Raw genomic sequence first — 57,493 nt, 5'->3', positions numbered from 1 at the left:
CGCGCCTGTGGTGCCGCCACGCGCTCGAAGAACGCCTAATTGACAGCTGCAGATTCGGACTGCCATGCCGATGCATCGAGGCAATGACGTTCGGGGGCTCGTCATGACATTCAGAATTTTGGTTTCGAGCGGGGCGGCGCTGCTGCTCGGCGCGTCGTCGGCGATCGCGGCGGATCTGCCGATCAAGGCGGTGATGCCGCCGATCGAGCTGTCGGCCTGGCAGACCGAACTCGGCGCGCGCTGGTGGTACTCGTCCGGCAAGGTGCAAAAGGACCTGTTCGGCACGAGCAACACGCCGAGCGCGTCGACGGCGGTGTCGCGGTTGATCTACGACGATCTCACCGGGCATTCCGGCGAACTGTTCGGTCGGGTGGATCACACGACCGGCTTCTTCGTGAAATTCAACGCCGGGCTCGGCTCGATGGGCAGCCACGGCAAGATGAACGACGAAGACTTCGATCCGTCGGCGATGGGCGGCACCGGCTACTCCAACACGCTCAGCACGTTGCGCGACGGCAACCTGTCTTACGCCACCGCCGACCTCGGCTACAGTTTCATCACCGCGCCCGGCGCCAAGCTCGGCGCGTTCGTCGGCTATAATCATTTCTTCACCCAGGAGAACGCCTACGACTGCGTGCAGCAGGCGGCCAATCAGTTCGTCAACGGCTGCGGCGTCAATACGCGCGCGATCACGGAATCCAACCATTGGCAGTCGCTGCGGGTCGGTCTGTCGGGCGAATTCGCGCTGTCCGAGCGGCTGAAGCTGAGCGTCGACGCGGCCTATCTGCCCTATGTCTCGTTCCGCGGCGTCGACGACCACGTGCTGCGCAACCTGCGGATCGACGAGATCGGCGATAACGGCAATGGCGCGCAGATCGAGTCGGTGCTGACCTATGCGGTCACCGACGGCTGGAGCGTCGGGCTCGGCGGCCGCTACTGGACGTTCAAGAGCAACGACGTCGGGGCGCGCTTCCAATTCCTGCCGGGGGCGCCCGACGCCACCACCCAGCGCACCACCTTCACCGCCGAGCGCTACGGCATGTTCCTGCAATCGTCCTACAAGTGGGGCGACACCACGCCGCCGTCGGCCGCCGTCGGGTTCGCCACCAAGGCGCCGCCGCTGGCGGTGAATTGGACCGGCGTCTATGTCGGCGGCCAGCTCGGCGCCGGCTTCGGTCCGAAGCATTGGTCCGATTCAATCGGCTCGACCACCTCGCTGGTCAATCCTGGACCGCCGGACTTTCCGCCGGGGACGCCGCGCGGCCTCAACGTCGGCGGCTTCGGCAAGTCGACGCCGATGGCCGGCGGGCTTGGCGGTGGGCAGATCGGCTATAATTTCCAGACCGGCCGGACGGTGTTCGGCGTCGAGGCCGATGTGGCGTTTGCCGATCTCAAGGGCTCGCACACGATCTATTCCGGGCTCGGCGGCGGCCAGGCGGAGGCGCACACCGAGGCGCTCGGCAGCGTCGCCGGCCGGGTCGGCTACGCGGTTGAGCGCAGCCTGCTCTACGTCAAGGCGGGCGGCGCCTTTGCGGTCACCGACCACGTGCTCGACACCAGCAGCATCTTCACGTCCAACGGCGCTGGCTGCTGTCGCGACAGCGTGCGTAGCACGCGGCTCGGCTGGACCGTCGGCGCCGGCCTCGAATACGCCGTCAATCACGCCTGGTCGGCGAAGCTGGAATACGACTACAGCGACTTCGGCACCCAGAGCATCACCTTCCCGGTGAACGCCGCGCTCGGCCTGCCGCGCGCCGATATCGACCAGGCGTTTCACGTCGTGAAGATGGGCGTGAACTACAAGCTCGATTGGGGCGTCGCCGCCGCCAACTGACGAGGAAGGCGCGCGGGGCCGGCAGCCTCGCGCGTCACCCGTCCGACCGCGGCATCGCTGCGCTTAGCTGCGGCGAAGCTCCTGCGTCCAACTCGCAGGCGCCTGCGCGGCCCACGCGGTGTCGCGCGGATGGGTTTGATTCAACGCAATTGAGATCGTTCGGCCGCTCGATATGTGTTGGCCTTCGCGTTTGAGAGGAAAGCCGAGCGACCAAGGCTTTGCAGCCTGCGACGTGCAGGCGGGGTGAGCCGTGCGGCCACCGCACGGTCACCGACGACAACGCCACCGCCTTTCCCCACATCCGAAATTGGCAACAGGCAGGCGCCTGCGCGCACAGTCGTGCGGGTCGAGGAGACAGATATGGCGACAGTGAAGTTTTACGGCAACGAGACCGTGCCGCTGGAAATGCACAAGGTACGGATCGTCCAGAAGCTCTGCCTGCCGCCGGTCGAGCGCCGCCTGGAGAAGATCACCGAGGCCGGCAACAACACCTTCCTGTTGAAGAATGCCGACGTGTTTCTCGACATGCTGACCGACTCCGGCGTCAACGCCATGAGCGATCAGCAGCAGGCCGCGATGATGGTCGCCGACGATTCCTACGCCGGCAGCGCCACCTACACCCGGCTGGAAAACAAGCTGCGCGACCTGTTCGGCATGCACTATTTCCTGCCGGCGCATCAGGGCCGCGCCTGCGAGCACATTCTCGCCAAGGCGTTCGTTTCGCCCGGCAAGGTGGTGCCGATGAACTATCACTTCACCACCACCAAGGCGCATATCACGCTGCAGGGCGGCGCGGTCGAGGAACTGGTGACCGACGCCGGGCTCGAGGTGGTCAGCGTCAACCCGTTCAAGGGCAACATGGACATCGGCAAGCTGCGCGCGCTGATCAAGGCCCGCGGCGCCGACAACATCGCTTTCGTGCGGATGGAATCCGGCACCAACCTGATCGGCGGCCAGCCGTTCTCGCTGCAAAACCTCGCCGACGTCAGCAACGTCTGCAAGGAGAACGGCGTTCTGTTGGTGCTGGACGCCAGCCTGCTCGCCGACAACCTGTACTTCAACAAGGTGCGCGAGGAGCACTGCAAGGCGCTCTCGATCCGCGAGATCACCCGGCGCACCGCGGACCTCTGCGATGTGATCTATTTCTCGGCGCGCAAGCTCGGCTGCGCCCGCGGCGGCGGCATCTGCATCCGCGACCAGGGCATCTACCAGAGGATGCGGCCTTTGGTGCCGCTGTTCGAAGGGTTTCTCACCTATGGCGGCATGTCGGTGCGCGAGATGGAAGCGCTCACCGTCGGTCTCGAAGAGACCATGGACGAGGAGATGATCAACCAGGGGCCGCAATTCATCGCCTACATGGTCGATCAGTTGCAGGAGCGCGGCGTGCCGCTGATCACGCCGGCCGGCGGGCTCGGCTGCCACATCGACGCCAAGCGCTTCGTCGACCACATTCCACAGGCGCAATACCCCGCCGGCGCCTTGGCCTCGGCGCTGTACATCGCCTCGGGCATTCGCGGCATGGAGCGCGGCACGCTGTCGGAGCAGCGCGAGCCCGACGGCAGCGAGATCTTCGCCAATATGGAGCTGGTCCGGCTGGCGATGCCGCGGCGGGTGTTCACGCTGTCGCAGGTCAAATACGCCGTCGACCGCCTGGCCTGGCTGTACGACAACCGCCGGCTGATCGGCGGGCTGTCGTTCATCGAGGAGCCCGAAGTGCTGCGGTTCTTCTACGGCCTGTTGAAGCCGGTGTCGGACTGGCAGGACAAGCTGGTCGCGAAATTCCGCGAGGACCTGGGCGACAGCCTGTAATCAGGCGTCCAAGTCCGTCGTTGCGAGGAGCCCTTGCGACGAAGCAATCCAGGGCACCACGCGATGCCCCTGGATTGCTTCGCTGTCGGTCGGCGCTGCGCGCCGACCTCGGCTCGCAATGACGCGTTTTCTTCTATTGCCGGTCGTTCTTCTGGTCCGCGATCAGGAGCGGTCGGCCGATATGGAATTGCCGGAGGCGGGCGCCGTCGCCTGTGTCGTGGGCGAAGCCTCCGCCGCCTTTTCGGCCGCCGGTTCGGCGGCCGCCGGGGCCGGGCGCGGCAGCGGCTTGTCCTGCTTTTTCGACCAGCCGATGTAGTAGGCCACGAAGCACAGGATCGCCAGCCCGGTGACGCTGACGAAGATCTGCGCCAGCAGCGAGCCGGAGCTCATCATCAGTTCGAAGTGCGCGACGAACGACAGGAACACGCCGACGCAGAACACCGCCAAGGATTGCTGGCCGCATTTGATCAGCGGCCGGAAGATCGGCCATTCCAGCCCCGGCCATTCCTTCGGCACGAACCGCACCACCATGAACGCCAGCACCACGAAGTGCAGCACCCGGTAGGGCGCCAGGAAGGTCTTGTCGTTGGGATTGAAGGCGGCATACAGCCAGGTCGGAAACAGCGCGCCGAACTCCGGAAACCGCCCCGCCATCGTCATCACCAGCGCGAAGATCAGATAGGCGATGCAGAAGTACAGCGTGATCGGCGAGTTGATGATCCGGCGTGAGCCGGTGGCGCCGCCGAGCGCGAACCAGGCGCCGAACACGAACAGCAGTTGCCAAGTGTACGGATTGAAATACCAGCTGCCGACCGGATAGGCCGCCAGGTTCCAGCCGAAATACCGCGCGGCGAAATACAGCGCGAGTGAAGCCAGCATGGTCAGATTGGGCCGCCGCAGCATCAGCCACAGCACCGGCGGGAAGAACCCCATCAGCACGATATAGAGCGGCAGCACGTCGAGATTGAGCGGCTTGAATTTCAGCAATAGGCCCTGGGTCAGCGTCTGGATCGGGTTGTCGACCAGGCCCGCGACGTTGAACTCGTTGATGATGTCGGGGTCGTTATAGCGCTGCGCGACGTAGCCGATCGCCGCGATGTAGATCACGAACAGGATCACGTGGGCGACGTAAAGCTGCCAGACCCGCTTCATCAGCCTTGTGGCGCCGACCAGAAAGCCGCGCTCCAGCATCATCTTGGCGTAGACGAACGACGCCGTATAGCCGGAGATGAACACGAACAGGTCGGCGGCGTCGCTGAAGCCGTAATTCCGCGTGGTGATCCAGTTCACCACATTGTCGGGAATGTGATCGAGAAAGATCGCCCAATTGGCCACGCCGCGAAACAGGTCGAGCCGCAGGTCGCGTCCTTTGGGGGGGAGGGTGGCGCGGATTTCCATGAAAGCCGTTCGTGCTGTAGCGTTCGTACGAGGTTGCGAGCCCGGACCCTGGCCGCGATTGTCACGACGAACCAGACCGAATATACCGAAACTGAAAAACCACACCGTCCGAAGACGGAATCAGAAAAATCCAACTCGTAACGGATCACGGTACACTAGACCCGGGGTTTTCACCAAATAGGCGCAATGCCGCAGCCCAACAGGCCGTATCAACCCATGACCGCACGCATTTACAAGCCTGCCAAGAACGCGATGCAATCCGGACTCGCCAAGACCAAGGAATGGCAGCTCGACTACGAGCCGGAACAGCCGCGGGTGATCGAGCCCCTGATGGGCTGGACCAGTTCCGGCGATACCCGCCAGCAGCTGACCCTGCACTTTCACACCCGCGAAGACGCCATCGCCTATTGCGAACGCGAGGGCATTCCCTACCAGGTGATCGAGCCGAAGCCGCCGGCGCGGCGCCGCGCCGCCTATTCGGACAATTTCGCCTTCCGCCGCGACATGCCCTGGACGCACTGAACGGCCGCTCGCCCGGCCTTCGGTACAATCCGCGCGCCGCGACGCTGCGGCGCGCCACGCAATTGAGGTTGCATTGCGCCGCCGCGCGGTGACACCATGATCAGCCGCCCCGACAGAGGGCGGCGTAACAACAAGTGCTTTGGAAACGCATGCCGCTCCGCTCTTCCGTCGATTCCGCTTCTTCGGATTTTGGCCGCAACGTCGCGGCGATGCGCGCGCTAGTCGCCGAACTGCACGACAAGCTCGGCGAGGTCGCCGGCGGTGGCGGCGAAGCCTCGCGCGCCAAGCACACGTCGCGCGGCAAAATGCTGGCGCGGCAGCGCGTCGATCTGTTGTGTGACCCCGGCACCGCGTTCCTCGAATTGTCGCCGCTCGCCGCGCACGGCCTCTATGGCGGCGATGTGCATTCCGCCTCGATCGTCACCGGGGTCGGCCGGGTCGCCGGGCGCGAATGCATGATCGTCGCCAACGACGCCACCATCAAGGGCGGCACCTACTATCCGATGACGGTGAAGAAACATCTGCGCGCGCAGGACATCGCCCGCCAAAATAATCTGCCGTGCATCTACATGGTGGATTCCGGCGGCGCCTTCCTGCCGCAGCAGGACGAGATCTTTCCCGACGAGCGGCATTTCGGCCGGATCTTCTACAACCAGGCGCAGATGTCGGCTTTGGGGATTCCGCAGATCGCGATCGTGATGGGCTCCTGCACCGCCGGCGGCGCCTATGTGCCGGCGATGTCGGACGAGTGCATCATCGTGCGCAATCAGGGCACGATCTTTCTCGGCGGTCCGCCTTTGGTAAAGGCCGCCACCGGCGAAGTTGTCACCGCGGAAGAACTCGGCGGCGCCGACGTGCATTCCCGGCAATCCGGCGTTACCGACCACTACGCGCAGAACGACGCCCACGCCATCGGCATCGCCCGCAAGATTATCGGCACGCTGAAGCCCGCGCAGCGCGCCGCGTTGAATCTGCACGAGCCGCGCGAGCCCCTGTATCCGGCCGAGCAGCTTTACGGAATTGTCCCCGCCGATGCGCGAAAACCGTTCGATATCCGCGACATCATTGCGCGCGTGGTCGACGGCTCGGAGTTCGACGAGTTCAAGAAGCTGTACGGCCAGACCCTGGTGTGCGGCTTCGCGCATATCTGGGGCTTTCCGGTCGGCATCATTGCTAATAACGGCATTCTGTTCAGCGAGAGTTCGCTGAAGGGCGCGCATTTCATCGAGCTGTGCTGCCAGCGCGGCATTCCCTTGGTGTTCCTGCAGAACATCACCGGCTTCATGGTCGGCAAGAAATACGAAGCCGGCGGCATCGCCCGCGACGGCGCCAAGCTGGTGACGGCAGTCGCCACCGCCAATGTGCCGAAATTCACGATCGTGATCGGCGGCTCCTACGGCGCCGGCAATTACGGCATGTGCGGCCGGGCCTATTCGCCGCGGTTTCTGTGGATGTGGCCGAACGCCCGGATCTCGGTGATGGGCGGCGATCAGGCTGCGATGGTGCTGAGCCAACTGCGGCGCGACAATATCGAGGCCAAAGGTGGTACTTGGTCGGCCGAGGAGGAAGAGGCGTTTCGGGCGCCGACCAAGGCGCAGTTCGAGACCCAAGGAAGCCCATACTACGCCACGGCGCGGCTGTGGGACGACGGCGTGATCGATCCTGCCGATACGCGGCTGGTGTTGGGGCTTGGGTTGTCGGCGTCGGCGAATGCGCCGATTCCGCCCACCACCTTCGGCCTGTTCAGGATGTGACGATGGCAACGCCCGCGCTGTATCGCCGTTTTCGCACGCTGTTGATCGCCAACCGCGGCGAGATCGCCTGCCGCGTCATTCGCACCGCGCGCGCCATGGGGCTGCGCACCGTCGCGGTGTATTCCGAAGCCGATCGCGATGCATTGCATGTCGCGGAAGCCGACGAGGCGGTGCTGATTGGTGCCCCGCCCGCGCGGGATTCTTATCTGAACATCGAACGGGTGATTGCCGCAGCGAGGCAGAGCGGCGCCGAAGCGATCCACCCCGGCTATGGTTTCCTGTCGGAGAGCGCCGAGTTCGCACAGGCCTGCGCCGATGCCGGACTGGTGTTCGTTGGTCCCACCGCGGCGATGATCACCGCGATGGGGTCGAAGTCGGGCTCCAAAGAATTGATGGAGAAGGCCGGCGTGCCATTGGTGCCGGGCTTCCACGGCGAAGCGCAAGACGAAGCGACGCTGGCGCAGGCTGCGGACAAGATCGGCTTTCCGGTGTTGGTGAAAGCCTCGGCGGGCGGCGGCGGTCGCGGCATGCGGGTGGTGCACACCGCAAATGAACTCAGCGCTGCGATCGTCAGCGCCAAACGTGAGGCGAAAGCTGCGTTCGGCGACGACCGCATGCTGATCGAGAAATTCGTCACCAACCCGCGGCACATCGAGGTGCAGATCGTCGGCGATTCCCACGGCAATCTGGTGTCGCTGTTCGAGCGCGAATGCACGCTGCAGCGTCGACACCAGAAGGTGATCGAGGAGGCGCCGTCGCCGACGCTGAACCCGGCGCAGCGCGAAACGGTCTGCGCCGCGGCGCGCAAGGCGGCGGGGGCGGTGAACTATGTCGGCGCCGGCACCATCGAATTCGTCTCCGACGGCCACGACGTGTTCTTCATCGAGATGAACACGCGGCTGCAGGTCGAGCATCCGGTCACTGAGTTGATCACCGGCATCGACCTTGTCGAATGGCAGCTTCGCGTCGCGTTCGGCGAGCAGCTGCCGCGCACGCAGGATCAAATCAAACTCAATGGTCACGCCATCGAGGCGCGGGTCTATGCGGAAAATCCGCAGCAGAATTTCATGCCCTCGGTCGGGACTATCAGGACCTGGCGCACGCCGCCAGAGAGCAACGGTTTGCGGATCGATGCCGGCTATCGGCAGGGCGATCAGGTGTCGCCCTATTACGACGCGATGCTGGCCAAAGTGATCGCCTGGGCACCGAGCCGCGACGCCGCGATCGACCGGCTGACGCGCGGGCTCGACGACACCGATATCCGCGGCATCGTCACCAACACGCAATTCTTGTCGGCGCTGCTGACCCATCCCGACGTCCGCGCCAATGCGATCGACACCGGCTTCATCGGGCGCGAATTGGCGCGCTTGACGCCGCCCGCTACCGAACCTGGCGATCTCGAGCTGTGCGCCGCGGTCGCGGCGATCCTGGTCGAGGAAGCCAAGGTCGCGCAGCATGAGGCGCCGTCGCCGTGGCGTACTGCGGGCTGGATGCCGGTCGGCCTGCGCGCGCGGACGTTCGCGTTTCGTCATGGTGCGGCCGAGCATCGCGTCACGCTGCGCTACGGCAGCGGGCCGGCGCAACTCGACATCGACGGCCGGACGTTTGCCTTCAGCACCGCCACGCGAGACGACGGTGGCATCGACCTGACGCTCGACGGCGCCCGCAGCGCGGTCGTCGCGGTGATCGTAGGCCACGAACTTTATCTGCGCAGCCGCAGCGGCCGCTTCGATCTGCACTGGATCGATCCGTTCGGCGGCGACGACGACGAGCATGTCGGCGAGGACCGCATCGTGGCGCCGCTGCCCGGCACCGTGGTTGCGCTGCTGGCGGAGGAGGGCGCGACGTTGGAGAAGGGCGCGGCGATCCTCACGCTGGAAGTGATGAAGATGGAGCAGACGCTGCGCGCGCCGTTCGCGGGCGTCTTGACCCATCTGAAATGCAAAGTCGGCGATATCGTCCAGGAAGGCGTCGAACTCGCCGAGATCGAGCCGACGCCGATTTGAGGCTGCCATGAGCGACCAAGTTCGCATCGTCGAAGTCGGTCCGCGTGACGGGCTGCAGAACGAGAACACCCCGATCAGCGTCGAGGCCCGCGTCGGCTTCATTGAGTCGCTGCTCGGCGCCGGGCTCACCACCATCGAGGTCGGTGCCTTCGTGTCGCCCAAGGCTATCCCGCAGATGCAGGGCTCGGCGGAGGTGCTGCGTGGCGTGCAGCATCTGGCCGGCGAATTCCACGTACTGGTGCCCAATGAAAAGGGCTACGAGGCGGCGCGCGCCGCCGGCGCGAAGGTGATCGCGGTGTTCGCCTCGGCCTCGGAGGGATTTTCACGCGCCAACATCAATTGTTCGGTGGCGGACTCGATCGAACGCTTCAAGCCGGTGATCGAGCGCGCGCAGGCCGACGGCATCAAGGTCCGCGGCTATGTCTCCTGCGTGCTCGGCTGCCCCTATGACGGCGCGGTCGATCCGCAAGCCGTGGTCGACGTCGCCACCACGCTGTGGGACCTCGGCTGCACCGAAGTCTCGCTCGGCGACACCATTGGCGTCGGCACGCCCAAGAAGGTGCGCGAATTGCTGCGCGCCTGCGCCGAGGCGGTGCCGATGCAAAGTCTGGCGATGCATTTCCACGACACTTACGGCCAGGCGCTGGCCAATCTCTATGCCGGGCTGGAGGAGGGCGCGCGGGTGATCGATTCGGCCGCCGGCGGGCTCGGCGGCTGCCCCTACGCGCCCGGCGCCACCGGCAATGTCGCCACCGAGGACGTGGTGTATCTGCTGGAGGGCCTGGGTGTGGCGACCGGCGTCGATCTGGACAAGCTGGTCACCGCCAGCAACGCGGTCGGCGCGCTGCTCGGGCGTGCGCCGCCGAGCCGGGTGGCGGCGGCGATCAGCGCGAAGCAGCGGCGGACATCGTAGGTAAGCGTCTCCCACAGCCCGTCCATTGAATTCTACTTGCTCCCGGTGCGCTCGATGCTCCGAGTTAAGGTCTCTATTGCTTTGCGCAGGTCATCCGCCGTGCCCTTCAGCTCTGCCGCCATTGCAGGGCTAACCCGGTAGCCGGCTGACGGCGCAAGTTCGCTTGCGGCTGATGCGGCGGTCCTGGCAGCCGCTTGGTCATTGCGGATGTCGCCGGATTTGATCTCCGGCGTAGGGTCGATGATCCTGGCGTAGACGAGCAGCGCGACACAAGCCGCCGTCATCATGGCGAGAATGACGAGAACGACGGAGAAAGTCATTCGATCAGACCTCCCAACAGCATCCTGCCACCCAAATGTAGTCCCAGGCCGATGAGGAAGCAAACCGCTGCCAGCAAGATCACCTGATCCAGGTTCAAGATGGTCGGCAGCCCGGTTGCGTAGCTGACGATTGGGCCGAGCCCGCCGACCGAGAACACTGCTGCCCCAATCGTGTTCACGAAAGTGGCGGTGAGCTTGCGGCGCTCGTTATGGGAGGTCTTGTTCATGCAAGTTCCCCGGTCCGGAGGAACTCACTATGCCGGAGCAACTGGCGAACTGTCGAGTAGCCGCCCTGAGACGAACTAACGCGCTGAGTGGCGGCTACTTCGCCGCCGTCCGCACGCCCAATCGTCCCGCCAGATCCTGGGTGAACTGCCAGGCGACGCGGCCGGAGCGCGAGCCGCGGGTGGTCGCCCATTCCAGCGCCTCGCGCTGCAGTTCGGCGTCGTCGAGGCTGATGCCGAAATGCGTGCAATAGCCGCGCACCATCGCCAGAAATTCGTCCTGGCTGCATTTGTGGAAACCGAGCCACAACCCGAAGCGGTCCGACAGCGAGACTTTCTCTTCGACGGCTTCGCCCGGATTGATCGCGGTGGAGCGCTCGTTCTCCACCATCTCGCGTGCCAGGAGATGGCGGCGGTTCGAGGTGGCGTACAGGATCACATTGTCGGGACGGCCTTCGATGCCGCCTTCCAGCACCGCCTTGAGCGATTTGTAGGAGGCGTCGTCGCCGTCGAACGATAGATCGTCGCAGAACACGATGAAGTGGAATGTCGAGGCGCGCAGAATCGTCATCAAGGCCGGCAGGCTTTCGATGTCCTCGCGGTGGATTTCGATCAGCTTCAAATTGCCGGCGACGTCAGGCTTGGCGTTGACGCTGGCATGCGCCGCCTTGACCAGGCTCGACTTGCCCATGCCGCGCGCGCCCCACAACAGCGCGTTGTTGGCGGGCAGGCCGGCGGCGAATCGCTCGGTGTTCTCGATCAGGATGTCGCGCATCCGGTCGATGCCCTGCAACAGCTCGAGATCGACCCGCGACACCCGCGGCACCGGCGCCAGCCGGCCCTCGGGATGCCAGATGAAGGCTTCGGCCGCGGCCAGCGGCTCGGCCTGGTCCTGGGGCTTCGGCGCGGACGCCGCGAGACTCGCGGCGATCGCCTCCAGCGCCCGGGCGATCCGCTGCTCCGCGGTATCGACGGCCGGCTTCGGACGTTTTGTCGCGGCTTTGCGGGATTTCGCGGCGACGCGGGTTTTGGCGGCGCGCGCCGGGGTTTTTCCGGGTTTTTTTGCCATCTGAGCCCTTCCTGACGCTGCAGCCATATCGGGCCGGATCAGGCCCGGCAAGCGCCCGAAATGAACGGCTGGGCAGCGTTGCAATTGGGACCGCGGCCGCTATAGTCCGCGCGAATTTGCCTGGACCGGCCGGCTTGCAAGCCCAGCGCCGGCTCGTTCCATTTCACGGGGATTGTGATGCTGATTACTCCTGCGTTTGCTCAGGCTGCCGGCTCGGCTGGCGACACCGGCAGCATGTTGATGTCGCTGCTGCCGTTCGCGCTGATCTTTGTCATCATGTACTTCCTGATCCTGCGGCCGCAGCAGAAGAAGGTGAAGGAGCACGCCGAGCTGGTGAAGAACATCCGCCGCGGCGACACCATCATCACCTCGGGCGGTCTGGTCGGCAAGGTGACCAAGGTGATCGACGACGACAGTCTGGAATTCGAGGTCGCCGACGGCGTCCGCGTCCGCCAGATGCGCCAGATGATCACCGGCGTACGCGCCAAGGGCGAGCCGCTGAAGGAGAAGGACGTCAAGGAAGCCAAGGGCGGCAAGCCGCAGCCCAAGGAAGTCCAGGACAACAAGGACGTGACGGAATCCAAGGACGATTCGGCCACCAAGTAACCTGCCGCTTTAAGGCGGTGACGGCGTTCCGCAGCCGCGGCGCGCCCCTTTCCATGGTCTGACAGGTCAATCGATGTTGTATTTCACGCGGTGGAAGGCGCTGGCGATCATTCTGACCGCGCTGGCGGTCTGCCTGTGCGCGGTTCCGAACTTCTTCCCGGAAGCCACCGTCAAGACCTGGCCGAAATGGGCGCAGCGCCATCTGGTTCTGGGGCTCGACCTGCAGGGCGGCTCGCACATCCTGCTCGAGGTCGATTCCAACTCGGTCCGCAAGGACAAGCTCGACCAGGTTCGCGACGACGCCCGCCGCACCCTGCGTGACGCCAAGATCCCCTACACCGGCCTCGCTGTGCGCAACGATGCCGTCGAAGTGCGGATCTCCAAGGACACCGACGTCGCGACCGCGCTGACAAAGTTGCGTGAGCTGTCGCAACCGCTCGGCGGCCTGATGGGGCAGAGCGGCCAGCGCAACCTCGAGGTTTCCGACGCCGGCTCCGGATTGATTCGGCTTTCGGTGACCCAGGCGGCGATCACGGAGCGGATCCGGCAGTCGGTCGAACAGTCGATCCAGATCGTCGAACGCCGCGTCAACGAACTCGGCACCGTCGAACCCTTGATCCAGCGCCAGGGCATCGACCGCATTCTGGTGCAGGTGCCCGGCCTGCAGGACCCGACCCGGCTGAAGGAACTTTTGGGCAAGACCGCCAAGCTGGATTTCCGCATGGTCGATCCCACCGTGCCGGCCGATCAGGTGCGGCAGGGCGGCGGCGTACCGCCGGATTCCGACCTGTTGCTGGGCGCGCAGGAGCCGAAACAGCCCTATGTGATCAAGAAGCAGGTGCTGGTGTCGGGCGGCGATCTCACCGACGCGCAGCCGGGCTTCGACCAGCGCTCCGGCGAGCCGATCGTCTCGTTCCGCTTCAACACGTCAGGTGCGCGTAAATTCTCCCAAGCCACCACCGACAATGTCGGTCAGCCGTTCGCCATCGTGCTCGACAATGAGGTGATCTCGGCCCCGGTGATCCGCGAGCCGATCACCGGCGGCTCCGGGCAGATCTCCGGCAGCTTCACCGTGCAGCAGGCCAACGACCTCGCCATCCTGCTGCGCGCCGGTGCGCTGCCGGCGCCGCTGACCATCATCGAGGAGCGCACCGTCGGCCCCGGCCTCGGCCAGGACTCGATCGAGAAGGGCGAACTCGCCGCCTATGTGGGCTCGATCCTCGTCATCGTGTTCATGCTGCTGACCTACCGGCTGTTCGGCGTGTTCGCCAACATCGCGGTGGCGATCAACGTGGCGATGATCTTCGGGATCCTGTCGCTGCTCAACGCCACGCTGACGTTGCCCGGCATCGCCGGCATCGTGCTCACCGTCGGCATCGCGGTCGACTCCAACGTGCTGATCTACGAGCGCATCCGCGAGGAACTCCGCGGCGGCCGCACCGCGATCTCGGCGATCGACGCCGGCTTCAAGCGCGCGCTGTCGACCATCCTGGATTCCAACATCACCACCTTCATCGCCGCGGCGGTGCTGTTCTACATCGGCACCGGACCGGTGCGCGGCTTCGCCGTCACGCTCGGCATCGGCATCCTCACCACGGTGTTCACCGCCTTCACGCTGACCCGGCTGATCGTCGCAGCGTGGGTGCGGTGGAAACGGCCGCACAGCGTGCCGATTTGAGATTACGGAGCTCGCTGTGACACACTGGATCTTGATTGGGCTTGGCGCCGTGATCGCGGTGCTGACATTTGTCAGCATCATGGGCTGGCTGCCGTCGCTGCGCATCGTCCCGGACGACACCCATTTCGACTTCACCCAATTTCGCCGGATCAGCTTTCCGATCTCGGCGCTGTTGTCGATCGTCGCCATCACGCTGTTCTTCACCCACGGCTTGAACTTCGGCATCGACTTCAAGGGCGGTACGCTGCTCGAAGTGCAGGCCAAGACCGGCGCCGCCGATATCCCGGCGATGCGCGCGACGCTGAGCGCGCTCGGCCTCGGTGACGTGCAGCTGCAGCAGTTCGGCGGTCCCGCCGACGTGCTGATCCGGGTCGCCGAACAGCCCGGCGGCGACGCCGCACAGCAGGACGCGGTGCAGAAGGTTCGCACCGCACTCGGCGACAATGTCGAATATCGCCGCGTCGAAGTGGTCGGCCCGCGGGTGTCCAGTGAGTTGCTGGCCTACGGCATGCTCGGGCTGATGCTGGCGATCTTCTCGATCCTGATCTATCTCTGGTTCCGCTTCGAATGGCAGTTCGCGCTCGGCGCGATGATCGCCAACGTCCACGACATCGTGCTGACGATCGGCTTCATGTCGATCACCCAGGTCGACTTCGATCTCACCTCGATCGCGGCGCTGTTGACGATTCTCGGCTATTCGTTGAATGACACCGTGGTGATCTACGACCGAATTCGCGAAATGCTGCGGCGCTACAAGAAGATGCCGATGCCGCAGCTGCTCAACGAATCGATCAATTCGACGCTGTCGCGCTCGATCATCACCCACGTCACGGTGACGCTGGCGCTGTTGGCGCTGCTGTTGTTCGGCGGTCACGCCATCCACTCCTTCACCGCGGTGATGATGTTCGGCGTGGTGCTGGTCGGCACCTACACCTCGATCTTCATCGCGGCCCCGATCCTGATCTATCTTGGCGTCGGCATGAACCGGCACGACGCCAAGGAGCCGGCGTCGAAGCCCTGATGGGGGAGCACCCGACGGACAGCCTGCATCTTCCAAGATCGGCGCCGATCGACTCCTACGGCAAGGGCGGGTTCTATTTCGCCGAGATGTCGCACCAGGGCTCGCTGCTCTGCCTGCCGGACGCGATCTGGGCCTGGCCGGTCACCGACCCAGCGCAGATCGACGAAGTTTCGCTGCGGCGGGTGATCGACAACGCAGGCGCCATCGACACGCTGATCATCGGCACCGCCACCCAGGTCTGGCAGCCGTCGGCCGGCTTGCGCAACGCGATGCGCCGGATCGGCATCGTGCTCGACCCGATGCAGACCGGACCCGCGATCCGGACCTACAACATCATGATCGGCGAGCGTCGGCGGGTCGCCGCGGCGCTGATCGCGGTGGCATGAGCACGGCCGCGACGGCCGACGAGGGCAACGCGGCGTTCTGCGCCGAGTTGGTGCGCAGCCATGATTTCGACCGCTACGCCGCGACGCTGTTCCTCGACCCCGCGCATCGCCGCGCGGCGCTGGCCCTCTACGCTTTCAACGTCGAGATCGTGCGGGTGCGCGGCCAGGTCAGCCAGCCTTTACCCGGCGAAATCCGCTTGCAATGGTGGACCGACATGCTGGCGGGCGTCGGCCATGGCGGCGTCGAGGGCAATCCGGTCGCCGCCGAGCTGCAGCGCGCGATCAGCCGTTACGCGCTGCCGGTGGCGCCGCTGTCGCGGCTGATCGAGGCGCATATCTTCGATCTCTACAACGACCCGATGCCGGACCGTGCCGCGCTCGAGCTCTATCTCGCAGAAACCTCGTCGGCCCTGCTGGCGCAGGCGGCGCGGCTGCTCGGTCCAATCTCCGACGCCGTCGATCATTTGGCACATCATGCCGGCCTCGCGATCGGCGCGGCGCGGCTGCTCGGGACATTTCCGCGCGACGCCGCGCGGCGCCAGCTGTTCGTGCCGGCGGAGTTTTTGGCGCAATCCGGCGCCGATCCGGAAGACGCCTTCGCGGGCAAGGTGACGCCTGAGCTGCGCGCCGCGCTGGATCAATTGGTTGGCGAGGCGAGGACGCATCTCGATCAGGCGCTGACGCTTTTGTCCGAGGCGCCGCGCGAAATCCGGCCGGCGCTCCTGCCGCTGGCGCTGGCGAAACGCGATCTGGCGCAGATGGCGCGCCCGGAGTGGGATCCGCTGCAGCCGCAGCCGCGCACCCGGCTGGCGACGCTGTGGACGCTGTGGCGGGCGAGCCGGTCGCGGGTGTTCCGGGGCTGATTACCCGGTGCCTGTGTCCCGGGCGCGATGCGGCACGAAGTGCCGCTTCGCAGAACCGGGACCGTTACGGACGCCGCGTTTCGTAATGGCCCCGGCTTAGCAGTGCATCACGCCGCACCGGACGATGCTTCGCATCGCCGGGGCAGCGCGCTGCACTGCATCCGGGGCACGATGAACTCTTCTGCATTTTCCGGAAATCAAGCCGCCGCAGCAGCGGCCGGCAAATTCTCCGCGATCCAGCCATCGAGGTCAGCCAGCGCGCGGGCGCTCATCGCCTGTTTCTTGGCGACGGTCTTGTCGGGGCCGCGCAGCTTCTTGCCGTCGGCGCCGTGGGTCGGCGGCGTGGCAAGCGGTGGGAACAGGCCGAAATTGACGTTCATCGGCTGGAACGAGCGTGGCCCGGCGTCGATGGTTTCGATGTGTCCGCCGGTGATGTGGCCGAGCAGCGCGCCGAGCGCGGTGGTCGCCGGCGGCGGCGCCAGTGCGGTTTGCCGCGCGTCGGCGGCGGCATAGAGCCCGGCGATCAGCCCGATCGAGGCCGACTCCACATAACCCTCGCAGCCGGTCATTTGTCCGGCGAACCGCAGCCGCGGTTCCGCGCGCAGCCGCAGCTGCTGATCGAGCAATTTCGGCGAGTTCAGAAACGTGTTGCGATGCAGCCCGCCAAGCCTTGCAAACTCGGCGCTTTCCAATCCCGGAATGCTGCGAAAAATGCGGCTCTGCTCGCCGTGCTTCAGCTTGGTCTGGAAGCCGACCAGATTGTACAGCGTGCCGAGCTTGTTATCCTGGCGCAGCTGCACGATGGCGTAGGGCTTCACGGTCGGATCTTTGGGATTGGTCAGCCCAACCGGCTTCATCGGCCCGAATCGCAGCGTTTCGGCGCCGCGCTCCGCCATCACTTCAATCGGCAGGCAGCCGTCGAAGTAGGGCGTATTGGTCTCCCAATCCTTGAAGTCGACCTTGCAGCCTTCGATCAATGCGGCGACGAAGCCGTCATATTGCTCGCGGGTCATCGGGCAGTTGATGTAGTCGGCGCCGTTGCCGCCGGGGCCGACCTTGTCGTAACGCGACTGGAACCAGGCCACCGACATGTCGATCGAGTCGCGGTGCACGATCGGCGCGATGGCATCGAAGAACGCCAGCGAATCTTCGCCGGTCAGCGCCTGGATCGCCGACGCCAGCGGCGCCGAGGTGAGCGGGCCGGTGGCGATCACCACTTGGCCCCAGTCCGCCGGCGGCAGGCCGTCGAGTTCGCCGCGTTGCAATTCGATCAAAGGATGATCGGTCAGTGCCTTGGTGACCGCGGCGGAGAAGCCGTCGCGGTCGACTGCCAGCGCGCCGCCGGCCGGGACCTGGTTGGCGTCGGCCGCGCGCATCACCAGCGAGCCGAGCTTGCGCATTTCGGCGTGCAGCAGCCCGACCGCGTTATTGGCGGCGTCATCGGAGCGGAAGGAGTTGGAGCACACCAGCTCGGCGAGGCCTTCGGTGCGATGCGCTTCGGTCATCCGGGCCGGGCGCATTTCGTGCAGCACAACGCGGACGCCGGCCTGCGCGATCTGCCAGGCGGCTTCGGAGCCGGCGAGGCCGCCGCCGACGACGTGAACGGTGTTGGAAGGATCAGACATCATGCGCCACAGCTAGCGCGTTTTGCGACAAAGGGAAATCGCCGCCAGCCCGGAACCTAGGCCCAGACACGACAACGCCCGCGTAGAGCGGGCGTCATCGGAACTCGAAACTGAACACTGGATCAACCGTGATAGTGACCCGAGGCAACGCGCGGAATGTCCGAGCGATCGAGGCCGATATCGGCCAATTCGCGATCACTGAGCTGGGACAATTCGCTCACATTGCGCTGATAGTCCCGGAATTCGCGGATCATGCGGATGAGCGAAAGAAACATGGGATATCTCCTAGAATTACGATTCAGCTCTTCAAGGGAGCTTCGTCGTTGAAATGAATATAGTGGAATACCGCTGGGCCAAACAGTGTAAATGCTGCGATGCAGCTAAGCCCCGCGCGCATAGCCTGCGCAAGGAATGAGTAACCCTTTCGGTCTCCGCGAAGGACTCCCAACAAGCGGGCAGACGACGCGGGCCGGTCTGACTTGTCTCCAGCAATATCGCAGAAACTAACGGATTATGAAATACTTGGCGTGTCGGATTGAAGTAGTTTGGTGGACGCTAACCCATCGGTCAATTTCGACTTAAGGCTAAAGCCGGGCGGCCCCTTATTCAGAGTCGCATGCAAAAACACCGGCTGAAGAGCAATTCAGGTAGATTACGGAGGGCGTTGTCGAGGCGCCTGTTGAGGAGCCTTCGCAGCAGCGAAGGCCCCGCGGGCACCCACTACGGACGTTCGCGCTTCCACTGCAACAATGCGGCGGGGAAATCCGCGGCCGACCGCCGGATCGGGTTGGCCGGCGGAATTTCCGGCGGAAACGGATTCGGTTCCACCACCTTGCGATAGAGATGCCAGGTGGCGTGGCCGAGCAGCGGAATCACCACGGCGAGGCCGAGGAAGGCCGGCAGCGAGCCCACCACCAGCAGCGCGGCGACGATCATGCCCCAGGCCGCCATCGGAAGCGGATTGCGCGCCACCGCGCGCAGCGAGGTGGCGATGGCATCGACAAAGCCGGCCTGGCGATCCAGCATGATCGGGAAGGCGACCACGCTGAGGCACAGCGTCGCCACCGCGAACAGGAAGCCAGCGCCGCAGCCGATCAGAATCAGCTGCCAACCGGCCTGAGTGGTCAGCACCAGGCGCAGGAAGTCGGGGATGGCGGCGGCCGGCGCGTAGCCGAAGGTCGCGAGATAGATCGCCTGGGCGGTGGCGATCCAGGTGACGAAGATCGCCAGCAGCAGCGCGCCGAGCCCGAGCATGGCGCCGAACGACGGCGAGCGCAGCACCTCGGTGGCGTGCCAGGCCGAGGCGTGCTGGCCGAGCTCGCGGCGGCGGCTGAGTTCGTAGAGTCCGAGGCCTGCGAACGGGCCGATCAGCGCGAAGCCGGCGGCCATCGGAAACAGCAGCGGCAGCACCGAATAGCCGAGCACGGCGCGGGCCAGCACCAGGCCGAGCACCGGATAGATCACGCACAGCATGATGGCGTGGCTTGGCACCGCTTTGAAATCCTCCCAGCCGAGCCGCAGCGTGGCGCGCAGATCGGACAGGCCGATCTTGCGGATCGCCGGCGGCGCCGCGCGCTGCGCTTGTGGTGTCGCGTGCTGTGATGGGGCGGCGGCAGTGTCGCCGCGGTTGGCATAAGGCGGATCGTCGGCGAACTCGTCGGCATATGGCGTGGCCATGGTCGTGCCTCCCGTTGCGCAGCGATCGCCGCCGAACGGCGACGTCGTGCTGGATGATCACGAAGAGACCAGACGCGAGGGCAAAGACCTGGTCTTGCCGCGACCTGTTGGGCGAAGACTAACGCCGGCGAAGCACTGCCGGTGCTCACGCTTCGGTGATTCCGATTGTCGCGGTGTCGCAGCGCAATGCGACCACGCCGGCCGGGAACAACGCGCGTGCCAATCGGTTAGTGAGCGTCCCGTAGGCACTGCGCCGATCCTGGTCCGAGCGTTCGTCGCCGGATCAGGTGAGGTGGTGTCGCCGCTGCGGCCTTTGATCGGTTCCTCGATCACTTCGACCTGGAGCATCCCATGAGCATTTTTGGCAAGATCATCAGCGCGATCTTTGGTACCCACGCCGAGGCCGCGCCGGGCGGCACCACCGCCGGCGGACCGGCCACCGCGCCGACCCCGGGCAGCTCGAGCGCCGGCGCGCCGGGCCAGAGCGTCGAGGTCGCGCCGATCCTCGACAAGGCGGTCGCCGACAAACATGAGAAGCTGGAATGGCGCACCTCGATCGTCGATCTGATGAAGGCGCTGGATATCGATTCCAGCCTGACCGCGCGCAAGGAGCTGGCGAAAGAACTCGCCTATAGCGGCGACCTCAGCGATTCCGCGACCATGAACATCTGGCTGCACAAGCAGGTGATGGCCAAGCTCGCCGCCAATGGCGGCAAGCTGCCCGCCGACATCAAGCACTAAGCGAACCATCGATCACAGCGAAAAGGCCCGCGTTTTTCGCGGGCCTTTTTGTTTGCTCTGTTGTTCCGTGCGGGATCTGTCAAACGACGATGGTCGCAGATCGATGGGTCTGCGCTCATCAACGGTCGATCGCCCTCAGCCCTTGAGGTCGGCGAATTCCGGATGCGCATCGAGATAATCGGCGACGAAGCCGCAGCCGGCGACCACCTTCAATCCCTCGGCGCGAATCAGCTCCAGCGCGCCCTTGACCAAGCGCGAGGCGATGCCGCGGCCGCGCAGCGCCGCCGGGGTCTCGGTGTGGGTGATGATCACCTTGTCGGCGGCGCGACGATAGCTCGCGAAGGCGAGCGAGCCTTGTGTATCCAATTCAAAGCGATTGCGTGGCTTGTTGTCACGAACAGTGATGGTGGTGTCGATCTGATTCACGGCGTTCCCCTATATATCTCGCGCAGCACGCACATCGGCATGATTGCAGCATATTTCAAGTGCGGGTTAACCCCGGGTCACGGTCTCAGCTCTGCAGCGACGGCGCCATCACGGAGGATGTCGCCACCGTTTTCAGTATCCGCCATCGCGCGCAGCCTAACGCACGATGGGGTATGTGGTTTCATTCTCATTTCGCCGTCCGCGCTTGCCTGCCTGGCTCGGCTTGCAGAGCTCGGCGCGGAACGACCGACGCCATTATAGCGCGGATCGAGCCGGTGGTGATCGCGATATTGCGCCGCAGTCCCCGCAACGGTGCTATGAGCGGTGACCGCGCGGCGCCCGCCGCTGCGTCCGAATCAGGAGTGCCTCATGGCCAACGACAAAGGCCCCAACATCAAGAAGAAGCAGAAGTGCAAGAATTGCGAGGGCAAGGGCACGCTGAAGAAGGGCGACAAGGTGGTGACCTGCCAGCGCTGCAAGGGCACCGGGGTCAGATAGTCGCCTGACGCCCGCCCACAAGGCCCGGGCCTCAGAGATAACCCAGCACGCCCCACCACACCCCGCCGACCCCGACCAGGATCAACAGGTTGACCACGCTCATCACCAGGCCGGCGATCCACCACTCGTTCAGCGTGATGTAGCCGGAGCCGAAGATGATCGGCGCGGTGCCGGTCGCGTAATGCGTCAGCGACATGTTGAGCGACGACGAGAACGAAAGCAACAGCCCGAGCAGCATCGGCGGGGTGCCGAGCGCGATGCCGGCGGCGAAGAACGCGGCGAACATCGCGGTGACGTGCGCGGTGGTCGAGGCGAAGAAGTAGTGCGCGTAGAAATACACCACCACCAGGATCGCCGCGGAGGCCTTCCAGTCCAGCCCCAGATGGGTGATGCCGCCCTGGATGGTCAGCGAGAACCACTTGGTCAATCCGAGATTGCCGAGGAAGGTCGCCATCATCACCAGCGCGGCGAACCAGATCAGCGTATCCCAGGCGCTCTTCGCCTTCAGAATGTCCTCCCACTCCAACACGCCGGTGATCAGCAACAGCGCCAGGCCGACGAAGGCGGTGGTGGTCGGGTCGAGGCTGAACGCCGGACCGAGCAGCCAGGCCGGCACGCCGGCCCACACCGCCAGCATCATGATCAGCACGGACAGCGTGATCGCTTCCGGCAGCCGCATCGGCCCGAGCTTGGCGAGTTCCGCGCTCGCCATCTCCTTGGCGCCGGGGGTGTGCTTGATTTCCGGCGGATACAGCAGATAGAGCACCAGCGGCATCACCAACAGCATCACCAGGCAGGGCAGCAGCGCCGCCAGCGCCCATTGCCCCCAGCTGATCGAAATGGAGCCTGCGGTCGCCGCCGCGATCAACGCCACGCACAACGGATTGGGCGCGGTGGCGGTGATGAACATCGCCGAGGTGATCGGGTTGGTGTTGTAGTTGACCAGCGCCAGATAGCGGCCGATGGTCTTCTGGGTGCCTTGTTCGGGGCTTGAACCGTAACTATCGGCGATCGAGCGCATGATCGGATGGATGATGGCGCCGCCGCGCGCGGTGTTGCTGGGCGTTACCGGCGCGATCACCAATTCGGAGAACACCAGGCCGTAGGCGACGCCGAGCGTCTTCTTGCCGAACAGCTTGACGAAGTAGAAGCCGATGCGGCGGCCGAGCCCGGTCTTGGTCACCGCCAGCGCCACCATCACCGCGCTGACGATCAGCCAGATCAGCGGATTGGCGAAGCCGGACAGCGCGTCGGCCAACGCCGCCGCGGGCTTGGTGGGGTTGGTGACGCCGGTGATCGCCACCAGCGCGATGGCGATGATCGACAGCGCGCCGAGCGGCATCGCCTTGCCGATGATCGCCACGATGGTGCCGACGAACAGCGCGAACAGATGCCAGGCATTCGGCGCGACGCCGGCGGGCACCGGAACGGCGAACCAGATGATCAGCGTCAGGCAGACGACGACGGCGGTGGGCAGCGGACGCGGCAGAATGAGCTTGTGCATGGAAATGCCTCGAGGTGCGCGGCGAGGCGGCGTTCGAGGCGGGAGAAGCCCGGATCAGTCACAGCCATCGGGTGCGCGCGGTCTAACCCCGAGGCTGTTAGTTCGCACGCGGTATTTTGATATGCATTGCGGCTTGCGTGGCGCGCATGACCGAGCACAGTCCTGGCGTGCAGCGGCGTCGCGCGCTCGCCGCAGGCGGGCGTTGCGATAGCCTCGATCTATCGCTCTGATCGACGCGGCTTATCGCTGCGCCGAGCCGCTCGCCTCGCGAACGGCCGATTACATCAATCCCTCGTCGGGAATGTTCAGCAGATCGCCGCAGGCCTTGCAGTGCACGGCGTCGCGGTCGTGGCGCTGCAGGCCGCAGGCCGGGCAGGGGAAGCGCACCTTGTCCGGGCTGAGCAGAGCACGCGCGAGATTGAAGAACAGCGTGACGCCGAAGATCATGATGACGACGCTGATCAGGCGCCCGGCGGTGCCCTGCAGCGTGATGTCGCCGAACCCGGTGGTGGTCAACGCGGTGACGGTGAAATACAGCGCGTCCGCGTAGTTGCCGATCTCGAGGTTGCGGCCCTTCTGGGTTTCATAGACCACCGCCGTCATCACGAAAATGAACACCGCGAGATTGGTGACGGCGATGATCACCTCCTCGTTGCGGCGGAAGAACCGGCTGTCGGTGCGCAGCCGCGCCAGCATCTGATAATTGCGTAATAGCCGCAGTGTTCGCAAAATCCGCAGGAAGCCGCCGGCTTCGCCGGCCAGCGGCGCCAGGAACGACACGATCGCCACAATATCGGTCCAGGTCGCGAGACGGGTGAATTCCCGCAGCCGACGCCGGCTGATCGTCAGCCGTGCGGCGAAATCGATCATGATCAGCGCGCCGAACAGCAGATCGAGGGATTCGATGATCTCGTTCGAGGGCAGGAACGAGGTGCCGACGATGAACGCCACCGTGATGATATCGAACGCCAGCAGCCCATAGCGAAACGCGACGCCGCGCGGCGTGGTGCCTTCGTAGAGTTCACGGACGCTGGTCTTGAGCTCGCCATAGGTCATCGCGCCACTAGGCCTGCTTCGCGGCGACGCCGCAACCGGCAAAACCGCGCGGCGTAGGCTTGCGTCGATCGCGAACGCTCCTCGCTATCGGGGCGCAGCGGAATAAGATCAGGTCAAGCGCTCAAGCGCGGTCAGCCGCAGTTCCAGATCGGGCCGATCGGCGTTCGGGTCCAACACGGCCCGAAGCTGCCGCCATTGTAGCGGCCGCGATAGAAGCCGGGCCGGCCGACATAATGCAGCTCGCCGTCATAACCGTAATAGCGCGGCACCGGATCGATGTACCAAGGCCGTTTCTTACGCAGCGCCATCCGCGACGCCGGCGTCCTGTCGGCGAACGGCGGCACGCTGTTGTTCGGCGGCTGGCGATAGCCCGGCAGGAAGCCGTAGCCGTGCCAGCGCTGCGGCTGCTTGAACGGCGCCGCGGCCGCGGCGATCGGCAGCAGCAAGGCGAGTGCGAGCGAGACAACGGCGAGGCGCGACATCGGCGCAGAATAGGCCGGCTTCGGCGGCAAGGCGATTCAAATCGCGGTGCGCAGCGTGGCGGTGCGGCGCGGGGCATCGCCGCACCGCCTTTGCAGGACGGCGCCACCCTATTGCGGAATGTCGTCGCCCATCGGCGGGAGCTGCACGCCTTGTTGCGGTCGCACGCTTGCGACTCCCTGGACCGTCTTCAGCTGCTCGATCAAGGAACTGTCGGCGGTCCCGGTGATGGTGCGGAAGCGCGGGAGTTTCTGCTCGACGCGCAGGCCGCGGGCTTCCAGCGCTTTCGCCACCTGGTCGAGATCGCTCTGCCGATCCTTGTCGACCATCACCAGGATTCCGATCTCTGCCATGCCAAGCCTCCGGCGTTGCAGCAGCTTATCGCGTTCTCACCAAGCCGACCAAACCGCGTCGCGGCGGCGGCGATGTTAAGCCCCCGCGTCCGGCGCCTGCGCGAGCCCGGCGCCGAGGTCGCTTTCATTGCCGAGGCTGCGGGCCTTCTGCACCAGCGCGTCCCACAGCTTCTGGCCGCGCAGCGACGAATCCGACTGCGCGAACAGCGCCGCCAAGCCGGCGACGTGCGGGCAGGCCATGCTGGTGCCCTGCAGGATCCGCGACAGCTGCGGTCGTGGCGCAGTGGAATACACCGCGACGCCGGGCGCCGCGATGTCGACATGGCCGCCGTCCGGGTTAATGCTGCCGCAGGAGAACGGCGCCACCCGCATTTTCGGATCGAGGGCCGCGACCGCCATCACGGTGGTCGAATTGCCCGGGGCGTTGACCGGCGCGATCAGGCCGAAGTCGCGCGCGCTATCATTGCCGGCGGCGGCGATGATCAGGCAGCCTTCCGCAAGCGCCGCCGCGCCGACTTCTTCATAGAGCACATCGGGCTTCTCGCCGGGCCGCACGCCGCGGCCGAGCGACATCGATATCGCCGCGCATTTCGACTCGATCGCCCAGTTCATGCCGTTCAGAATGTCGCCTTCGCGGCCGGAGCCGTTGTCGCTGAGCACCTTGCCGACATAGAGCTCGACATCAGGGGCGACGCCGTAGCGGCGGCCGATGCTCGACTGTTTCGGCCCGGCGATGGTGCCGGCGGTGTGGGTGCCGTGGCCGTGCACATCCATCGCGTCGCCGCCGACGAAGCTCTGCGAGACGATCGCCCGGCCTTTGAAATCCGGATGCTCGAGATCGAGCCCGGTGTCGAGCACCGCGATGCGGATGCCGCGGCCGGTGTAGGCCGATTTGTCGGCGCCGATCGCTTGCAGACCCCAGGTGAATTGATCGTTATCTGCGAACGGCGCCGGCGAGGTGGAGACCAGGCTGAGCGTCGCCGGGGCCTCCGCCGACGTCACCACCACCGAGGTAGCTTCTTCGGCGAGTAGCACCAGCCCGTCGCGCACCCATTGGTGATAGCGCTGCGCGCGCTCGCTGGTGGCGAACATGAAGAATTCCGGGCGCACCTGCCGCACCTCGTCGGAGGCGGCGAGCGCGCTGAGCTGCGCCCGGGCGCCGGCGCCGGCGGCTTCGGGCAGCACCGCGACGCTGAAGCGCGGCAGGATCACCGCGGCGCCGCCGCTCAGCGCCTCTGCCATCGCGGTGGTCGAGCCGGCGAATTCACGCGCGTCGAACGCCCGCAGGCCGAGCGTGTTCTCGATCCGGTTCTGCGCCTGGAGGATTTCGGCGCCACGGTGCAAAAGCACCAAGGTCCGCCCGGTCGGCTGCGGCGGAGTGGGTTCAGGAAAACGACGGTTTCCGTTCTCGGTGCTCGCCATGGTGGCCTCCCAGCCTGATTGGACCGGCGGCGAGCGCTCATCGGCACGGCGTCGCCTTGGCCGGCGACCCTGGGGATAGCACGAGGAGAGTGGAAATACAACCTTTGCGTGTTATTGGCTCGGCTGCGATCTTCTCATGGGCGTACCCTCAGTCGCGCGCGACGGCGCGGCCGCCCCAGCGATAATTCAGCCGCAGCGTCACCAGATCGACGTCCTGATGGATGCGGTCGCTGGCATAGGCGGTGCCGGCGGGCGCCACGGTGCCGATATTGGTGAACCTGATCAGCTTGTCCTGCATGAACATGTGGTCGTATTCGACGCCGACCGACCAGGCGCCGCCGAAGCCGTACTCCACGCCGACGCCGACCACCGCGCCCCAACGGGTGTCTTTCACCGCGTCGCTGATCTGCACGCCGTTGGAGGTGAGATAGCCGGTGTAGCGATCCGAGGTCACCGCGCCGCCGGCCTTGAGATAGAGCAGGGTGTTGCCCCAGGCATTGCCGATCTGGCCGGTGAACAGCCCGAAGGAATCCACCTTGGTGGCGTTGACGACGGTCGGGAAGGCGATGCTGATGTTGCTGCCGTTGAAATCCGCCCAGTTGCCCTGCGCCTCGACGCCGAACACCAGATTGGCGGCCTGCCAGCGATAGCCGAGCTGGCCGCCCGCGGTGCCGCCGGTGGCGTCGTGGCAGCCTTCCGAGCTGAGGAAGCTGCCCGCCGCATTGACGAAATCCCAGCACTTGCGGCTCGAGCCCCAGCCGCCATTGCCGCCGAGATAGAGCCCGCTCCAGGCGCCCCCCGGCGCGGCGATCGGCAGCGCGGAGCGATAGGCGGCGACGTCGGCGGCGGAGGCCGAACTCGCCATCGCAAGGGCGGCAAGCGTGACAAGGGCGGCAAGTCCGCCGCGCGAGAACCGGGTCATGGCGTTTCCTATGGGCTGTAGGAGAATCACTCTCTGCAAACAGCCTAAGGTCGCGGGTCGGCTCAGCTTGTCTCTTATTTGGTACAGTGCGGGAGTATCGAAGGAAGGGGGATGGGCAGGCGATCAACTTCTGCCCGCAGCCCGTGAAGAGCACAGCGATATTCCGGAGACAGTAATGACCCCGCATTTGCCGACGTCGCTGGCTGATCCAGCTTTGCTCGCTGTCAAACAGCCTGCAAAATGCTAAGCTGCCTGCAGAGGTTTTCGATGTCGGACCTGCTCGCGCGCATCACCATCGATCCGGACGTCCTGCACGGTCGCCCCTGCATTCGCGGCCTGCGCATCAGCGTCGCCGACATTCTCGGCCAGCTCGCAGCGGGCGCGTCGCGCGACGACATCCTGCGCGACTATCCGTATCTGGAAAACGCCGACATTGACGCGGCTCTGGCCTTCGCAGCAAAGCAGGCGGATCACCCGGTCATCGCGGCGGAATGAGCCCTCGCTTTCTGATCGATGCACAGCTTCCGCCGGCGCTGGCGGAGCCGTTTCGGCATGCCGGTTGCGAGGCGTTTCATGTCGCTGACATCGGCTTGCTGGCCGCGACGGATCGCCAGATTTGGCAAGCCGCGATTGACCAATCTGCGGCGCTGGTGACCAAAGACCGAGATTTTCTGATGATACGCGCGGCCTCGAACAACGGCCCCACCGTGGTCTGGATCAGGTCCCCACGGACGAACGGAAGATGGGTTTCGCAAGTGCTCAATCCTATGCGCTACGTTTTGCTGACCCGGACTTGAAGCCTGAAGGGAAAAGCGTGAACTGACCGTCGAGTGATTCAGGATTTCGCGACCCAGCCGGCAGCGCATTTTCAACTCAGTGACTGTGAGATGGGTTCTGCAAACCCAACTCCATCCTACGGGGGCTAATAGCCAGCTGGATCGTAAATTGGTCGACTGGAAGCGTCTTGCCGGCCCCCAAAAGTGGCAAAAGAATCGAGTGACCACCGTCGGTTTCGATTAAATGAATGTGCCAATAGGTCTTCCGGCTTGTCTTAGTCGTATTCAGAGCTAGCAAATTGCCTTCGATCACCTCATGAGGAATCGAAAATGCCAGGTTTAAGTCCACGCATCCAAGGACGAAATACGATTCAATCCCACCCCGTAAGAACTCGTCCCAGGCCGGATGATAAGCGTACCAGTAGCGGGATGAAGTTCCTTTCGTATATCTCTTGGAGATCGAACATGCGAGGCGCTTTTCATGATTTGCATTCCAGAAGAGTGCCCTCGTATTCTTGATAAACTTTGTGTCGAGTTTTCTGCCGATAGCATCAACGATCTCGGCTCGTTTGCCGTCAATGACTGCAAAATCAGTAAACTCCCAGCCGGTTTTTACGACTTCAGATGTTAGAGGAATTTCTTCACTATCTGCGTTAGTATTAGCTTCGGCGATAATCGCTTCGACGTCAGTGGCTGTGGCAAACATAACATCGACCATGTTGTCGAGCCGGGTGTATTCCATGGGCATAAGCAAACTTCGGATTTGCCGCCCGGTATCTGGATTGTCCGAATTTTCCTTAAGCTGGACCAGCTTTAATAATGCTTCGGCGCTGATTAGGCGAATGTCCCAAGCGTGCCGAGATCCGCGAATTTGAGCTTCAAGCTCACCCGTATCCTCACGCCCAACAACGATTAATATAGATGGCTTTCCGGATACTTCACTTTTTAACAGGAGTTTCTCTCGGTATGAAACAATAGTGTCAAGCGAGATGCGATACGCATCTGTAGTCTTGACCTCACTGATGATCGTGTGACTTTCAGGCGACGTCCAAATTCCGTCATATCCTATCCCCCCAATGGTGCCCTGATAGCGGCCATTCGTGACTTTGTAGTCAAGCCTTCGGCCGAGTTCGTTTACGAGATCCTGAAGCACCATTCCACTCTTGGTGAAGCTGGACGAAAGACAATGATCAATATATTCGCCCAACTTTCCGGAAGGAATCTCGGAAAGGTATTGCCTGAATTCTTGCGAACAAGCGGTGGCATCTCGTAAATTTCCATCGCCGGCCATCGCAACGATTTGCTCAATCGTTGATTCACCAATGGCAGTCGGATTCGATTGCCACAACGCAATCAAGGGCATTAGCTACTCCTAGATCGAAAGCGCACCACAGATTGTAGCGAATTGTTAGCGAATCAAGGATCACTCCGCCGCTTCCCCCGCCTTCCGCTTCTTCTTCGCCGCGCCCGCCGCCTTGTCCAGCACCGGCTTCAAGAACGTCCCGGTGTAGCTCCGCGGCGCCTTGACAATATCCTCCGGCGGGCCCCAGGCGACGATTTCGCCGCCGCCGTCGCCGCCTTCGGGGCCTAAGTCGATCACCCAGTCGGCGGTCTTGATCACTTCGAGATTGTGCTCGATCACCACCACGCTGTTGCCCTGCGACACCAGCTCGTGCAGCACCTCCAAGAGTTTCGCGACGTCGTGAAAATGCAGGCCGGTGGTCGGCTCGTCGAGGATGTACAGCGTGCGGCCGGTGGCGCGCTTGCTCAGCTCCTTCGCCAGCTTGACGCGCTGCGCTTCGCCGCCGGACAGCGTGGTGGCCTGCTGGCCGACATGGATGTAGTCCAGCCCGACGCGCTTCAGCGTCTTGAAGGTCTCGCGCACCCGCGGCACCGCCTTGAAGAACTCGGCGGCTTCTTCCACCGTCATGTCGAGCACGTCGGCGATCGACTTGCCCTTGAACAAGACCTCGAGGGTCTCGCGGTTGTAGCGCTTGCCCTTGCAGACGTCGCAGGTGACGTAGACGTCGGGCAGGAAGTGCATCTCGATCTTGATCACGCCGTCGCCCTGGCAGGCCTCGCAGCGGCCGCCCTTGACGTTGAACGAGAAGCGGCCCGGCTCGTAGCCGCGCGCCTTGGATTCCGGCAGCCCGGCGAACCATTCGCGGATCGGCGTGAAGGCGCCGGTGTAGGTCGCGGGGTTGGAGCGCGGGGTGCGGCCGATCGGCGACTGGTCGATGTCGATGATCTTGTCGATGTGCTCCAGCCCCTCGATGCGGTCGTGCGGGGCGGCGCCCTCAGAGGCGTTGTTGAGTTTTCGCGCGATCGCCTTGTAGAGCGTGTCGATCAACAGCGTCGACTTGCCGCCGCCGGACACGCCGGTGACGCAGGTGAACAGCCCGAGCGGAATTTCCGCCGACACGTTCTTCAGATTGTTGCCGCGGGCGTTGATCACCTTCAGGGTGCGGCGATGGTTCGGCGGCCGCCGCTCCGGCACCGGCACGAATAATTCGCCGGTGAGATATTTGCCGGTCAGCGATTTCGGATTTTTCATCACCTCGGCGGGCGTGCCTTGCGCCACGATATGGCCGCCATGGGTGCCGGCGCCGGGGCCGACATCGACCACGTAGTCGGCGGCGAGCACCGCGTCCTCGTCGTGCTCGACCACGATCACGGTGTTGCCGAGGTCGCGCAGCCGCCGCAGCGTGTCGAGCAGCCGGGCGTTGTCGCGCTGGTGCAGCCCGATCGACGGCTCGTCCAGCACATAGAGCACGCCGGTGAGGCCGGAGCCGATCTGCGAGGCGAGGCGGATCCGCTGGCTTTCGCCGCCGCTCAATGTGCCGGAGGCGCGCGCCAGCGTCAGGTAGTTGAGGCCGACGTCGAGCAGGAAGGAGAGCCGCTCGCGGATCTCTTTCAGGATGCGCACCGCGATTTCGTTCTGCTGCTTGTTGAGCAGCTTCGGCACGGTCTCGAACCATTCGCCGGCGCGGCGCACCGACAGTTCAGAGACTTCCCCGATATGCTTGCCGCCGATCTTGACGCACAAAGCCTCAGGCTTCAGCCGGAAGCCGTGGCAGGCGGCACACGGCACGTCGGAGAAATACTTGCCGAGTTCTTCACGCGCCCATTCGCTCTCGGTCTCGCGGAAACGGCGTTGGATATTGGTGACCACGCCCTCGAACGGCTTCTTGGTGTCGTAGCTGCGCACGCCGTCTTCGTAGGAGAACTTGATCTCGTCGTCGCCGGAGCCATGCAGCAGGGCGTTCTGGGTCTTTTTCGGCAGATCCTTCCACTTGGTATCAAGCGTGAACTTGTAGAATTTGCCCAGCGCGGTGAGGGTCTGGATGTAGTAGGGCGATGACGACTTCGCCCACGGCGCGATCGCGCCCTTGCGTAAGCTCAGCTCCTTGTCGGGGATCACCAGGTCGGCGTCGATGTGCTGCTCGATGCCGAGCCCGCCGCAGGCCGGGCAGGCGCCATAGGGGTTGTTGAACGAGAACAGCCGCGGCTCGATCTCCGGAATGGTGAAGCCGGACACCGGGCAGGCGAATTTCTCCGAGAACAGGATGCGCTCGGCGCCGGTCTTGTCGTGAATTTTGGCGACTTTCTTGTCGGCCTTTTTCTTCTCGGGCTCTGCGGAGGCCGCCGGCGGCGCGGCGGGGGCGTCGGCGTATTCGATCACGGCGAGGCCGTCGGCGAGCTTCAGCGCGGTCTCGAAACTCTCGGCCAGACGCTGGCCGATGTCCGGACGCACCACGATGCGGTCGACCACGACGTCGATGTCGTGCGGGAATTTCTTGTCGAGCACCGGGGCTTCGGCGAGCTCATGGAACGCGCCGTCGATCTTGACGCGCTGAAAGCCCTTCTTGAGATAGTCGGCGAGCTCCTTGCGGTATTCGCCCTTGCGGCCGCGCACCACCGGCGCCAGCAGATACAGCCTTGTGCCTTCCGGCAGCGCCAGTACGCGGTCGACCATCTGCGAGACGATCTGGCTTTCGATCGGAAGCCCCGTCGCGGGCGAGTAGGGGATGCCGACGCGCGCCCACAACAGCCGCATGTAGTCGTAGATCTCGGTGACGGTGCCGACCGTGGAGCGCGGGTTCTTCGAGGTGGTCTTCTGCTCGATCGAGATCGCCGGCGACAGCCCGTCGATCTGGTCGACGTCCGGCTTCTGCATCATCTCGAGAAATTGCCGGGCATACGCCGACAGCGACTCGACGTAGCGGCGCTGGCCCTCGGCATAGATGGTGTCGAAGGCGAGCGAGGATTTGCCGGAGCCGGACAGCCCGGTGAACACCACCAGCTGGTCGCGCGGGATCTCCAGATCGACGTTCTTGAGATTGTGCTCGCGGGCGCCGCGAATGGTAATGGCGCGCTGCTGAGAGCTCGCCGGCTGGCGTTTGGCCTTGATCACTTCATCCATGAGGTTGTCCCGACGCCGCCGCGCCACGTTAATGGGCGCGCAGTCCCGGAGTGACCGGATCTGACGCCAGTTGAGTGCCTTGGAACATAGGAAGAACGGGGCGGGATTTCCAGTGCTGCCGGGCCGCCATCAACGGTTTGTTGCCCGGCGGGTTGCCGGAGCCGGACATTTTTGCCGCGCGGCCGGCGGAAAAACCGAAAGGCCGGCGCTAGCCGGCCTTTCGTCGAAGACTTTCAATCGCTTAGGGCGAAACTCAGAACCGCGGGATCAGCGGGCCGCCCCAGCGATAGTTCAGACGAGCGGTGACCAGATCGGTGTCGCCGCCGGTGCGCAAGGTGCCGGAATAAATTCCGGTGGCGGTGAAGGCGAAATCGACGTCCTTGCGATCGATGAAGATGTGGTCGTACTCGACTGCGATCGACCAGTTCGGAGCGAAGCCGTATTCGAGACCGGCGCCAACGGTGGCGCCCCACTTGGTCACGTCGTTGGTGCTCGCGGTGACGCCGGCGATCGGGAATGACACGTTATAATTCGTGCTGGTGACCGCAGCACCGCCCTTGGCATACAGCAAGGCGTTGTTCCAGGCATAGCCGATCTGGCCGGTGAAGAGACCGAAGGCTTTCAGCTTGGAGTTGTCCGACCGCGTCGAGAAGAACGTATCGTCGTGGTCGCCCTTCAGATCAGCCCAGTCGCCCTGAGCTTCGAGGCCGAACACCCAGGTGCCGGTCTGCCAGCGATAGCCGATCTGACCACCCGCCACGGCCCCGTCGCCGGTATGCGATCCGAGGTCGAAACCGCCCAACGAATTCCAGTTGTCCTTGAACCAGCCGCCGCCGGCGTTGGCGCCGATGTAGAAGCCGCTCCAATCATAGACCGCGGCGACGTAGGCCGGCGCCTTGGTGTAGGTGCGAGCGGGAAGATCAGCAGCCACCGCCGGGGCGGCCACGCCCAGTGCCACGAGAGCAACCGTACCTAACAGAAACTTCTTCATCTGCATCTCTCCTATTGCCGCTTCGTGATCCGGCTGGCCGATTCATGGGAAGCGCGAGCGCCCTTATTGCGCGAGTAGTTATACGCGACTTCGCGTAAAAAGCAGTAACCGAAAAGCCACACTCGGATAGCAAGTAACGCGGGAAACGCGGTTTACCTGAGGTATTTCGAGGACGCCGACGGCGCGGCGAGGCCGTGGCGGGGCGCGCTGGGAGGCGCGCTGCAGTACAACTTTTCCGACGTTTTCCGGCTTTCCACCAGAACAAAACTCGAACATAATGCCGCCATCGCGATGTGGATAACGCTGCGAGCGGCCCCGCGCGGATCGTTCGAGAGGGTATAGCCTGTCACCAAAGGTGGCGGCTTGTGGCGTCAGTTTGAGACGGCCGTCCCCGACCTCCGGGCGCGGCCGGTGTGCAGAGTTCTAGCGACAGTGGAGAGCGGCGATGGCGGGAAGCGTGAACAAGGTGATTCTGATCGGCAATCTTGGCGCCGATCCGGAGATCAAGCGGACTCAGGACGGGCGGCCGATCGCCAATCTGCGGATCGCCACCTCGGAAACCTGGCGCGACAAGAATTCCGGCGAGCGCAAGGAAAAGACCGAGTGGCACCGCGTGGTGATCTTCAGTGAGGGGCTGTGCCGGATTGCCGAGCAGTATCTGAAGAAGGGCGCCAAGGTTTACATCGAGGGCCAGCTGCAGACCCGCAAATGGACCGACCAGAGCGGCGTCGAGAAGTACTCCACCGAAGTCGTGCTGCAGAACTTCAATTCGACGCTGACCATGCTGGACGGCCGCAGCGGCGGCGGCGGTTTCGGCGGCGACGATGCGCCGGGCGATTTCGGCTCCAGCGGGCCGTCGAGCGCGCCGCCGCGCCGCGCCCCGGCCGCCGCCAGCAGCGGTGGTGGTGGTGGTGGTGGCCGCGCCAGCGACATGGACGACGATATTCCGTTCTAGAGTAATTGGGCTCCATCGTGTGGATCAGCACCGAAGTGGGACCCCGCAATTCCTCAGCATAAATCATTGATTTAACTGAGAAAGATCGCATTTGGCAGGGGTCCCGATCGGCGCCGATCGGGACCCCGCTCAAGCGAATTGCCACTCAGAAATCAGCTCCTTAGTCGGACCTACGAGAGGGGTCCAACTTCGGTGCTGATTTACACGTACCCGGCCATTCCTCGACCAGTCGCCCTCTGAGGCTCCAAAACTCGCGACAAAGAGCCCGCCCGGTTGTTACCCGGGTTGCTGCGCGTGGGATAAGCTCAGCGTGCTCGTTCCACGGAATATGCGTTATCGAGCAGAGGGCGGCGACCGCGCCAAAGGCTTCGGTTGTGACTGCGCTGCACTGGGACAAATGTCCAATATTGCGCCATGACCGAGTAACCTTCGGCAACTACTGTTTGGTGCTTGAAGCGGCCCGTGTCGTCGTCGCCAAAGGAATTATCTTGCGTGCATCCACGGAAATACGCGCGGAACTGCTACGAAGAGTCAGTTGCCGAGATCGCGACGTGATCCTCTCACACCATCGCTCGACTTGTGAGCGGTCCGGTCCGATCTTGGAGCCACTGGAAGATCCGATGAAATCGAAACGGTTGCAGCGCTGGCTTGAAGGCTCCCTGCATTCTGCGAGATGAGGAACGCAATCCTTAGTGCTCCCCCAGAGTTGGCGGGGAACCGACTACACAGATAGGCGCTCATCTTCGCTGAAGCGTGGGCGGCGGAACGTCACCCGGCTGTTTCATCTCCCAAGATGCATGCTCGAGCGATGGTTCGGGTCGCTTACGGACGACACTCCACAGCGCGCCATCGCATTGGCTTACATAGAGGGGCAGCCAACCTTGCGCATCGGAAGATGCTTTCCCATCAAATTACTGCGGAGTTCTACGAGCGGCGTATCAGTCCGAGCAATTGATCCTTACGGCGCGACACGTACTTTCCACTAAATAAGTTTGTTGAGTCTTAAGTCGGAATTAACCAACCGTTAACCATGCGGGTCAACAGTCGGCGGACAGTTTGTCCAGTCGGTCGATTGTCCTCTGAAGGGAGTGCCGCTCGTGGGTGTCATCACGGTCTTCCGTGGGCTTTGAATCTGGCACCAGGTTGTCCCGGAGCGAACGCCGTTTCATCCCCAACGTAGCGCTTGGCTTTGCGGTGCCGCTCTGTCTTACATTCGTAGTTCCACCAAGCGCCGCGTATTCCCAGATCGCCCCCAGCCAGGTGACGCCGCAGACGCTGCGGCCCGCACTTTCGATCGGGCCCGTCGGACTGCCCGCCGAGGGCCGAGTCCGATTGCAGGCCCCGACGGGCTCCGAACGTCTCAGCGTTGTGGCCGGACGCGTCGCGATCACCGGATCGTTCGAGGAGCTTGCTCAAGAAACCCGCGCGCTGGTTGCGACGATCGAGAAACAGCGGGTCACCGTGGCCCAAGTCTATGAATTTGTCGGCGCGTTGGAACAGGCCTACGCGCGCGCCGGCTATGTCCTTGTCCGAGTAACGGTGCCCGAGCAGAAACTAAACGACGGCGGAATCGTGCGCATCGTCGTGATCGATGGCTTCATCGAGGCCGTCGGCGTCGAACAGGTTCCGCCGCGGATACGCGCGGTGGTGGCTTCGCGGATGGCCCCATTGATCGGGCGCGGTCATATCACTCTCGCCGAGATCGAACGGCTGCTCTTGACTGCAGGCGACGTGCCGGGCCTGCGGCTGAAAAGCACACTCGCGCGCGGCAAGATGATGGGCGGCGCGCTGTTGGTGCTCGAGGGCACCCAACGGCTGGTGAGCGCGACAGCCGGCATCGACAACCGACTTCCCGCCTCGCTGGGAAGCTGGAGCTACGGCACCAGCGCCGCTCTCAATTCGGCACTCGGGCTCGGCGAACAGTTCTACGCATCGGCGCAAGCAAGCGGCGATCCGGGACTGCTGTTCGACTCCGCATCTCCGTTGCGGGTGCTTGGGGCCGGTGCCGTGTTGCCGCTCGGCAGCGATGGCTGGGTCCTGAATCCGGAATACACCAATGCGCGCAGCCAGCCCCGGCCGGTCGTTGGCAGCCTCTCCAGCATCGGCCAATTCGAGCGCTTCGCGGTGCGAACATCGTTTCCTGCGATTCGGACCCGCAGGACGTTGCTGAGCTTCAACGCGGCGTTCGAACATATCGAGCAGAGCATTGCGTTGCCGCTGTTCTCCGCCGACCTCAACCGGGATCGCTACAACGCATTTCGCGCCGGCGCGTCCTTCGACACCGGGTTGCCCGCCTGGGGCAGCGCGCTGCAGCTCAACGCCGGGTTCTCCCAAGGTGTCGGCGGACGCGATCAATCCGATGCACTGGCCTCCGGCGTGCCGCTGTCGCGACAGGGTTCAGACCCCTATTTCTCCAAGGCGACGTTCGACGCGCGCGTGTTTCAGCCGCTGCCGTACGGATTGAACTTCGATCTCATAGGCCGTGCACAGACCTCGTTCGGCCATCCATTGTTCGTCTCCGAGCAGTTCGCGCTGGACGGCCCGCAGGCACTATCGGCCTTTTCAACCGGAACGTTGAACGTCGATGAGGGCGGGACATTGCGGGTCGAGCTTGCGCGCCCGTTTGCCGCGATGGGCACAGCGGTCCCGATCGTGCTGTCACCATACGGCTTTGGCAGCGTCGGAGCCGGCCGGCTGATCGCGCCGACCATCCTCGAATTATCCACCATTCGGGGCGGGTCGGTCGGCGCCGGCGTGCGCAGCGGCATCGAACTTGCCGGCGGATACCAAGGCCTCACGCTGGGGCTGGAAGTGGCGCGGCAATTCTCAAATCTGCCTGACCTGCCGCATGCTTGGCGCGGAAATGTCGTCATGAACGTGCGGTTCTGATGGTGATCGCGATCACCGAATTTCAAGCCGTCTCGCCCACGACGATTCACTTTCGGAAGGATCTGTATGTGTTGCGCAATCTCCTTAGCCCAATCGTTTGTGGTCCGCTTGCCCTCAGTCTTTCGCTGAGTGGAGCTCCGTCCGCTGTGGCCCAGAACCTGTTGCCGCAAGGCGGCACGGTCACGGCGGGGAGTGCTGCGATCGGTGCTCCCATCGGCAACACCCTGACCATCAACCAGACCTCGGCGGTCGCGGTCGCGAACTGGACGTCATTTTCCGTCGGACAGCCAAACAGCGTCACGTTCAATCAACCGGCAAGCACCTCGGCAATCTTGAATCGGGTCACCGGCGAGACGCCGTCGACGATCGCCGGCAGCCTGCGCGCCAACGGGCAGGTGTATCTCGTCAACCCGAACGGCATCGCGATCACGCCGACCGGAACGGTCGATGTCGGCGGTGGCTTTGTCGCTTCGACGCTCGACATCAGCGATAGCGATTTTATGGCGGGCAGGCGGGTGTTTACCGGCAACGGCAGTTCGGCCGCTGTCGACAATGCAGGTGCTATCACGGTCGGCCGCGACGGCTTCGTCGCGCTGCTCGGCGGCACCGTCTCCAATTCCGGGACCATCAAGGTGCCGCTCGGCAAGGTCGGACTGGGATCAGGCGAATCCATCGTGCTCGATCTCGCCGGTGACGGATTCATGCAGGTCGCGGTGCCGACCGCCGCATCCGGCAACGGCAAGGCGCTGGTGGACGTCTCCGGTCGGATCGCCGCGGCGGGTGGCTCGATCGCGCTGCGAGCGGCCACGGTGAAGCAGGCGATCCGCGACGCGGTGAACGTGTCGGGAAGTCTCTCCGCCCGCTCGGTTTCGGGGCGCTCCGGCGCGATCGTGCTGGGCGGCGGCGCGGGCGGCAACATCACCGTGACCGGCAAACTGAACGCCTCGGGGGGCCGCAAGGCCGGCACGGCCGGCGGCGGCGCTATCGCTATCGAAGGTCACGACGTCACCGTCGTCGGCGCACGTCTCGCCGCCACCAGCAAGGGCGCGACCGGCGGCGCGATCACCCTCACGGGTCATGCCGTGTCGATCGATAACGCCGCGCTCGACACATCTGGCGCCACCGGCGGCGGCAGCATTCTGATCGGCGGCGGTTATCAGGGGCGTGGCTCGCTTGCGCATGCCGACTCGGTCTCGATTGGACCTGGTGTTATTCTGAAAGCCGACGCGACCGGCAACGGCAACGGCGGAACGATCGTGGCATGGGCGGACGGCACGACCCGCGTTGCCGGGACGCTCTCCGCCCGCGGCGCCCTGCTGGGCAATGGCGGCACCGTCGAGACCTCCGGGCATCGGCTCGACGTCGCCGGCATCTCGGTCAACGCGACGGCGCCGCACGGTGCCGCAGGCACCTGGCTGCTCGATCCGTTCGATCTGACGGTGACCGACACCGCATCGACGGCGCCGCAATCGCCGACCGGGACCTGGACCCCGACCGCCGGCGGCAGCGTCGTCAGCAACAGCGATATCAGCGCCGCGCTGAATGGCGGCACCAATGTCGTGCTGCAGACCGGCAGCGCCTCGGCCCAGGCCGGCAACGTCAACGTCAACGCGGCGATCTCGTGGAGCGCCAACACCACGCTGACGCTCAACGCGACCAACAACGTCAACGTCAACGCGAACATCACCGCCACCGGCGACACCGCCGGCCTGGCGATCAACCCGAACACCCCGACCAGCGGCGAGGCCGCCAGCGGATCCGGCGTCTATGTTCTCGCCCACCAATCCGCGATCACGCTGTCCGGCGCGACCCCCGCGCTGTCGATCGGCGGAATCGGTTACACGGTAATCAACAGCCTCGGACTGGAGGGCGATGCGATCCTGGCACCCGCCACGCCGACCTTGCAGGGCCTCTCGGCCTCGGACATGACCGGGCACTACGCGCTCGGCAGCAATATCGACGCCAGCGCAACGGCGACCTGGAACTCGGGGCTTGGGTTTGCGCCGATCGGAACACTCGTGCTCCCGTTCACCGGTACGTTCGACGGGCTCGGCCATGCGATCAGCGGTCTCGTCATCAACCGCCCCGTCACCGCGGATCAGGGCCTGTTCGGATCGACCGGGTCCGCCTCCCTGATCCGGAATGTCGGACTCGTGGCGGGCAGCGTTAACGCGCTCAGCTCCGGCGGCGGCCTGGTCGGAAGCAATACAGGCACCATCATCAACAGCTACAACACCGGCACCGTCAGCGGCGGCAGCAGCCTTGGCGGCCTGATGGGCAGCAACACCGGCGCGGTCAGCCGCAGCTACGCCACCGGAGACGTCAACGGCACCAGCAGCGTCGGCGGCCTGATGGGCAGCAACACCGGCACCATCGAACAGAGCTATGCCACCGGCAACGTCTTCGGCACCACTTACGTCGGAGGCCTGACCGGCAGCAGCACGACCGGCATCGTCAGCAACACCTACGCGACCGGCAGCGTCACCGGCACCACCAGCGTCGGCGGACTGATGGGAGCCAACTCCAGCTCGGTGGTGAACAGCTATTCGACCGGCGCGGTGAGCGGCGGCAACAGCGTCGGCGGCTTGCTGGGCAGCAACTCTGGAGCCGTTACCAGCAGCTACTGGAATCTCGATACTTCCGGACAACCGGCCTCGCCGGGCGGCACCGGACTCACCGGCGCGCAGATGCAGCAGGCAGTCAACTTTCCCGGCTGGGATTTCACCAGCATCTGGACCATCTATAACGGCAACACCAATCCGCTGTTGCGCACGTTCATGGTGCCGCTGACGGTGACGGCGTCGGGCGCAACCAAGGTCTACGACGCGCAGCCGTTTGCCGGCGGCAACGGCGTCAGTTATTCGACCGCGCCCGACGGAAACCTGCTCGGAACGGTGAGCTACGCCGGGACCGCGCAGGGCGCGGTCGATGTCGGCAACTATTCCATTGTGGCGAGCGGCCTGTATTCCAACCAGCAGGGATACGTCGTCAGCTATGTGGACGGCGCGCTCGCGGTGACGGCAGCGCCCGTCACCGTCACGGCCGATTCGCAATCGCGCTTCTACGGCGCGGCCAATCCGGCGCTGACCTATACCAGCTCCGGCCTGGTCAATGGCGACAGTCTGTCCGGCGGCCTGTTCACTGCCGCCGATCCGACCTCGAATGTCGGCCTCTACGGCATCACCCAGGGCACGCTTGCAGCATCCTCGAACTATGCGATCAGCTACACCGGAGCAAACCTCAGCGTCACCGCCGCTCCGCTCACCGTCACCGCCGACGCGCAATCGCGGCTGTACGGCGCCGCCAATCCGGCGCTGACCTATACCAGCTCCGGCCTGGTCAACGGCGACAGTCTGTCCGGCGGCCTGTTCACTGCAGCCGGTCCGACCTCGAATGTCGGCCTCTACGGCATCACCCAGGGCACGCTTGCCGCATCCTCGAACTATGCGATCAGCTACACCGGAGAAAACCTCAGCGTCACCGCCGCTCCGCTCACCGTCACCGCCGACGCGCAATCCCGGCTGTACGGCGCCGCCAATCCGGCGCTGACCTATACCAGCTCCGGCCTGGTCAATGGCGACAGTCTGTCCGGCGGCCTGTTCACTGCCGCCGGTCCGACCTCGAATGTCGGCCTCTACGGCATCACCCAGGGCAGCCTTGCCAACTCCAATTACGCGATCAGCTATATTGGGGCCAATCTCAGCGTCACCGCGGCTCCGCTCACCGTCACCGCCGACGCGCAATCGCGGCTGTACGGCGCCGCCAATCCGGCGCTGACCTATACCAGCTCCGGCCTGGTCAACGGCGACAGTCTGTCCGGCGGCCTGTTCACTGCCGCCGGTCCGACCTCGAATGTCGGAATCTACAGCATCACCCAGGGCACGCTTGCCGCGTCCTCGAACTATGCGATCAGCTATACCGGCGCCAACCTCAGCGTCACCGCGGCTCCGCTCACCGTCACCGCCGATGCACAATCCCGGCTCTACGGCGCGGCCAATCCGCCGCTGACCTATACCAGCTCCGGCCTGGTCAACGGCGACAGCCTGTCCGGCAGCCTGTTCACTGCCGCCGGCCTGACCTCGAATGTCGGTCTCTACGGCATCACACAGGGCACGCTTGCCGCGTCCTCGAACTATGCGATCAGCTATACCGGCGCAAACCTCAGCGTCACCGCGGCTCCGCTCACCGTCACCGCCGACGCGCAGTCCCGGCTCTACGGTGCCGCCAATCCGGCGTTGACCTATACCAGCTCCGGCCTGGTCAACGGCGACGGTCTGTCCGGCAGCCTGTTCACTGCCGCCAGCCCGACCTCCAATGTCGGAATCTACGGCATCACCCAGGGCAGCCTTGCCAACTCCAATTACGCGATCAGCTATACCGGCGCCAACCTCAGCGTCACCGCGGCTCCGCTCACCGTCACCGCCGACGCGCAGTCCCGGCTCTACGGTGCCGCCAATCCGGCGTTGACCTATACCAGCTCCGGCCTGGTCAACGGCGACAGTCTGTCCGGCAGCCTGTTCACTGCCGCCAGCCCGACCTCCAATGTCGGAATCTACGGCATCACCCAGGGCAGCCTTGCCAACTCCAATTACGCGATCAGCTATATTGGGGCCAATCTCAGCGTGGCCGCGGCTCCGCTCAGCGTGACCGCCGATGCACAATCCCGGTTCTATGGCGCCGCCAACCCAGCGCTGACCTATACCAGCTCGGGCCTACTGAACGGCGACAGCCTGTCCGGCAGCCTGTTCACTGCCGCCGGTCCGACCTCGAATGTCGGTCTCTACGGCATCACACAGGGCAGTCTGGCCAACTCCAATTACGCGATCAGCTATATTGGGGCCAATCTCAGCGTAACCCCAGCACCCCTCGCGGTCACTGCCAATGCCCAGTCGCGGCTATACGGCGTCGCCAATCCAGCTTTGACCTATGTCAGCTCCGGCTTGGTCAATGGCGACAGCCTCACCGGCGGCCTCGCAACGAATGCCACAATCGCGTCCAGCCCTGGCCCATATCCCATCCTCCGAGGTACACTAGCCGCCTCCGCCAACTACATTTTGAGTTACGCAGGCGCCAACCTCATCGTCACGGTGCCGCCCACGCTCCCTGCCTTCCCGTCGTCGCTGGCCGACCTCACTCCCAAGATCCGCCCGGTGATCTTTCCAAGCTATTTCGCCACGAGCTTTATCGACGCAGCCAACTTTAATGACGTGCAGTTTGGCGAGCGGTTGTCATGCGACGAAAGCAAGTTGTTCTCCGCGTTCGAACACTACTATCGGCTCGACCTATCGACGATTGCTTGCGTTTGCTCATATCAGCGCAATACCTATACGGTCTGGTAGCGTATCGGCGCGCTTCTCTGCAAGTTTTAGACTACAGAATGCGCCAACTCCTACGTCAACTACGGATACGCGTCAGCGTAGGGCAATCATGCTCTATCCTCTCGGATGATACAGGCTTCGCAAGTTTGGCCTCGTGCAATTCAGCAAGTGTGTAATCCTCTCACCAGCGGCATCATCTTCGCCAGCCGGAAGCTGATGTTTAGGCAGATTATTGCGGTGATCGCCATGTCGGCGAATGCAGCGAAGGGCAAGGCCGCACTGCAGGTCGCCCGTGAACTCGGAGTTCAGACCAAGACGGCATGGTCGAATCCGATGAAGTTGAGAGAAGCATTGGCCGCAAGACGGAAGCAGATGTTGCTCGACGACCGTGTGGAAATCGACGGCATGTACCTCGGTGGTCACATCCGGCAGGAGAACCGCAAAGAGGATCGTGATGATCGACGCAAGATCCAGTCGCCGCAACGTGTGGTCGTGATGGCAGCGCGTGAGCGCTGCTTGATTGGGCAGACGTTCACCCGGGTAACCCCGACCGAGAACGCCGATTGAGCCTGGGACATCGTCCGAACTCACGTGAGCCGCAAAGCTCACGTCTATGCCGACGAACATCTTGCATATGATGGACTCTGCGGCCTCAATCCGCTCACCCGGGTGGACCATTCGGAGGCCTACCGGCACGGTCTTGGCGTTTCGACCAACATCATCGAGAGCTTCTTCTCTCGCGTCAGGCGCGCATAACCGTTCTAGAAGGCAGCCATCCTGCTCGGAATGCGGCGCTCGCGCGCTCACCGGCAATCAGTTGTGGGTATAGCGTCCCGCTGAATTGCCGATTTGCGCGATCGCCGAAGTGGAACAGCTCCGTATTGAAGACGGGGTTGTTTTTGATGTGCTGCAAAGTCCTTGCTCATCCGCCTATTGTGGACGGCATTGCCAACGACCAGCCGCCGGCGGGCGCTGCGGCGCACACTTCGCCCAGCGCGACCGGTCAGCTGGCGAAGTAACGCGCTGGTGTGGTGCCGAGCGCCTTCTTGAACATCACGATGAAGGCCGTGGCCGACTCGTAGCCGAGATCGCTCGACACCCGCTGCACCGTCGCGCCGCTGGCGAGTTCGCGCAGCGCGATGACGAGATGCAGTTGCCGCCGCCAGCGGCCGAAGCTCAGTCCGGTTTCCTGAACCATCAGCCGCTTCAAGGATCGCTCGCTCATGGCGACGTGGGCGGCCCATTCGGCGAGGGTGCGGCGGTCGCTCGGCTCTGCGGTCAGGGTAGCGGCGATCGCGCGCCAAGCTCACCCGCAATCTGCTGAACGCCGGGCATCAGGTGAAGGCGCTGTCACGCGGCGGTGCGGCGCTCGACGCGCTGGTCAAGCTCGGCGCCGAGCCGTGTTTGGGAAGCTTCGACACCGGGGCCGGCGACCTCGGCTCATTCTTTCGGGATGCCGATGCGGCGTTCCTGATGGTGAAGACCGATTGGAACAACATCCACGGGCACTACCCTGCAGTCGCCCGGCGCTTTGTCGACGCGCTTCGCAATTCTCCGGTCAGGCTGGCTGTCAATTTGACGTCGATCGGATCCGAGGTGAAGGGCGACACCGGCCATTTTGCGGGCTTCCACCAGCTGGACCAAGCGCTCAACCAGCTCAGTGATGTCGATCTGGTGCATCTGCGTGCCTCCTGGTTCATCGAGAACACGCTGGCCTGGGCGGCGGCCGTCGCAAGGCATGGCGCACTCGGCTGGTCACTCGATCCTGATCGGAAGACGCCCTGGGTGGCGACCGACGACATCGCCAATCTGGCGGCGAAGGAATTGACCAACCCGACGGGCGAACACCGCGTGATCCGGGAGGTCGGTTCGGAAGATCTCACGATGCCCGAACTCGCCGCGATCATCAGCCGGGAGATCGGCCGGCCGGTGGCGTATCGCTTCGTCGACCGCAAGCGGCAGGATATCGAAGCCGAATTTCTCAAGCGGTTCGGCACGCCCGAGCAATGGCTCGATGACAGCCAGACCTTCGACGCCCTGAACGATGGGCGGGTCCGGTTCCATGGCCATCGCAGTCCGCTGCCGACCTCGATGGAAAGCTTCATCAGGGACGTGTGGAAGCCGCGTTATCTGGCGACGCTTGCTGACGACCGCGAACCCGAAACATTTCCGACGTGGAGCTCAAAGGACTAGCGTGCCGAACATCGCCTTGTTGCAACGGGCGAGCAGGCCGGCAGGTCGAGCCGGGGGCGGCATCACGGCGCCGGCTCGGCTTCGCTGAGCTTGCTGGCGAGAATCTTGTCGATGCGGCGGCCGTCGAGGTCGACGATCTCGAAGCGCCAGCCGTGATCCTCGAAATGATCGCCGACCTGCGGCAGCGCGCCGAAATGCTGCAGCACCAGGCCGGCCACGGTGTGATAGTCGCGATGCTCGGGGATCGGGATCGCCAACAGATCGCCGAACTCGTCGACCGGCATCCAGCCGGACACCAGCAACGAGCCGTCGGTGCGGTACACGTAAGCGGGCTCGGCCGGGCCGGTCTCCGAACTGAACGAGCCGACGATGGATTCCAGAATGTCCGCGGTGGTGACCACGCCTTCGAAGGCGCCGTATTCGTCGTACACCAGCCCCATATGCACCGCGGAATGCCGCAGCACCGCCAGCACGTCGCGGGCGTCGGCGGTGGAGGGGATCACCGGCGCGTCGCGCACCAACGCGCGGACGTCGGGCTTCTCGCCGCGCATATAGACCACCAGCACGTCCTTGGCCTGGATGATGCCGATCGGGTTGTCGCGGTCGCCGTCCGACACCGGCAGCCGCGAATGCGGGCTGGCGGCAAAAATCTCGCGGATGGTGTCGGGATCGTCGTTGAGATCGATGACGTCGACCTCCGGCCGCGGCGTCATCACCGCGCCGACCGGCCGGTCGCCGAGCCGCATCACGCCGGCGATCATTTCCTTTTCGCCGGGCTCCAGCACACCGGCGGTCTCGGCTTCCAGCACCAAGCTGTGGATCTCGTCCTCGGAGACCTTGTCCTCGGTGGCGCCGCTCTGTCCGAGCAGCGCCAGGATCGCCTTGCCGGACAGATCCAGCACGAACACCAGCGGCAGCGACACCGTGGCCAGCACCGCCATCGCCGGTGCCACCCTGACCGCCACCGCCTCGGGGTCGCGCAGCGCCACTTGCTTCGGCACCAACTCGCCGACGATCAGGGTGGCGTAGGTGATCAGCGTGACCACAAGGCCGAAGCCGAGAATTTCCGCCGCGCCAGGGCCGACGCCGGCCTCGAGCAGCCAGGCGCTCAGCCGCTGCCCCAGCGTGGCACCGGAAAACGCACCGGACAGCACGCCGACCAGCGTGATGCCGATCTGCACGGTGGAGAGGAATTTGCCGGGATCGGACGCCAGCCTCAGCGCGGTGTCGGCGCCCTTGATCTTCTTCTGCGCCAGCAGGGCCAGTCGCGCCGGCCGCGACGAGACGATCGCCAGTTCGGACATCGATAGCAGGCCATTGACGACGATCAGGACGACGACGATTGCAAGTTCAGCAGCGAGCATGGGGACGGGGGCCGATCCGGTCGTGGGTGGGATCCCCAACATAAGCGCTGCGGCGGAATTTCCCCAGCCGGACCGCGAGAAAGAGTCGGCGGAGAGCCGAATAAATCGCTATGGCAATCGCTTAAACTGAAAATTTGATCCATTACATCAGAAGTGCCTGCCAATCGGGCGCGGTTCAACCCTGCGACTCGGCGGCCTTGGCGGCGTTCCACAGCGCGTCCATTTCGGCCAGCGAGGCGTCGGCGCAACCGCGGCCCTGCGCCGCCAGCGCCTGTTCGATGAAGTGGAAACGCCGTTCGAATTTGGCGTTGGTGCCGCGCAACGCGCTCTCCGGATCGGCGCCGACATGGCGCGCAAGGTTGACCAGCGCGAACATCAGGTCGCCGGTCTCGGCGGCGATCTCGGCGCTGTTGCCGGCATCGAGCGCGGCTTCGATCTCGTCGGCTTCCTCGCGGATTTTCGCCAGCACCGCACGCGGGTCATTCCAGTCGAATCCCACGGTCGAGGCCTTGCGCTGCAGCTCCATCGCCCGGGTCAGCGCCGGCTGGCCGGGCTTGACGTCCGACAGCAGCGACGGCGTCTGCGCGGGCTGCTCAGGCCGTCGCGCCGCGCGCTCGGCTTTCTCCTCGGCCTTGATGCGGTCCCAGGCGCCTTCGACGTCCGACGGCGTCAAGCGACCGGCGCTGTCTGCAAACACATGCGGATGGCGGCGGATCATCTTGCGGGTGATCGCCTCGACCACGTCGCCGAACGAGAACACGCCTTGTTCCTGCGCCACGCGGGCGTGGAACACGACCTGCAGCAACAGGTCGCCGAGTTCGTCGCGCAGATCGTCGAGGTCGTGTCGCGCGATCGCTTCGGCGACCTCATAGGCTTCCTCGATGGTGTAGGGCGCGATGCTGGCGAAGTCCTGTTCGAGGTCCCACGGGCAGCCGGAACCCGGCGTGCGCAGCGCCGCCATGATTTCGAGAAGACGGGCGATATCGCGGGACGGAGTCATGGCACACCGAGGCTTACGACGGACGCGCTCTCTATGCCGCAGGCGTCGTCCCCAGCCCAGCGAAAATCGGCGTTCGCGCCCGCCGGGTTTGGCGCGGCCGGCCGGCGATGCTAAGGGCAGCCGATGAGCCAGATTTTGCCACACGACGCCGCCCTGGTGCTGTTCTCCGGCGGCCAGGATTCCGCCACCTGTTTGGCCTGGGCGCTGTCGCGCTTTGCCCGGGTCGAGACGCTGGGTTTCGACTACGGCCAGCGCCACGCCGTCGAACTCGACTGCCGCGACCGGCTGATCGATGGCCTGAAACAGATTCATCCGGACTGGGCGAAAAAACTCGGCGACAGCCACACGCTGTCGATCCCGACGCTGGCGACGATCTCCGACACCGCGCTGACCCGCGACGTCGCCATCGCGATGGGCGCCGACGGATTGCCCAACACCTTCGTGCCCGGGCGCAATCTGCTGTTCCTGACCTTCGCTGCCGCCTTGGCGTATCGCCGCGGTATCGGCGCCCTGGTCGGCGGGATGTGCGAGACCGATTACTCCGGCTATCCGGATTGCCGCGATGCCACGCTGAAGGCGCTTACCACCGCGCTCAATCTCGGCATGGCGACCGATTTCGAACTGCACACCCCGCTGATGTGGCGCGACAAGGCCGCGACCTGGGCGCTGGCGCATGAACTCGGCGGCGACGCCCTGGTCGACCTGATCCGCGAAGACTCCCACACCTGCTATCTCGGCGAACGCGGCGCGCGGCACGATTGGGGCTATGGCTGCGGCGAATGCCCGGCCTGCCAGCTCCGCGCCAAGGGCTGGCGGGAATATGAGGCGGGCAAGGCGAGCTAGGCCTGAGCAAGGACATGCGGCCAGGGCAAACAATTCTGCTGCAGAAAGCGTGCCCCGGACGCAGCGCACCGCGCCGCCCTAGCGGCGTGGTGCGCTGCAGAGCCGGGCGGTTACGGATCGCAGCGCTTGGAACGGTTCCCGGGTCAGCGGCGCAGCGCCAAGAGCGCTGCACCTTGCCCGGGACACGGCGTCTCGCCAGGCGTCGAACTTCTCGCGCGATCAGCCTGCAAAATCCTCCGGCTGCAGCACGATCGGCGCGCCGTGCGGGGTGCGGTCGGCGGCGCGGTCCCAGGCGTCGCGGGTGCGATGCAGGGTGTCGGCGCTGGCAACGCCTTTCTCGGCGACGAGGCGCTCCAACGTCGCCAGCCAATGCTGATAGTAACTGTCACCGTTGTCGGAATCGCCGGCGGCCTGCGCGCGCTTGATCTCGTCGGCCAGCGTCGCAGTCCATTCGCCCCAGGTGAACAGCCCGCGCTGATGCAGCGCCAGCGCCATCGCAAAGGCCTGCGCCTGCCACGGCTCGGCAAACACCGGGCCGTCGTCGTCGCGCGGCAGACCGGGCACATCGACGGCGGCGCCGACCTCTGCCTGAGCGCGCGTCATGCCGCCGGCTCCAGATAGGATTCCCAGGCCTCGACGGAAATTTTGGTGTCCGGCTCGGCGGCGGCGCCCCACAATTCCGAGCCGTCGAAGCTGACGGTGTAGAGCCATTGCGGGTCTTCGACGCCGCGCGCATTGGCGTCGGCGAAGACGTGGCGGCCGTGCACGCACCAGATCACGCCGAGATGGCCGCGGACGTAGCGCGGCAGCCGGGTATGACCCGCCGTCTCGACGGCCTTGGCCCGCACCCGGGCGCCGATCGCAAACCGGGCAGGGCGCTTGGCCTCCCGCAAGGTCGGTGCGCCGCGTTGCAGCATCGCCGCGACGTCATCGGCCCGCAGCACCGGCACGGGCTTCGCCGGCTGCAGCGGCCGACCGGCTGCGATCTCGTCGGCACTGACCAGGCCGCGCTCGGCCATCAGTTGCTCGAGCCCGGCGAGCCAGATCTCGTAGTAACTCTTGCTGAGATAATCTTGCGGCGGCCGGTTCTCACGGGCGAAGCGCGCCATGTCGATGGTCCAGCCGCCGGGCCGCGCCATCGCCAGCGTCAGCGCGAAGGCGCGGCGCTCCCATTCGCTATGAAACACCGGCTCGTTCGGCTCCATCCCGATCGGGCCGAAGCCCGCGACGCCGCCCATGTCGTGCGCGCCGTCCATCACAAGAGCTCCGCCGGGGCTTTCGCCAGGCCGGTGCCGATCATGCTATCGCGGGTGACCAACTCGGCCAATCGCTCCTCGCTCCAGCCCTCGGTGCCGGCGGGCCGAAGCGGCAGCACCAGGTAGCGGATCTCCGCGGTGGAATCCCATACCCGGACTTCGCTGTGCGCCGGCAGCGTGACGCCGAATTCGCGCAGCACCGCGCGGGGTTCCTTCACGGCGCGCGAGCGATAGGGCGCTGACTTGTACCATACCGGCGGCAGGCCTAAGACCGGCCACGGGTAGCAGGAGCACAGCGTGCAGACGACCATGTTGTGCAGTGTGGCCGTGTTCTCGACCGCGACGAGATGCTCGCCTTGGCGGCCTTGATAGCCGAGTTCTGCGACCGCCGCGGTGGCGTTCTCCATCAGCCGGGCGTGATACGCCGGATCGCTCCAGGCCCGGGCGACGACCCGGGCGCCGTTGCGCGGGCCGACCTTGGTTTCGTAGGTTTCGATCAGCAGATCGAGCGCCTTGGGATCGACATAGCCCTTCTCGACCAGAATGGTCTCCAGCGCCCTGACCCGCAACTCGGTCGCGGACAGTTCGGAGTGATCGTGGGAATGGGCGTGCTCGCTGTTGCTCATGCGACGCAGGATAGGCGGGAAATCGCCGCGCTGTCGAGGCGCATCGATTCAGCAGCAGGGCGTTATGTTGCAGCGCGGCGATTTGAAACTTTGGCGGCGTGCTTGCGCCAAGGCGACGTCGCACTACGTTGCTGATGCCGGCGTCGGCGACCGCCGTTGTCGGCGGCGGGACGGGCGCGCCGAGTCGAGCGCAGGGAGACCAGGATGATCACGACCGTGGTGCAGTTTCATTTGCCGGCGCCGATCACGCTCGAGCAGGCGACGCGCCGTTTCAAAACCAGCGCGCCGAGATATCGCAAGCTGCCGGGCCTGATCCGCAAATACTACATCCGCTCCGAAGACGGCTGCACCGCCGGCGGAGTGTATCTTTGGGACTCCCGCGCCGCAGCGGAGAAGGTCTATGACTCCGAGTGGATCGCGCGGGTGACGCAGCTCTACGGCGCCGAGCCGGTGTTCAGTTGGTTCGAGAGCCCGGTGATCGTCGACAATGCGATCGACGAGGAGATCGCCGCCTTGACGGCGGCGGCGCGATAATCAGCGCCACATCCCGCGCATCCGTGCGCCGATGTCGAGCCGCGGGCCCTGGCGTTGCGCGGCGGCGGCCGCTGCCGACACGCGCGGCCAGCTGACACGCTCGAACAGCCCGAGCAGCCGATCCGGGATGAAGCGGCTGCGCGACGCATAGACGTGGCGGTCGCCCTGCGCGTTCTGGCCGTGGGTGAAGAAGCGCTGCGGCACCACCAGATGCAGATCGTCCTTGGCGCGCGTCATCGCCACGTAGAGCAGCCGGCGCTCTTCTTCGAGTTCGGCGGAGGTGCCGGTGCCGAGATCGGACGGCATGCAGCCGTCGACGACGTTGAGCACGTACACCGACTTCCATTCCTGGCCCTTGGCGGAATGGATCGTCGACAGGATCAGATAGTCCTCGTCGAGCGTCGGCACGCCGGCCTGGTCGGAGGTCGCGTCCGGCGGATCGAGCGTCAGTTCGGTGAGGAAGCGTTCGCGCGACGGATAGCCGCCGGCGATCTGTTCGAGCTGGATCAGATCGGCGCGGCGGGTGACCGCATCTTCATGGATGCGGTCGAGATGCGGCTCGTACCATAGCCGCGCGCGCTCCAGTTCCGCCGGCCAGCCGGCGCTGCGATGCAGATCCTGCAACGCGGTGACCAGATCGCGCCAGTCGGCGGCAGCGCGCGGCGGGGCAGGCGCTTCGGCGAGTGCGGCGATCGGATCGGCGGCGGCGGCGATATGGTCGAGCACGCGCTGCGCCGAGGCCGGGCCGACGCCTTCGATGATCTGCATCAGCCGGAAGCCGGCGACGCGGTCGCGCGGGTTCTGCACGAAGCGCAGCAGTGCCAGCAGGTCCTTGATATGCGCGGCGTCGAGGAATTTCAGCCCGCCGAATTTGACGAACGGGATGTTGCGCCGGGTCAGCTCGATCTCCAGCGGACCGGAATGCGACGAGGTGCGGAACAGCACCGCCTGCTGCTTCAACAGCGAACCGGCCTCGCGGTTGTCGAGCACGCGCTCGACGATGTAGCGCGCCTGATCGGTCTCGTCGCGCACACCGACAAGGTGCGGGGCTGAGCCGGTGGCGCGGTCGGTCCACAGGTTCTTGGTGAAGCGCTCTTTGGCCAGATCGATCACGCCGTTGGCGGCGGACAGGATGGCTTGCGTCGAGCGATAGTTGCGGTCGAGCGTCACCACGGTGGCGCGCGGGCTGAATTGGCCTGGAAAATCCAGGATGTTGCGCACCGAGGCTGCACGAAACGAATAGATCGACTGCGCGTCGTCGCCGACCACGGTGAGGCCGGTGCCGCTTGGCTTCAGCGCCAGCAGGATCGAGGATTGCAGCCGATTAGTATCTTGATATTCGTCGACCAGCACGTGGTCGAAGCGGCTCGCGACGTCGGCGGCAAAGCCCGGGTCGGCCATCGCCTGCGCCCAGTACAGCAACAGGTCGTCGTAATCGAGCACGCAATGCTGCTGCTTGGCCTCGACGTAAGCCGCGAACAATTGCTTCAGCTCGGCAGCCCAGCCGGCGCACCAAGGGAATGAGCCGCCCAACACCTGCTCCAGCGCCGTCTCGGCGTTGACACAGCGGGAATAGATCGACAGGCAGGTGCCCTTGGTGGGAAACCGGCTCTCGGTCTTGGACAATCCCAGCTCATGCCGCACCAGATTGATCAGGTCGGCGGAATCCTCGCGGTCGTGGATGGTGAAGGCGGGATCGAGCCCGAGTTGATCGGCGTGTTCGCGCAGCAGCCGCGCGCCGATGCCGTGGAAGGTGCCGGCCCAGGTCAGCGCGTCGCTGATCACCCCGGCCTGCGCGCCCATCGCCTTGCGGACGATGCGCTCGACCCGGAGGCCCATCTCGGACGCGGCGCGGCGCGAAAACGTCATCAAGAGCAGCCGTCGTGGATCGGCGCCGTCGACCAGAAGATGCGCCACGCGGTGCGCCAGCGTGTTGGTCTTGCCGGAGCCGGCGCCGGCGATCACCAGCAGCGCCGGCGCAGCGGCCGTGGTGCCAATGCCGTGCTCGACGGCGAGCCGTTGCTCGGGATTGAGGCCGTCGAGATAGGGGTGGGGCACGAATCGTCCTTTTTGGGAAAACTCGAGACTCCCAGATTCCTGCTTTGTTCGCAATCGGCATTGCGGCGATGAAAGAGCACGGCGCCAGCGAGACCCGCGGCCGCCAGGCACGGCCCGGGCACGCGTCCCTGTCATCAGCTCAGCGACCTGACGATGTCGATGAACGCCCTCAAAGGACGCCCGGCACCTTTTGACTTCCACGCGACAGACAAATCCCACGTCAAATCGGCAGGGAAACCGGCGAGGGGAACCATCGCAACGCCATCGACGCACATTGAGCGCGCGCCTTCGGGCACGAGTGACACGCCCAACTCGGCCGCGACCAGGCTGAGGATCGTGTGCATCTGCCGCGCCTCCTGACGCACCCGCGGCACGAAGCCGGCCTGGCGGCACGCGCTCATCAACCGGCCGTGCAGGGCTGGGCCCTGAACATGGGGAAACAGGACGAAGGCCTCCCTCGCCAGCTCCTGCAACGCCACGGCGTCGCGTCGCGCGAACGGACTTGAAATCGGCACCGCCAGAGCAAAGCGGTCGCGGCTGATGACCTCGACCTCCAGCCCGGCGACGGATTTCAGCGGTGGCGTTACGAAGCCGACATCGACCGATCCGTCCTGCAGTCCGGCAAGCTGCGCATCGGTCGGGCGCTCGTCCAGCCGGATCTCGACCGATGGCAACCGATCGCGCAGCCCGCGCAACGCCGCCGGCAGCACGCGATAGAGCGCGGCGCTGGTGAACGTCACCGACAGTTCCGCCAGATCCTCCGACGCCGCCCGCCGGGCCAGACGAACCGCTTCATCAGCCTGCTGCAATGTCCGCCGCGCCTCGGCCAGAAACACCTGACCGGCCGGCGTCAGTTCGACCCGGCGCTGGGTGCGCGCGAACAGGGCGAATCCCAACGACGCTTCCAGGCGCTTGATCGACTGCGAGAGCGGCGGCTGCGCCATGTTCAACCGCGCCGCGGCCCGGCCGAAGTGAAGTTCCTCGGCGAGCGTCGCGAACTGGCGCATGTGGTGGAGTTCGATGGCCATATCGTGACAGTCTCAATAAATGCAAAACCGATATTTGAACGTCACGGTAACCGATCCTAGGACTGGGCGCGAGAGCACGTCCTGCGGAGGGGTTCATGATGCTCAGATCGATCATTGCCATCGCGGCGGCCGTCGCGCTCGCCGCGCTGACGGCTGTCCCAAACGCTTCGGCGCAGCCGCGCCCGCGCCCGGCGCGGGTGATCATCTTCCATATGGACAGCCTGCTTGCCGATGCGCCGGAGCGTCTGGGCCTCACCAATTGGCTCCAGGTTGCGGCCGAAGGCACCCGCGCCAGCGAAATGACGAGCATTTTTCCGTACCACCCGACGGATTCCAGCTACTTCGTGCTCAGCACGACATCGCTTCCCAACCCGACCACGGCCGCCGGCACGCTGTTCCTCGAGCCCGCCGTCGAGGCGACCTATATCCAGCATCGTTTTAAAGGTTACACCGCCTTCATCGCCGGCTCGACGGCCTATCGGTCGGTCGCCGAAGGCTTCAGCTACACCAATCTCTCGCAGGCGCTCAGCGACGAACGGGTCGTGGAGGAGGGGCTGAGGCAATTGCGCGAGCACCCCGACCTGACATTCATGCGGCTGATTCTCCAAGACACCAACGCCGTGCTGCAGCGGGTCGGTTTTACGCGGGAGAACGTGCCCTGGCGCGGCGACGCGTATGGAGAGGGCTCGCCCTATCCTGCATCGGTCCGGTGGGCCGACACGCTGCTCGGGCGTTTTGTCGATGCGTTGAAGCAGATCGACAAGTACGACGACACGCTGCTGGTATTGATGCCCGATGGCGCCGCCCGCGGCGGCTGGCACGGACCGCAGCAGGAAGAGAGCTGGCGCTTGCCCTTCGCGCTGCGAGGTCCGGGAATCGCGAAGGGGCGCGTGATCGGCTACGCGGAGAACATCGACCTGGCGCCGACCATCGCCGCCCTCATGGGCGTCGAGCCGCCGAATTCGGACGCCGCCTCAGGACGCGTCCTGACCGAAGTGATGGCAGATCAAGCCGCGGCTCCCGCCGGCGACGCACGCCGCATCGAGCGGCTCAACCGCCAGCACAAGGACTATCTGCGTCTAACGGGCTGGATGCAGGTTTACGCCGGGCGTTACCCGCTGCTCGACCTGGCGTGGATGGCCTCGCACAACCGGCTGGTGCGGCCGGCGCGGTTTTGGGACCTCTCCAGCATCCAGCAATGGCGCTACGCGGGGAGCCTCGATCGCATGCTCGCCGATAACGAGGCGACGCTCGTCGATCTTCGCGATGCGCTGGCGCGATCGGGCGCCCCAGCTCTGCCAAATTGACCCGCTGCGCCTGAAAGCCGCCATTCGTGCTGGCAACCGGGCACGGCTTCGCGCCGCGCCGAGCGCCGCTCAGATTTCGGCCTTGCGCGAGGCGAGGATGCAGACCAGCGACACCACCGCGGCCGCCAGCTGATAGTAGCCGACATAGCTCATGCCGTAATTGGTCTGCAGCCAGGTGGCGATGTAGGGCGCCAGCGAGGCGCCGAAGATGCCGGCCAGGTTGAAGGTGATCGACGATCCGGTGTAGCGCACCTTGGTCGGGAAGGGGGCCGCCAAGGCGGCGCCGATCACGCCGTAGTTCATGCCGAACAACAGCATGCCGACGGTGGTGAAAACGTAGATGCCGAGCAGCCCGGCGCCGAGCAGCGGCGCCAGCGCAAACGAGAACAGCCCGAGGATGATGGTGCTTACGAGCAGCAAGGTGCGGCGGCCGAAGCGGTCGCCGAGCTTGCCGGCCGCGATCGTGCTGAGGCCGAACAGCAGCGAGCCGTAGATCTGCACCATCAGCGCATCGCGAAACGACACCCCGGCGACCTTGACGTTGTAGGACAACAGATAAGCGGTGCAGATGTAGAACGCCACGAATGTAATCAGCGCCATGAAGGTGCTGATCAGCACGCTGCGCTTGTGGTGGCGGAAAACTTCGAACACCGGAACCGAGACGCGCTCCTGCTTGTCGATCGCCTTCTGAAATTCCGGCGTCTCGCTGATCGACAGCCGCACCCACAGGCCGATGCCGATCAGCACCACCGAGGCGATAAAGGGAATCCGCCAACCCCAATTCAGCAGCGCCTCCTGCGACATGAAGTGCAGCAGGATCCAGAACACCCCGGAGGCGAGGAACAGCCCGACCGGCGCGCCGAGCTGCGGAAACATTCCGTACCAGTTGCGCTTGCCGTCGGGCGCGTTCTCGGTGGCGAGCAGCACCGCGCCGCCCCATTCGCCGCCCAGCCCAAAGCCCTGACCGAAGCGGCACAGCGCCAGCAACAGCGGCGCCGCCACGCCGATCTGGTGATAGGTCGGCAGCAACCCGATCACCACGGTGGAAATTCCCATCGTCAACAAGGCTGCCACCAGCGTGGTCTTGCGGCCGACGCGGTCGCCGAAATGCCCGAAGATGATGGCGCCGAACGGGCGGGCAAAAAACGCGATCGAAAACGTGGCGAACGACGCCAGCAGCGCCGTCATCGGATCGCTGTTGGGAAAGAACAGCGTCGGAAACACCAGCACGGCGGCGGTGGCGTAGACGTAGAAATCGAAGAACTCGACCGTGGTGCCGATCAGGCTCGCCAGCAGCACCTGGGCAGGGGAGTTCAACGGCTTGCCGCGCCCGGCGGTGCCCGCCGGCACGAAATTGGTTGCGTCCATGGTGATCTACATCCGTCAGATGCGGTTTGCCCGCATGCCGCGGAGGCTCAAACCCGGTAAGGCGGCGATTTAGCCCAATACCGCCGGCGGCGGTAGCCGAATATCGCGCCGAGCAACGGAAATCGCGCCTGAATGCGCCTTATTGCTAATAGCCGGGTCGATCTGTGAGCCGGTCGGGAGCGGTCGCGTTCGAATCTCGCAACGGCGCGTGGCTTGCTATCGGCCGCAGCACCCGCTCCGAAACAGCCGATAGTGGACGACCGGCCGGACACAACTTAAAAGCGATCAGGTGAGGGGGGCCATCATGCGCCACGATGTCAGTCGGATGTTTCGCTGTTCGCTGGTACTCGCGTTGCTGACGCTCGCTATCGATGTGGCTCGCGCGCAATCAACATCACCTCTCATAGGGGATGAACGATGGTGCTGGGTTTGCCCTGAAGAGGGTAATTTGTGACCGGGGTCCGAAATAGGATGAGTGTCCGTTGGCGCAGCTCTTTTGATCGCGCGGTTATCAGGTTCATCTGGCCAATCCATCGGACAAAATTGAGAGTCCGAAGCGGCTCCCGGCGCTACCAGGCCGCGGGAAGCCACGCGCGCGGGGCGCGCGACGTGAAGCAGCTCCTGGCGCTACCGATCATTCTCCTTCTCGTGCTGACGGCGGATCGTGCAGCCGCCACGGAATCGTTCTCGGTGCGGTGTGAAGGCGGCGTTCCGGCGCGCCCCTATTTTGTGACCTTCGATATCGATGCAAAGGCGGTCGTTTTCGAAACGCCGCCGCTAGATCTCGAAACCTATTCCGACGCAAATGTCTATCCAGGAGACATCAGTTCTGTTGGACATGGGGCAGGCGAAAAAATCGAATTCATCGTGCGAGGACTTCCCGGAAGGATCGACCTGATCTTTGATCGCGATCAGAAGACGATGACCTGGCCGGGATTAGAGGACTTCACCTTTCGCCCGACACTGGTGCACCGCTGCACGATCACTCCGCCGAGAAGCATATTGAGCTTCCGGGTTCACGATCCAATTTTGCACCCAATTTCGGTTCGCTGTGAAGATACGGCGGGGTACATGTACTTCACGATGGATGCAGCTTCCAAACAAGTGCTGTTCGATCGCGGCAAGGAGGGACGGCTGTACCAAGGCGAGGTGACGGATGTCAGCCACGATGAGATCACGCTGGCGATGAATTTCGAGGGGCTTCGACGGGTCGTATGGAGCAAAAATCGTCGGACCATCACGATCGATGGCATGGAAGGCGATCGAGACCGGCCTCGGACCGTCATGCAATGCCAGGACGTCGCGCCGCGAACGATGATGATCTACCACGGAAGGCTTCAGCGGTGAGGGGTCGCCTCGAATCAGAACGGAGTGTTTCGCTGCTTGATCCGCTTGTCCTCTTGATCCTGCCGGCCGCGCTCGTTCAATGTTCTCTGGCCGTGACTGCGCTAGCTGAC

At 64.7% G+C, this 57,493-nt stretch carries 48 protein-coding genes and 2 pseudogenes; 24 read left to right on the top strand and 26 right to left on the bottom strand.

The genetic code is table 11. The features are described 5' to 3' along the window. Positions 1-103: 103 nt before the first annotated feature. Positions 104-1,834: an outer membrane beta-barrel protein gene (locus HNR60_RS02675; RefSeq protein ID WP_184254016.1), complete on the top strand. Its 1,731-nt coding sequence runs from the start codon at positions 104-106 to the stop codon at positions 1,832-1,834. A gap of 360 nt (positions 1,835-2,194) precedes the next feature. Beyond that, positions 2,195-3,643 (top strand): tryptophanase, encoded by a 1,449-nt coding sequence (locus tag HNR60_RS02670; RefSeq protein WP_184254014.1) that lies wholly within the window; start codon positions 2,195-2,197, stop codon positions 3,641-3,643. Positions 3,644-3,805: 162 nt separating this feature from the next. Here the strand turns inward: HNR60_RS02670 and HNR60_RS02665 are convergent, their stop codons facing one another. After that, a complete protein-coding gene (locus HNR60_RS02665) occupies positions 3,806-5,041 on the bottom strand; it encodes an OpgC domain-containing protein (RefSeq protein WP_184254012.1) in 1,236 nt (411 codons plus the stop codon). Positions 5,042-5,257: 216 nt separating this feature from the next. Between HNR60_RS02665 and HNR60_RS02660 the strand changes: the two genes are divergently transcribed. The 4 genes from HNR60_RS02660 to HNR60_RS02645 all read left to right on the top strand — a co-directional run bounded on the left by HNR60_RS02660 (position 5,258) and on the right by HNR60_RS02645 (position 10,236). Beyond that, on the top strand, positions 5,258-5,563 hold the full coding sequence (locus HNR60_RS02660; protein WP_184254010.1) for an ETC complex I subunit: 306 nt from the start codon (positions 5,258-5,260) through the stop codon (positions 5,561-5,563). A 149-nt stretch (positions 5,564-5,712) separates the two neighbouring features. Then, complete coding sequence (locus HNR60_RS02655; protein WP_184254008.1) at positions 5,713-7,317, top strand: carboxyl transferase domain-containing protein; 1,605 nt, start codon at positions 5,713-5,715, stop codon at positions 7,315-7,317. A 2-nt stretch (positions 7,318-7,319) separates the two neighbouring features. Beyond that, entirely contained in the window at positions 7,320-9,323 is a 2,004-nt protein-coding gene (locus tag HNR60_RS02650; protein WP_184254006.1) for an acetyl/propionyl/methylcrotonyl-CoA carboxylase subunit alpha, read from the top strand. 7 nt (positions 9,324-9,330) lie between these two features. After that, entirely contained in the window at positions 9,331-10,236 is a 906-nt protein-coding gene (locus HNR60_RS02645; protein WP_184254004.1) for a hydroxymethylglutaryl-CoA lyase, read from the top strand. Positions 10,237-10,268: 32 nt separating this feature from the next. Here HNR60_RS02645 and HNR60_RS02640 read toward each other — a convergent pair whose 3' ends face one another. From HNR60_RS02640 to HNR60_RS02630, 3 genes are all read right to left on the bottom strand, one after another. Continuing rightward, positions 10,269-10,556 carry a hypothetical protein gene (locus HNR60_RS02640; protein ID WP_184254002.1) on the bottom strand — a complete coding sequence of 96 codons (288 nt, stop codon included), beginning with the start codon at positions 10,554-10,556 and terminating at the stop codon, positions 10,269-10,271. Then, positions 10,553-10,783 carry an amino acid transporter gene (locus HNR60_RS02635; protein ID WP_184254000.1) on the bottom strand — a complete coding sequence of 77 codons (231 nt, stop codon included), beginning with the start codon at positions 10,781-10,783 and terminating at the stop codon, positions 10,553-10,555. Before HNR60_RS02635 ends, HNR60_RS02640 begins: the two co-directional genes overlap by 4 nt. Positions 10,784-10,877: 94 nt before the next feature. Continuing rightward, complete coding sequence (locus tag HNR60_RS02630) at positions 10,878-11,849, bottom strand: ATP-binding protein (RefSeq protein WP_184253998.1); 972 nt, start codon at positions 11,847-11,849, stop codon at positions 10,878-10,880. A 177-nt stretch (positions 11,850-12,026) separates the two neighbouring features. Between HNR60_RS02630 and yajC the strand changes: the two genes are divergently transcribed. The 5 genes from yajC to HNR60_RS02605 all read left to right on the top strand — a co-directional run bounded on the left by yajC (position 12,027) and on the right by HNR60_RS02605 (position 16,403). Next, positions 12,027-12,455, top strand: a complete 429-nt coding sequence (gene yajC / locus HNR60_RS02625) for a preprotein translocase subunit YajC (RefSeq protein ID WP_184253996.1) — start codon at positions 12,027-12,029, stop codon at positions 12,453-12,455. A 73-nt stretch (positions 12,456-12,528) separates the two neighbouring features. Then, positions 12,529-14,133 carry a protein translocase subunit SecD gene (gene secD, locus HNR60_RS02620; RefSeq protein ID WP_184253994.1) on the top strand — a complete coding sequence of 535 codons (1,605 nt, stop codon included), beginning with the start codon at positions 12,529-12,531 and terminating at the stop codon, positions 14,131-14,133. 16 nt (positions 14,134-14,149) lie between these two features. Further along, positions 14,150-15,154 (top strand): protein translocase subunit SecF, encoded by a 1,005-nt coding sequence (gene secF / locus HNR60_RS02615; protein WP_184253992.1) that lies wholly within the window; start codon positions 14,150-14,152, stop codon positions 15,152-15,154. Further along, complete coding sequence (locus tag HNR60_RS02610) at positions 15,154-15,540, top strand: Mth938-like domain-containing protein (protein WP_184253990.1); 387 nt, start codon at positions 15,154-15,156, stop codon at positions 15,538-15,540. Before secF ends, HNR60_RS02610 begins: the two co-directional genes overlap by 1 nt. Then, entirely contained in the window at positions 15,537-16,403 is an 867-nt protein-coding gene (locus HNR60_RS02605) for a phytoene/squalene synthase family protein (RefSeq protein WP_184253988.1), read from the top strand. The genes HNR60_RS02610 and HNR60_RS02605 overlap by 4 nt, the downstream gene beginning before the upstream one ends. Positions 16,404-16,600: 197 nt before the next feature. On the opposite strand, the gene trmFO is transcribed toward HNR60_RS02605, so the two are convergent. The 3 genes from trmFO to HNR60_RS02590 all read right to left on the bottom strand — a co-directional run bounded on the left by trmFO (position 16,601) and on the right by HNR60_RS02590 (position 19,705). Next, on the bottom strand, positions 16,601-18,031 hold the full coding sequence (trmFO, locus tag HNR60_RS02600; protein ID WP_184253986.1) for a methylenetetrahydrofolate--tRNA-(uracil(54)-C(5))-methyltransferase (FADH(2)-oxidizing) TrmFO: 1,431 nt from the start codon (positions 18,029-18,031) through the stop codon (positions 16,601-16,603). 119 nt (positions 18,032-18,150) lie between these two features. Further along, positions 18,151-18,303 (bottom strand): DUF1127 domain-containing protein, encoded by a 153-nt coding sequence (locus HNR60_RS02595; RefSeq protein WP_184253983.1) that lies wholly within the window; start codon positions 18,301-18,303, stop codon positions 18,151-18,153. Between the two features lie 445 nt (positions 18,304-18,748). Further along, positions 18,749-19,705, bottom strand: coding sequence for a DUF2189 domain-containing protein (locus tag HNR60_RS02590; RefSeq protein WP_184253981.1), 957 nt, complete (start codon positions 19,703-19,705; stop codon positions 18,749-18,751). Positions 19,706-20,056: 351 nt separating this feature from the next. Between HNR60_RS02590 and HNR60_RS02585 the strand changes: the two genes are divergently transcribed. Continuing rightward, on the top strand, positions 20,057-20,446 hold the full coding sequence (locus HNR60_RS02585) for a DUF3597 domain-containing protein (protein WP_184253979.1): 390 nt from the start codon (positions 20,057-20,059) through the stop codon (positions 20,444-20,446). Positions 20,447-20,581: 135 nt separating this feature from the next. Here the strand turns inward: HNR60_RS02585 and HNR60_RS02580 are convergent, their stop codons facing one another. Beyond that, positions 20,582-20,872: an N-acetyltransferase gene (locus tag HNR60_RS02580; protein WP_184253977.1), complete on the bottom strand. Its 291-nt coding sequence runs from the start codon at positions 20,870-20,872 to the stop codon at positions 20,582-20,584. Between the two features lie 369 nt (positions 20,873-21,241). Here HNR60_RS02580 and HNR60_RS24295 point away from each other — a divergent pair, with 369 nt between their 5' ends. After that, entirely contained in the window at positions 21,242-21,370 is a 129-nt protein-coding gene (locus HNR60_RS24295; RefSeq protein ID WP_283810611.1) for a hypothetical protein, read from the top strand. Between the two features lie 31 nt (positions 21,371-21,401). On the opposite strand, the gene HNR60_RS02575 is transcribed toward HNR60_RS24295, so the two are convergent. The 6 genes from HNR60_RS02575 to HNR60_RS02550 all read right to left on the bottom strand — a co-directional run bounded on the left by HNR60_RS02575 (position 21,402) and on the right by HNR60_RS02550 (position 27,107). Next, positions 21,402-22,874: a DASS family sodium-coupled anion symporter gene (locus tag HNR60_RS02575; RefSeq protein WP_184253975.1), complete on the bottom strand. Its 1,473-nt coding sequence runs from the start codon at positions 22,872-22,874 to the stop codon at positions 21,402-21,404. A gap of 279 nt (positions 22,875-23,153) precedes the next feature. Continuing rightward, positions 23,154-23,930, bottom strand: a complete 777-nt coding sequence (locus tag HNR60_RS02570) for a potassium channel family protein (protein WP_184253967.1) — start codon at positions 23,928-23,930, stop codon at positions 23,154-23,156. Positions 23,931-24,061: 131 nt separating this feature from the next. Continuing rightward, positions 24,062-24,412, bottom strand: coding sequence for a hypothetical protein (locus tag HNR60_RS02565; RefSeq protein WP_184254361.1), 351 nt, complete (start codon positions 24,410-24,412; stop codon positions 24,062-24,064). Between the two features lie 108 nt (positions 24,413-24,520). Further along, positions 24,521-24,784: a hypothetical protein gene (locus HNR60_RS02560; protein WP_488266377.1), complete on the bottom strand. Its 264-nt coding sequence runs from the start codon at positions 24,782-24,784 to the stop codon at positions 24,521-24,523. Between the two features lie 54 nt (positions 24,785-24,838). Further along, complete coding sequence (locus HNR60_RS02555; protein WP_184253963.1) at positions 24,839-26,185, bottom strand: S8 family serine peptidase; 1,347 nt, start codon at positions 26,183-26,185, stop codon at positions 24,839-24,841. 148 nt (positions 26,186-26,333) lie between these two features. Next, positions 26,334-27,107, bottom strand: coding sequence for an outer membrane protein (locus HNR60_RS02550; protein WP_184253961.1), 774 nt, complete (start codon positions 27,105-27,107; stop codon positions 26,334-26,336). Positions 27,108-27,374: 267 nt separating this feature from the next. Between HNR60_RS02550 and HNR60_RS02545 the strand changes: the two genes are divergently transcribed. Next, on the top strand, positions 27,375-27,602 hold the full coding sequence (locus tag HNR60_RS02545; RefSeq protein ID WP_184253959.1) for a DUF433 domain-containing protein: 228 nt from the start codon (positions 27,375-27,377) through the stop codon (positions 27,600-27,602). Beyond that, positions 27,599-27,904, top strand: a complete 306-nt coding sequence (locus HNR60_RS02540; protein ID WP_184253957.1) for a DUF5615 family PIN-like protein — start codon at positions 27,599-27,601, stop codon at positions 27,902-27,904. Before HNR60_RS02545 ends, HNR60_RS02540 begins: the two co-directional genes overlap by 4 nt. 76 nt (positions 27,905-27,980) lie before the next feature. On the opposite strand, the gene HNR60_RS02535 is transcribed toward HNR60_RS02540, so the two are convergent. The 3 genes from HNR60_RS02535 to HNR60_RS02525 form a co-directional block, all read right to left on the bottom strand. Next, on the bottom strand, positions 27,981-29,246 hold the full coding sequence (locus HNR60_RS02535; protein WP_184253955.1) for a hypothetical protein: 1,266 nt from the start codon (positions 29,244-29,246) through the stop codon (positions 27,981-27,983). 60 nt (positions 29,247-29,306) lie between these two features. Beyond that, entirely contained in the window at positions 29,307-32,306 is a 3,000-nt protein-coding gene (uvrA, locus tag HNR60_RS02530; protein WP_184253953.1) for an excinuclease ABC subunit UvrA, read from the bottom strand. 253 nt (positions 32,307-32,559) lie between these two features. Then, positions 32,560-33,297, bottom strand: a complete 738-nt coding sequence (locus tag HNR60_RS02525; RefSeq protein ID WP_184253951.1) for an outer membrane protein — start codon at positions 33,295-33,297, stop codon at positions 32,560-32,562. 445 nt (positions 33,298-33,742) lie between these two features. On the opposite strand from HNR60_RS02525, the gene HNR60_RS02520 reads away from it, so the two are divergent. The 4 genes and pseudogenes from HNR60_RS02520 to HNR60_RS24365 all read left to right on the top strand — a co-directional run bounded on the left by HNR60_RS02520 (position 33,743) and on the right by HNR60_RS24365 (position 43,215). Next, positions 33,743-34,252, top strand: a complete 510-nt coding sequence (locus HNR60_RS02520; protein WP_184253949.1) for a single-stranded DNA-binding protein — start codon at positions 33,743-33,745, stop codon at positions 34,250-34,252. A gap of 1,332 nt (positions 34,253-35,584) precedes the next feature. Beyond that, positions 35,585-37,141, top strand: a complete 1,557-nt coding sequence (locus HNR60_RS02515) for a ShlB/FhaC/HecB family hemolysin secretion/activation protein (RefSeq protein WP_184253947.1) — start codon at positions 35,585-35,587, stop codon at positions 37,139-37,141. A gap of 146 nt (positions 37,142-37,287) precedes the next feature. Further along, a complete protein-coding gene (locus HNR60_RS02510) occupies positions 37,288-42,480 on the top strand; it encodes an MBG domain-containing protein (RefSeq protein ID WP_184253945.1) in 5,193 nt (1,730 codons plus the stop codon). A gap of 105 nt (positions 42,481-42,585) precedes the next feature. Next, positions 42,586-43,215: pseudogene (locus HNR60_RS24365) on the top strand (IS1595 family transposase). Positions 43,216-43,462: 247 nt separating this feature from the next. On the opposite strand, the pseudogene HNR60_RS02495 reads toward HNR60_RS24365, so the two are convergent. Further along, positions 43,463-43,756: pseudogene (locus tag HNR60_RS02495) on the bottom strand (helix-turn-helix domain-containing protein); the annotation flags it as partial. Positions 43,757-43,776: 20 nt separating this feature from the next. On the opposite strand from HNR60_RS02495, the gene HNR60_RS02490 reads away from it, so the two are divergent. Beyond that, on the top strand, positions 43,777-44,652 hold the full coding sequence (locus tag HNR60_RS02490; protein WP_184254359.1) for an NmrA family NAD(P)-binding protein: 876 nt from the start codon (positions 43,777-43,779) through the stop codon (positions 44,650-44,652). 62 nt (positions 44,653-44,714) lie between these two features. Here HNR60_RS02490 and HNR60_RS02485 read toward each other — a convergent pair whose 3' ends face one another. Further along, the gene (locus tag HNR60_RS02485) at positions 44,715-46,016 is read right to left on the bottom strand and encodes a hemolysin family protein (protein ID WP_184253939.1); all 1,302 of its coding nucleotides are present in this window, start codon (positions 46,014-46,016) and stop codon (positions 44,715-44,717) included. A gap of 175 nt (positions 46,017-46,191) precedes the next feature. Then, positions 46,192-47,016 (bottom strand): nucleoside triphosphate pyrophosphohydrolase, encoded by an 825-nt coding sequence (gene mazG / locus HNR60_RS02480; protein ID WP_184253937.1) that lies wholly within the window; start codon positions 47,014-47,016, stop codon positions 46,192-46,194. 123 nt (positions 47,017-47,139) lie between these two features. Here mazG and queC point away from each other — a divergent pair, with 123 nt between their 5' ends. Next, positions 47,140-47,859, top strand: coding sequence for a 7-cyano-7-deazaguanine synthase QueC (gene queC / locus HNR60_RS02475; RefSeq protein ID WP_184253935.1), 720 nt, complete (start codon positions 47,140-47,142; stop codon positions 47,857-47,859). A 219-nt stretch (positions 47,860-48,078) separates the two neighbouring features. Here the strand turns inward: queC and HNR60_RS02470 are convergent, their stop codons facing one another. From HNR60_RS02470 to nthA, 3 genes are read right to left on the bottom strand one after another with little or no spacing between them, the layout of a single operon-like run. Further along, the gene (locus HNR60_RS02470; RefSeq protein ID WP_184253927.1) at positions 48,079-48,462 is read right to left on the bottom strand and encodes a nitrile hydratase accessory protein; all 384 of its coding nucleotides are present in this window, start codon (positions 48,460-48,462) and stop codon (positions 48,079-48,081) included. Further along, on the bottom strand, positions 48,459-49,115 hold the full coding sequence (nthB, locus tag HNR60_RS02465) for a nitrile hydratase subunit beta (protein ID WP_184253925.1): 657 nt from the start codon (positions 49,113-49,115) through the stop codon (positions 48,459-48,461). The genes HNR60_RS02470 and nthB overlap by 4 nt, the downstream gene beginning before the upstream one ends. Beyond that, positions 49,115-49,741: a nitrile hydratase subunit alpha gene (gene nthA, locus HNR60_RS02460; protein ID WP_184253923.1), complete on the bottom strand. Its 627-nt coding sequence runs from the start codon at positions 49,739-49,741 to the stop codon at positions 49,115-49,117. The genes nthB and nthA overlap by 1 nt, the downstream gene beginning before the upstream one ends. A gap of 204 nt (positions 49,742-49,945) precedes the next feature. On the opposite strand from nthA, the gene HNR60_RS02455 reads away from it, so the two are divergent. Further along, positions 49,946-50,275: a YdhR family protein gene (locus HNR60_RS02455; protein WP_184253921.1), complete on the top strand. Its 330-nt coding sequence runs from the start codon at positions 49,946-49,948 to the stop codon at positions 50,273-50,275. Here HNR60_RS02455 and HNR60_RS02450 read toward each other — a convergent pair whose 3' ends face one another. Then, complete coding sequence (locus HNR60_RS02450) at positions 50,276-52,333, bottom strand: UvrD-helicase domain-containing protein (protein ID WP_184253918.1); 2,058 nt, start codon at positions 52,331-52,333, stop codon at positions 50,276-50,278. 134 nt (positions 52,334-52,467) lie between these two features. Further along, positions 52,468-53,361, bottom strand: coding sequence for a LysR family transcriptional regulator (locus tag HNR60_RS02445; protein ID WP_184253916.1), 894 nt, complete (start codon positions 53,359-53,361; stop codon positions 52,468-52,470). Positions 53,362-53,456: 95 nt separating this feature from the next. Here HNR60_RS02445 and HNR60_RS02440 point away from each other — a divergent pair, with 95 nt between their 5' ends. Beyond that, a complete protein-coding gene (locus HNR60_RS02440; protein ID WP_184253913.1) occupies positions 53,457-54,668 on the top strand; it encodes a sulfatase-like hydrolase/transferase in 1,212 nt (403 codons plus the stop codon). Between the two features lie 69 nt (positions 54,669-54,737). On the opposite strand, the gene HNR60_RS02435 is transcribed toward HNR60_RS02440, so the two are convergent. Then, entirely contained in the window at positions 54,738-56,036 is a 1,299-nt protein-coding gene (locus HNR60_RS02435; RefSeq protein WP_184253911.1) for an MFS transporter, read from the bottom strand. Positions 56,037-56,645: 609 nt separating this feature from the next. Between HNR60_RS02435 and HNR60_RS02430 the strand changes: the two genes are divergently transcribed. Continuing rightward, positions 56,646-57,383, top strand: coding sequence for a hypothetical protein (locus HNR60_RS02430; protein ID WP_184253909.1), 738 nt, complete (start codon positions 56,646-56,648; stop codon positions 57,381-57,383). Positions 57,384-57,493 lie beyond the last annotated feature (110 nt).

Origin of the sequence: Rhodopseudomonas rhenobacensis (assembly GCF_014203125.1) — a bacterium.
Lineage (GTDB): Bacteria > Pseudomonadota > Alphaproteobacteria > Rhizobiales > Xanthobacteraceae > Rhodopseudomonas_A > Rhodopseudomonas_A rhenobacensis.
This window is presented reverse-complemented; position numbering and strand designations above follow the sequence as displayed.

Excerpts from the sequence above, each read along its gene's own strand:
- HNR60_RS02675 (WP_184254016.1), top strand. The coding sequence starts at position 104 with ATGACATTCAGAATTTTGGTTTCGAGCGGGGCGGCGCTGCTGCTCGGC.
- HNR60_RS02670 (WP_184254014.1), top strand. The coding sequence starts at position 2,195 with ATGGCGACAGTGAAGTTTTACGGCAACGAGACCGTGCCGCTGGAAATG.
- HNR60_RS02665 (WP_184254012.1), bottom strand. The coding sequence starts at position 5,041 with ATGGAAATCCGCGCCACCCTCCCCCCCAAAGGACGCGACCTGCGGCTC.
- HNR60_RS02660 (WP_184254010.1), top strand. The coding sequence starts at position 5,258 with ATGACCGCACGCATTTACAAGCCTGCCAAGAACGCGATGCAATCCGGA.
- HNR60_RS02655 (WP_184254008.1), top strand. The coding sequence starts at position 5,713 with ATGCCGCTCCGCTCTTCCGTCGATTCCGCTTCTTCGGATTTTGGCCGC.
- HNR60_RS02650 (WP_184254006.1), top strand. The coding sequence starts at position 7,320 with ATGGCAACGCCCGCGCTGTATCGCCGTTTTCGCACGCTGTTGATCGCC.
- HNR60_RS02645 (WP_184254004.1), top strand. The coding sequence starts at position 9,331 with ATGAGCGACCAAGTTCGCATCGTCGAAGTCGGTCCGCGTGACGGGCTG.
- HNR60_RS02640 (WP_184254002.1), bottom strand. The coding sequence starts at position 10,556 with ATGACTTTCTCCGTCGTTCTCGTCATTCTCGCCATGATGACGGCGGCT.
- HNR60_RS02635 (WP_184254000.1), bottom strand. The coding sequence starts at position 10,783 with ATGAACAAGACCTCCCATAACGAGCGCCGCAAGCTCACCGCCACTTTC.
- HNR60_RS02630 (WP_184253998.1), bottom strand. The coding sequence starts at position 11,849 with ATGGCAAAAAAACCCGGAAAAACCCCGGCGCGCGCCGCCAAAACCCGC.
- yajC (WP_184253996.1), top strand. The coding sequence starts at position 12,027 with ATGCTGATTACTCCTGCGTTTGCTCAGGCTGCCGGCTCGGCTGGCGAC.
- secD (WP_184253994.1), top strand. The coding sequence starts at position 12,529 with ATGTTGTATTTCACGCGGTGGAAGGCGCTGGCGATCATTCTGACCGCG.
- HNR60_RS02610 (WP_184253990.1), top strand. The coding sequence starts at position 15,154 with ATGGGGGAGCACCCGACGGACAGCCTGCATCTTCCAAGATCGGCGCCG.
- HNR60_RS02605 (WP_184253988.1), top strand. The coding sequence starts at position 15,537 with ATGAGCACGGCCGCGACGGCCGACGAGGGCAACGCGGCGTTCTGCGCC.
- trmFO (WP_184253986.1), bottom strand. The coding sequence starts at position 18,031 with ATGATGTCTGATCCTTCCAACACCGTTCACGTCGTCGGCGGCGGCCTC.
- HNR60_RS02595 (WP_184253983.1), bottom strand. The coding sequence starts at position 18,303 with ATGTTTCTTTCGCTCATCCGCATGATCCGCGAATTCCGGGACTATCAG.
- HNR60_RS02590 (WP_184253981.1), bottom strand. The coding sequence starts at position 19,705 with ATGGCCACGCCATATGCCGACGAGTTCGCCGACGATCCGCCTTATGCC.
- HNR60_RS02585 (WP_184253979.1), top strand. The coding sequence starts at position 20,057 with ATGAGCATTTTTGGCAAGATCATCAGCGCGATCTTTGGTACCCACGCC.
- HNR60_RS24295 (WP_283810611.1), top strand. The coding sequence starts at position 21,242 with ATGGCCAACGACAAAGGCCCCAACATCAAGAAGAAGCAGAAGTGCAAG.
- HNR60_RS02575 (WP_184253975.1), bottom strand. The coding sequence starts at position 22,874 with ATGCACAAGCTCATTCTGCCGCGTCCGCTGCCCACCGCCGTCGTCGTC.
- HNR60_RS02570 (WP_184253967.1), bottom strand. The coding sequence starts at position 23,930 with ATGACCTATGGCGAGCTCAAGACCAGCGTCCGTGAACTCTACGAAGGC.
- HNR60_RS02565 (WP_184254361.1), bottom strand. The coding sequence starts at position 24,412 with ATGTCGCGCCTCGCCGTTGTCTCGCTCGCACTCGCCTTGCTGCTGCCG.
- HNR60_RS02555 (WP_184253963.1), bottom strand. The coding sequence starts at position 26,185 with ATGGCGAGCACCGAGAACGGAAACCGTCGTTTTCCTGAACCCACTCCG.
- HNR60_RS02550 (WP_184253961.1), bottom strand. The coding sequence starts at position 27,107 with ATGACCCGGTTCTCGCGCGGCGGACTTGCCGCCCTTGTCACGCTTGCC.
- HNR60_RS02545 (WP_184253959.1), top strand. The coding sequence starts at position 27,375 with ATGTCGGACCTGCTCGCGCGCATCACCATCGATCCGGACGTCCTGCAC.
- HNR60_RS02540 (WP_184253957.1), top strand. The coding sequence starts at position 27,599 with ATGAGCCCTCGCTTTCTGATCGATGCACAGCTTCCGCCGGCGCTGGCG.
- HNR60_RS02535 (WP_184253955.1), bottom strand. The coding sequence starts at position 29,246 with ATGCCCTTGATTGCGTTGTGGCAATCGAATCCGACTGCCATTGGTGAA.
- uvrA (WP_184253953.1), bottom strand. The coding sequence starts at position 32,306 with ATGGATGAAGTGATCAAGGCCAAACGCCAGCCGGCGAGCTCTCAGCAG.
- HNR60_RS02525 (WP_184253951.1), bottom strand. The coding sequence starts at position 33,297 with ATGAAGAAGTTTCTGTTAGGTACGGTTGCTCTCGTGGCACTGGGCGTG.
- HNR60_RS02520 (WP_184253949.1), top strand. The coding sequence starts at position 33,743 with ATGGCGGGAAGCGTGAACAAGGTGATTCTGATCGGCAATCTTGGCGCC.
- HNR60_RS02485 (WP_184253939.1), bottom strand. The coding sequence starts at position 46,016 with ATGCTCGCTGCTGAACTTGCAATCGTCGTCGTCCTGATCGTCGTCAAT.
- mazG (WP_184253937.1), bottom strand. The coding sequence starts at position 47,016 with ATGACTCCGTCCCGCGATATCGCCCGTCTTCTCGAAATCATGGCGGCG.
- queC (WP_184253935.1), top strand. The coding sequence starts at position 47,140 with ATGAGCCAGATTTTGCCACACGACGCCGCCCTGGTGCTGTTCTCCGGC.
- HNR60_RS02470 (WP_184253927.1), bottom strand. The coding sequence starts at position 48,462 with ATGACGCGCGCTCAGGCAGAGGTCGGCGCCGCCGTCGATGTGCCCGGT.
- nthB (WP_184253925.1), bottom strand. The coding sequence starts at position 49,115 with ATGGACGGCGCGCACGACATGGGCGGCGTCGCGGGCTTCGGCCCGATC.
- nthA (WP_184253923.1), bottom strand. The coding sequence starts at position 49,741 with ATGAGCAACAGCGAGCACGCCCATTCCCACGATCACTCCGAACTGTCC.
- HNR60_RS02455 (WP_184253921.1), top strand. The coding sequence starts at position 49,946 with ATGATCACGACCGTGGTGCAGTTTCATTTGCCGGCGCCGATCACGCTC.
- HNR60_RS02445 (WP_184253916.1), bottom strand. The coding sequence starts at position 53,361 with ATGGCCATCGAACTCCACCACATGCGCCAGTTCGCGACGCTCGCCGAG.
- HNR60_RS02440 (WP_184253913.1), top strand. The coding sequence starts at position 53,457 with ATGATGCTCAGATCGATCATTGCCATCGCGGCGGCCGTCGCGCTCGCC.
- HNR60_RS02435 (WP_184253911.1), bottom strand. The coding sequence starts at position 56,036 with ATGGACGCAACCAATTTCGTGCCGGCGGGCACCGCCGGGCGCGGCAAG.